The organism is Staphylococcus sp. GDX7P312P, assembly GCF_008385775.1.
Lineage (GTDB): Bacteria > Bacillota > Bacilli > Staphylococcales > Staphylococcaceae > Staphylococcus > Staphylococcus haemolyticus.
In genome coordinates, this window is record NZ_VUKI01000027.1 from 1 (window position 1) to 42,306 (window position 42,306).

Annotated in this window: 64 protein-coding genes; 4 read left to right on the top strand and 60 right to left on the bottom strand. The window is 35.1% G+C overall.

Translation table 11 applies throughout. The features are described from left to right. Positions 1–476: 476 nt before the first annotated feature. The 56 genes from F1592_RS08405 to F1592_RS13945 all read right to left on the bottom strand — a co-directional run bounded on the left by F1592_RS08405 (position 477) and on the right by F1592_RS13945 (position 36,771). Positions 477–2,186, bottom strand: coding sequence for a peptidoglycan recognition protein family protein (locus tag F1592_RS08405; RefSeq protein WP_188294687.1), 1,710 nt, complete (start codon positions 2,184–2,186; stop codon positions 477–479). Then, entirely contained in the window at positions 2,186–2,485 is a 300-nt protein-coding gene (locus F1592_RS08410; RefSeq protein WP_053020766.1) for a hypothetical protein, read from the bottom strand. The genes F1592_RS08405 and F1592_RS08410 overlap by 1 nt, the downstream gene beginning before the upstream one ends. A gap of 56 nt (positions 2,486–2,541) precedes the next feature. Beyond that, on the bottom strand, positions 2,542–2,685 hold the full coding sequence (locus F1592_RS08415) for an XkdX family protein (protein WP_149809818.1): 144 nt from the start codon (positions 2,683–2,685) through the stop codon (positions 2,542–2,544). Next, positions 2,678–3,007: a hypothetical protein gene (locus tag F1592_RS08420; protein ID WP_149809815.1), complete on the bottom strand. Its 330-nt coding sequence runs from the start codon at positions 3,005–3,007 to the stop codon at positions 2,678–2,680. The genes F1592_RS08415 and F1592_RS08420 overlap by 8 nt, the downstream gene beginning before the upstream one ends. Before the next feature lie 10 nt (positions 3,008–3,017). Continuing rightward, positions 3,018–4,088, bottom strand: coding sequence for a phage baseplate upper protein (locus F1592_RS13775; RefSeq protein ID WP_223197228.1), 1,071 nt, complete (start codon positions 4,086–4,088; stop codon positions 3,018–3,020). Between the two features lie 51 nt (positions 4,089–4,139). Next, positions 4,140–6,104: a glucosaminidase domain-containing protein gene (locus tag F1592_RS08430; protein WP_149809814.1), complete on the bottom strand. Its 1,965-nt coding sequence runs from the start codon at positions 6,102–6,104 to the stop codon at positions 4,140–4,142. Between the two features lie 52 nt (positions 6,105–6,156). After that, a complete protein-coding gene (locus F1592_RS08435) occupies positions 6,157–6,552 on the bottom strand; it encodes a hypothetical protein (protein WP_149809813.1) in 396 nt (131 codons plus the stop codon). Beyond that, complete coding sequence (locus tag F1592_RS08440) at positions 6,536–6,970, bottom strand: NfeD family protein (protein ID WP_149809812.1); 435 nt, start codon at positions 6,968–6,970, stop codon at positions 6,536–6,538. The genes F1592_RS08435 and F1592_RS08440 overlap by 17 nt, the downstream gene beginning before the upstream one ends. Before the next feature lie 36 nt (positions 6,971–7,006). Next, positions 7,007–7,147, bottom strand: coding sequence for an XkdX family protein (locus tag F1592_RS08445; RefSeq protein ID WP_149809811.1), 141 nt, complete (start codon positions 7,145–7,147; stop codon positions 7,007–7,009). Further along, positions 7,140–7,481, bottom strand: a complete 342-nt coding sequence (locus F1592_RS08450; protein WP_149809810.1) for a hypothetical protein — start codon at positions 7,479–7,481, stop codon at positions 7,140–7,142. Before F1592_RS08450 ends, F1592_RS08445 begins: the two co-directional genes overlap by 8 nt. A 4-nt stretch (positions 7,482–7,485) precedes the next feature. Continuing rightward, complete coding sequence (locus F1592_RS08455; protein WP_149809809.1) at positions 7,486–9,018, bottom strand: BppU family phage baseplate upper protein; 1,533 nt, start codon at positions 9,016–9,018, stop codon at positions 7,486–7,488. Continuing rightward, entirely contained in the window at positions 9,018–11,690 is a 2,673-nt protein-coding gene (locus F1592_RS08460; RefSeq protein ID WP_149809808.1) for a peptidase G2 autoproteolytic cleavage domain-containing protein, read from the bottom strand. Before F1592_RS08460 ends, F1592_RS08455 begins: the two co-directional genes overlap by 1 nt. An 11-nt stretch (positions 11,691–11,701) precedes the next feature. Beyond that, positions 11,702–13,540 (bottom strand): SGNH/GDSL hydrolase family protein, encoded by a 1,839-nt coding sequence (locus F1592_RS08465; protein ID WP_149809807.1) that lies wholly within the window; start codon positions 13,538–13,540, stop codon positions 11,702–11,704. An 11-nt stretch (positions 13,541–13,551) separates the two neighbouring features. Further along, on the bottom strand, positions 13,552–14,493 hold the full coding sequence (locus tag F1592_RS08470; RefSeq protein WP_149809806.1) for a phage tail family protein: 942 nt from the start codon (positions 14,491–14,493) through the stop codon (positions 13,552–13,554). 13 nt (positions 14,494–14,506) lie between these two features. Beyond that, complete coding sequence (locus F1592_RS08475; protein WP_149809805.1) at positions 14,507–17,992, bottom strand: phage tail protein; 3,486 nt, start codon at positions 17,990–17,992, stop codon at positions 14,507–14,509. A 4-nt stretch (positions 17,993–17,996) separates the two neighbouring features. After that, on the bottom strand, positions 17,997–18,284 hold the full coding sequence (locus F1592_RS08480) for a hypothetical protein (protein WP_149809804.1): 288 nt from the start codon (positions 18,282–18,284) through the stop codon (positions 17,997–17,999). 50 nt (positions 18,285–18,334) lie between these two features. Then, positions 18,335–18,838: a tail assembly chaperone gene (locus F1592_RS08485; protein WP_011276603.1), complete on the bottom strand. Its 504-nt coding sequence runs from the start codon at positions 18,836–18,838 to the stop codon at positions 18,335–18,337. 65 nt (positions 18,839–18,903) lie between these two features. Then, on the bottom strand, positions 18,904–19,443 hold the full coding sequence (locus F1592_RS08490; RefSeq protein ID WP_149809803.1) for a phage tail protein: 540 nt from the start codon (positions 19,441–19,443) through the stop codon (positions 18,904–18,906). Positions 19,444–19,445: 2 nt separating this feature from the next. After that, positions 19,446–19,868: a DUF3168 domain-containing protein gene (locus F1592_RS08495; RefSeq protein ID WP_149809802.1), complete on the bottom strand. Its 423-nt coding sequence runs from the start codon at positions 19,866–19,868 to the stop codon at positions 19,446–19,448. Between the two features lie 15 nt (positions 19,869–19,883). Continuing rightward, positions 19,884–20,300: an HK97-gp10 family putative phage morphogenesis protein gene (locus F1592_RS08500; RefSeq protein ID WP_149809801.1), complete on the bottom strand. Its 417-nt coding sequence runs from the start codon at positions 20,298–20,300 to the stop codon at positions 19,884–19,886. Continuing rightward, positions 20,293–20,622: a phage head closure protein gene (locus F1592_RS08505; RefSeq protein ID WP_049394911.1), complete on the bottom strand. Its 330-nt coding sequence runs from the start codon at positions 20,620–20,622 to the stop codon at positions 20,293–20,295. The genes F1592_RS08500 and F1592_RS08505 overlap by 8 nt, the downstream gene beginning before the upstream one ends. Next, positions 20,615–20,929: a phage head-tail connector protein gene (locus tag F1592_RS08510; protein WP_149809800.1), complete on the bottom strand. Its 315-nt coding sequence runs from the start codon at positions 20,927–20,929 to the stop codon at positions 20,615–20,617. The genes F1592_RS08505 and F1592_RS08510 overlap by 8 nt, the downstream gene beginning before the upstream one ends. Further along, complete coding sequence (locus tag F1592_RS08515) at positions 20,929–21,222, bottom strand: Rho termination factor N-terminal domain-containing protein (protein ID WP_149809799.1); 294 nt, start codon at positions 21,220–21,222, stop codon at positions 20,929–20,931. The genes F1592_RS08510 and F1592_RS08515 overlap by 1 nt, the downstream gene beginning before the upstream one ends. Before the next feature lie 13 nt (positions 21,223–21,235). Further along, positions 21,236–22,057 (bottom strand): N4-gp56 family major capsid protein, encoded by an 822-nt coding sequence (locus F1592_RS08520; protein WP_149809798.1) that lies wholly within the window; start codon positions 22,055–22,057, stop codon positions 21,236–21,238. Positions 22,058–22,078: 21 nt separating this feature from the next. After that, a complete protein-coding gene (locus tag F1592_RS08525) occupies positions 22,079–22,669 on the bottom strand; it encodes a phage scaffolding protein (protein ID WP_149809797.1) in 591 nt (196 codons plus the stop codon). A gap of 92 nt (positions 22,670–22,761) precedes the next feature. After that, positions 22,762–23,796, bottom strand: coding sequence for a phage minor head protein (locus tag F1592_RS08530; protein WP_149809796.1), 1,035 nt, complete (start codon positions 23,794–23,796; stop codon positions 22,762–22,764). Then, complete coding sequence (locus F1592_RS08535) at positions 23,762–25,168, bottom strand: phage portal protein (RefSeq protein WP_149809795.1); 1,407 nt, start codon at positions 25,166–25,168, stop codon at positions 23,762–23,764. The genes F1592_RS08530 and F1592_RS08535 overlap by 35 nt, the downstream gene beginning before the upstream one ends. Further along, the gene (locus tag F1592_RS08540; RefSeq protein ID WP_149809794.1) at positions 25,169–26,434 is read right to left on the bottom strand and encodes a PBSX family phage terminase large subunit; all 1,266 of its coding nucleotides are present in this window, start codon (positions 26,432–26,434) and stop codon (positions 25,169–25,171) included. After that, positions 26,418–26,852, bottom strand: a complete 435-nt coding sequence (locus tag F1592_RS08545) for a terminase small subunit (RefSeq protein WP_149809793.1) — start codon at positions 26,850–26,852, stop codon at positions 26,418–26,420. The genes F1592_RS08540 and F1592_RS08545 overlap by 17 nt, the downstream gene beginning before the upstream one ends. 312 nt (positions 26,853–27,164) lie before the next feature. After that, complete coding sequence (locus F1592_RS08550; protein ID WP_053027759.1) at positions 27,165–27,581, bottom strand: transcriptional regulator; 417 nt, start codon at positions 27,579–27,581, stop codon at positions 27,165–27,167. Between the two features lie 70 nt (positions 27,582–27,651). Continuing rightward, positions 27,652–28,041 carry a hypothetical protein gene (locus F1592_RS08555; RefSeq protein ID WP_398575153.1) on the bottom strand — a complete coding sequence of 130 codons (390 nt, stop codon included), beginning with the start codon at positions 28,039–28,041 and terminating at the stop codon, positions 27,652–27,654. Beyond that, the gene (rinB, locus tag F1592_RS08560; protein WP_149809791.1) at positions 28,038–28,220 is read right to left on the bottom strand and encodes a transcriptional activator RinB; all 183 of its coding nucleotides are present in this window, start codon (positions 28,218–28,220) and stop codon (positions 28,038–28,040) included. Before rinB ends, F1592_RS08555 begins: the two co-directional genes overlap by 4 nt. A 48-nt stretch (positions 28,221–28,268) precedes the next feature. Next, the gene (locus F1592_RS08565) at positions 28,269–28,589 is read right to left on the bottom strand and encodes a MazG-like family protein (protein ID WP_149809790.1); all 321 of its coding nucleotides are present in this window, start codon (positions 28,587–28,589) and stop codon (positions 28,269–28,271) included. 107 nt (positions 28,590–28,696) lie between these two features. Then, positions 28,697–28,879, bottom strand: a complete 183-nt coding sequence (locus F1592_RS08570; RefSeq protein WP_149809789.1) for a hypothetical protein — start codon at positions 28,877–28,879, stop codon at positions 28,697–28,699. Continuing rightward, a complete protein-coding gene (locus F1592_RS13940; protein ID WP_262926634.1) occupies positions 28,866–29,000 on the bottom strand; it encodes a hypothetical protein in 135 nt (44 codons plus the stop codon). Before F1592_RS13940 ends, F1592_RS08570 begins: the two co-directional genes overlap by 14 nt. Next, a complete protein-coding gene (locus F1592_RS13630; protein WP_154393865.1) occupies positions 28,993–29,169 on the bottom strand; it encodes a hypothetical protein in 177 nt (58 codons plus the stop codon). The genes F1592_RS13940 and F1592_RS13630 overlap by 8 nt, the downstream gene beginning before the upstream one ends. Continuing rightward, a complete protein-coding gene (locus F1592_RS08575; protein ID WP_149809788.1) occupies positions 29,153–29,476 on the bottom strand; it encodes a hypothetical protein in 324 nt (107 codons plus the stop codon). Before F1592_RS08575 ends, F1592_RS13630 begins: the two co-directional genes overlap by 17 nt. Then, the gene (locus tag F1592_RS08580) at positions 29,473–29,862 is read right to left on the bottom strand and encodes a hypothetical protein (RefSeq protein WP_149809787.1); all 390 of its coding nucleotides are present in this window, start codon (positions 29,860–29,862) and stop codon (positions 29,473–29,475) included. Before F1592_RS08580 ends, F1592_RS08575 begins: the two co-directional genes overlap by 4 nt. After that, entirely contained in the window at positions 29,849–30,064 is a 216-nt protein-coding gene (locus F1592_RS08585) for a hypothetical protein (protein ID WP_149809786.1), read from the bottom strand. The genes F1592_RS08580 and F1592_RS08585 overlap by 14 nt, the downstream gene beginning before the upstream one ends. A 1-nt stretch (position 30,065) precedes the next feature. Next, a complete protein-coding gene (locus F1592_RS08590) occupies positions 30,066–30,422 on the bottom strand; it encodes a hypothetical protein (protein ID WP_149809785.1) in 357 nt (118 codons plus the stop codon). Beyond that, positions 30,412–30,606 carry a hypothetical protein gene (locus F1592_RS08595; protein ID WP_149809784.1) on the bottom strand — a complete coding sequence of 65 codons (195 nt, stop codon included), beginning with the start codon at positions 30,604–30,606 and terminating at the stop codon, positions 30,412–30,414. Before F1592_RS08595 ends, F1592_RS08590 begins: the two co-directional genes overlap by 11 nt. A 4-nt stretch (positions 30,607–30,610) precedes the next feature. Then, entirely contained in the window at positions 30,611–30,790 is a 180-nt protein-coding gene (locus tag F1592_RS08600) for a hypothetical protein (protein WP_059767407.1), read from the bottom strand. Next, positions 30,791–31,195 carry a RusA family crossover junction endodeoxyribonuclease gene (locus tag F1592_RS08605; RefSeq protein WP_149809783.1) on the bottom strand — a complete coding sequence of 135 codons (405 nt, stop codon included), beginning with the start codon at positions 31,193–31,195 and terminating at the stop codon, positions 30,791–30,793. 10 nt (positions 31,196–31,205) lie between these two features. Further along, on the bottom strand, positions 31,206–31,448 hold the full coding sequence (locus tag F1592_RS08610) for a hypothetical protein (RefSeq protein ID WP_149809782.1): 243 nt from the start codon (positions 31,446–31,448) through the stop codon (positions 31,206–31,208). Continuing rightward, positions 31,423–31,602, bottom strand: coding sequence for a hypothetical protein (locus F1592_RS13780; protein ID WP_149809781.1), 180 nt, complete (start codon positions 31,600–31,602; stop codon positions 31,423–31,425). The genes F1592_RS08610 and F1592_RS13780 overlap by 26 nt, the downstream gene beginning before the upstream one ends. Beyond that, positions 31,596–32,366, bottom strand: a complete 771-nt coding sequence (locus tag F1592_RS08620; protein ID WP_149809780.1) for an ATP-binding protein — start codon at positions 32,364–32,366, stop codon at positions 31,596–31,598. Before F1592_RS08620 ends, F1592_RS13780 begins: the two co-directional genes overlap by 7 nt. A 12-nt stretch (positions 32,367–32,378) precedes the next feature. After that, entirely contained in the window at positions 32,379–33,146 is a 768-nt protein-coding gene (locus F1592_RS08625) for a conserved phage C-terminal domain-containing protein (RefSeq protein ID WP_149809779.1), read from the bottom strand. Next, on the bottom strand, positions 33,139–33,924 hold the full coding sequence (locus F1592_RS08630; RefSeq protein WP_149809778.1) for an AP2/ERF family transcription factor: 786 nt from the start codon (positions 33,922–33,924) through the stop codon (positions 33,139–33,141). Before F1592_RS08630 ends, F1592_RS08625 begins: the two co-directional genes overlap by 8 nt. 5 nt (positions 33,925–33,929) lie before the next feature. Beyond that, positions 33,930–34,160, bottom strand: coding sequence for a helix-turn-helix transcriptional regulator (locus F1592_RS08635; RefSeq protein ID WP_149809777.1), 231 nt, complete (start codon positions 34,158–34,160; stop codon positions 33,930–33,932). Next, on the bottom strand, positions 34,148–34,831 hold the full coding sequence (locus F1592_RS08640) for a putative HNHc nuclease (protein ID WP_149809776.1): 684 nt from the start codon (positions 34,829–34,831) through the stop codon (positions 34,148–34,150). The genes F1592_RS08635 and F1592_RS08640 overlap by 13 nt, the downstream gene beginning before the upstream one ends. 11 nt (positions 34,832–34,842) lie before the next feature. Continuing rightward, positions 34,843–35,292, bottom strand: coding sequence for a single-stranded DNA-binding protein (gene ssb / locus F1592_RS08645; protein WP_149809775.1), 450 nt, complete (start codon positions 35,290–35,292; stop codon positions 34,843–34,845). Further along, positions 35,289–35,954, bottom strand: coding sequence for an ERF family protein (locus F1592_RS08650; protein ID WP_149809774.1), 666 nt, complete (start codon positions 35,952–35,954; stop codon positions 35,289–35,291). The genes ssb and F1592_RS08650 overlap by 4 nt, the downstream gene beginning before the upstream one ends. Continuing rightward, positions 35,947–36,204, bottom strand: a complete 258-nt coding sequence (locus F1592_RS08655; RefSeq protein WP_053017295.1) for a DUF2483 family protein — start codon at positions 36,202–36,204, stop codon at positions 35,947–35,949. The genes F1592_RS08650 and F1592_RS08655 overlap by 8 nt, the downstream gene beginning before the upstream one ends. Then, positions 36,179–36,427 (bottom strand): hypothetical protein, encoded by a 249-nt coding sequence (locus F1592_RS08660; protein WP_149809773.1) that lies wholly within the window; start codon positions 36,425–36,427, stop codon positions 36,179–36,181. Before F1592_RS08660 ends, F1592_RS08655 begins: the two co-directional genes overlap by 26 nt. A gap of 54 nt (positions 36,428–36,481) precedes the next feature. Continuing rightward, on the bottom strand, positions 36,482–36,673 hold the full coding sequence (locus tag F1592_RS08665; protein WP_149809772.1) for a hypothetical protein: 192 nt from the start codon (positions 36,671–36,673) through the stop codon (positions 36,482–36,484). Beyond that, entirely contained in the window at positions 36,646–36,771 is a 126-nt protein-coding gene (locus tag F1592_RS13945) for a hypothetical protein (RefSeq protein ID WP_262926633.1), read from the bottom strand. Before F1592_RS13945 ends, F1592_RS08665 begins: the two co-directional genes overlap by 28 nt. 62 nt (positions 36,772–36,833) lie before the next feature. Here F1592_RS13945 and F1592_RS08670 point away from each other — a divergent pair, with 62 nt between their 5' ends. Continuing rightward, positions 36,834–37,070: a hypothetical protein gene (locus tag F1592_RS08670; protein WP_021285963.1), complete on the top strand. Its 237-nt coding sequence runs from the start codon at positions 36,834–36,836 to the stop codon at positions 37,068–37,070. Here F1592_RS08670 and F1592_RS13635 read toward each other — a convergent pair. Genes F1592_RS13635 through F1592_RS08685 form a run of 4 tightly spaced genes read right to left on the bottom strand, consistent with a single transcriptional unit; the run spans position 37,063 to position 39,013 of the window. After that, entirely contained in the window at positions 37,063–37,224 is a 162-nt protein-coding gene (locus tag F1592_RS13635; protein ID WP_001153175.1) for a hypothetical protein, read from the bottom strand. The two genes, F1592_RS08670 and F1592_RS13635, sit on opposite strands and share 8 nt — an antisense overlap. 39 nt (positions 37,225–37,263) lie before the next feature. After that, positions 37,264–37,803, bottom strand: a complete 540-nt coding sequence (locus F1592_RS08675) for an ORF6C domain-containing protein (protein ID WP_149809771.1) — start codon at positions 37,801–37,803, stop codon at positions 37,264–37,266. Then, positions 37,796–38,758 carry a hypothetical protein gene (locus F1592_RS08680; protein ID WP_223197230.1) on the bottom strand — a complete coding sequence of 321 codons (963 nt, stop codon included), beginning with the start codon at positions 38,756–38,758 and terminating at the stop codon, positions 37,796–37,798. Before F1592_RS08680 ends, F1592_RS08675 begins: the two co-directional genes overlap by 8 nt. 15 nt (positions 38,759–38,773) lie before the next feature. Beyond that, positions 38,774–39,013, bottom strand: a complete 240-nt coding sequence (locus tag F1592_RS08685) for a helix-turn-helix domain-containing protein (protein ID WP_070601262.1) — start codon at positions 39,011–39,013, stop codon at positions 38,774–38,776. Between the two features lie 193 nt (positions 39,014–39,206). On the opposite strand from F1592_RS08685, the gene F1592_RS08690 reads away from it, so the two are divergent. From F1592_RS08690 to F1592_RS08700, 3 genes are read left to right on the top strand one after another with little or no spacing between them, the layout of a single operon-like run. Then, complete coding sequence (locus F1592_RS08690; RefSeq protein ID WP_276312099.1) at positions 39,207–39,845, top strand: LexA family protein; 639 nt, start codon at positions 39,207–39,209, stop codon at positions 39,843–39,845. 52 nt (positions 39,846–39,897) lie between these two features. After that, positions 39,898–40,833 carry a DUF5067 domain-containing protein gene (locus F1592_RS08695; RefSeq protein WP_223197231.1) on the top strand — a complete coding sequence of 312 codons (936 nt, stop codon included), beginning with the start codon at positions 39,898–39,900 and terminating at the stop codon, positions 40,831–40,833. A gap of 57 nt (positions 40,834–40,890) precedes the next feature. After that, entirely contained in the window at positions 40,891–42,276 is a 1,386-nt protein-coding gene (locus F1592_RS08700) for a recombinase family protein (RefSeq protein ID WP_149809770.1), read from the top strand. Positions 42,277–42,306: the final 30 nt, after the last annotated feature.

The following is a 42,306-nucleotide window of genomic DNA, read 5'->3' on the forward strand; positions in this document are numbered from 1 at the left end:
AATGTATAGTGTGTGTACTTCCATATATTTATATAAAAAAACACCACGCTCATAAGAACGTGGTTAGAATATAGTGTTGCCTCTTATAAATCTGATAATTATTTTAATTATCACAAACTGGGTATCTTTATTGTAACATAAAAAGCCACCCAGTGACATGTTAGGTGGCTTGGAAGGGAACATGCTCAATTGAGTTGTTCCAAAAGATCATTAAGTTTTAACTGGGTGTGAAACCCTTGTAAGTTAATTATAACATAATCTGATAACGCAAAATAGATTATTACGTTATCGTAGTCCTTTTCTACAACATGGTAGATAGGTCAAAAGAGATAACCGTCGCAACAGTTATACTCAGATACACTCCGCAGATATGTACCGCAATTTCTATTTAATTATAGCATAAAAAAATAGGGCAGTCACTAGGACTACCCTAATTTGGAGATCTTTGTATAATGTCGTACTATTACTATAACATGTTAATACACTTTTGTAATTCTTAAACGTTCATGCCAAATATAACCATTGTTATTTTTAGAATAAACACGACACCAACCGTTTTTAATTTCAAACACATAGAATTGGTTATAACCTGCTCTATATACGTCGTTTGTCGTATACCATTCCTTGCCTTTAAATTTAACTAAAGTGGCTCCGTAATGGTCAACTCTTGCTCTAAATTTAGCTTTAGATGATTTCTTCATCGTTTTAGGAGGAATGTTACCTACTTTTAAGCCAGTAGTGCTATCTAGTTTGTTTTTCTGATTAACTATTTGTTTATTCGGTTTATTCGCTAATTTACTTCCACCTGAAGTTTTATAAATATCTTTAACGATAAGACGTTCATACCATACAAAACCGTTATTGCTAGCACTGTATACTCTAGCCCAACCATCACGAATTTCATAAACATAAAATACCTCACCCGGTTTGTATGTTTCGTTTGTAACAACCATGACATTGTTATGATTTGGTCTACAAATACTTACACCAGCATTATCTGCAACAGCTTTGAAGTATGGTTGGTTACTCCATGTAAGTTTTTTAGGAGGCGTTGCATTTATAGTCAATGATCCATTTGATTTACGTGTCGCTGTTTTAACTTCTTTAATATCTGTTAAATCTACGCTATCATCAGCAAAGTCTGGAACAATGAAGTGGGTTAAGCCTGTATAATCATCTTCACGCAATTTAGCTGGTGTATTGGCATTTCCATCATAGTTTTGCTCTAAGATTGTGAATGTATTTGTACCACCCGAATTGTCCCAAACTAAACCTGTATGTCCCCATTCTCTATAAATACCTTCAGTATACACTGCAATAGCGCAAATAGGAGGAACATAATTTCTTGTATTTTTAACTACTTTCCAACCTTTAGGCATAGCATTTAAAGTATGCAATTCTTTGGCATTACCATAAAATCTTACGCCACCTGTCACATGATATATGAAGTCTACAACGACATCAGCACATTGAAAAGCATACATATTATCAAAGTCTACAAACTGACCTTTCAAGCTGTGCATGTATTCAATTGCTTGTTTATACTTAACCACACTTTGTGGCGAAGGTGTCGGCTTTTTGCTTGTTTTCGTTGATAATTTCTTGCTTGGTGCAGGTTTAACGCCATTAATATATTTAGCAATCTGTTTATCTAAATGCTTAACGTTTCGTGAATATCCGCAAGCCTCTAATAAGTTTCCGGGATCAATTTTATCATCTTGAATGTCTTGGTGTCCCGGCACTTCTGTTTTGTAATCAATGCCCCAATAGTTACATAAATAAGCTAATACACGTGCCATATTATCTAATGACTTACGAGAACGTTTTTGACTACTAGGGAAGTAACTACCTTCCACGCCAAACGCTACATCATTTGCATCGGCGTTATACCATTGATTGTCTGTCGGTGTATTGTATAAAACATGCCATGCTTTTTCGGTAACTGGAATACAGACAATACATTCCTTATCATCAACGAATATATGAGCGCTAGCAACAATCGACCAATCAATCATATACGTATTTTTATAATAATTCACGTTTGTTTGTGCTGTTGTTTCAGGATTACCTGTATCATGTGCTACCGCAAATAATGGTTTTTTACTTGTTAAGGGTTGCCCACTTCTACGTGTCCCAATCGGTAAAAAATCATATTTAACGGGAACGCCATTCCATTTTTCTGCCATTATGCACGACCTCCACCAATTTTATTATTTTTATCTTTAGTTGATCCTGTACGTGTTCTTACAGTTTCCCAAATGCCTGTTGCCATTAGCCCGCTAATCAAACCAGCAAGCAAACGACCACCAATCGATAATTCGGTAACAATTTCTGGTATAAAAGCTGTAATACCACCTAAAACGATACCAATACCAATAGCAATTAAAGGTACAACATTTTTAGGTACTCCAGCTTGCTTAACTAATTGTGTTAATGCGATTGTGATAACTGAAATCACTGTTGCAAATGCAATAATACTTTCCATTTCTTCCACTCCTTATTCAAAATAAAAAGCCGGCCTAAAAAGGTCAGCTTGTAGTGTTATTCTTTGATTAAGCCTTGGTACTCTTGTCCGGTTAATTCCTTAAATTCTTCTTCTGTAACGAACCCTCGTTTTACAAATAAAGCAAACTGTTCTTCGTTATATAAGCCCATTTTATAATATCTAATACCTATGTTACGCATCACTATCACTCTCCAAAAATTGTAATGTTAAATTTGCCATATCATTCTGTAAATTCTCTACTGTATTTTGTGTTTCCATTAATTGTAATGTTAGGTCTGCTATTAAAATATCTTTCTCATCGGGTACTTCTTCAACTTCAACTTTAGGTTGTTGTTTCAACCATTCTTCATACGGTGTCCCTATCCATTTTTTACCATCAAAATGAATAGGTTGATATAACCCATTAGGTGGTTGAATATCTGTGTAAATATCAGAATTAAATTCATCGCCTTCTATTAAACTAGGTGTTCCATCTTCTTTTTTAAATATTTTTTTATACATATTAATCCTCCTAAATTACCCAATGAGCGTAAAATTTAACGTAAGTCGAAGAGGTCGGTACACTACCAAACGTTACTGATAATGCTCCGGTATATTGACTAATATCAAAAGTTTTAAAAGTTGTATTACCACTTATATAAGTATCTACTATTGGATATTCTTTATCAGTGTATTCTAAAGGTATACGACCGATTGTAGTACGTGCTGCAGTTAAATTATTTACAGTACCTTTGATGTAAACATGCGCAATGTTATTTAATTTAATAACTCTATATTTAGGAGTAGATAATGTATTATATGCCACTACACCGTTTTCTAACACAATATCTACCCAACCTGTGTCATCTATATTTGTATTACCAGAACCACTATCACCTTTAGGTCCTTTCAATGCGTCTAATTGCGATTGGGTAAAGTCAGTGTATTTAAATGGGTCGCCTTTATCGCCCTTATCGCCTTTGGGGCCTTGTTCTCCTTTAGGTCCTTGTAAGCCTTGCGGGCCTCGTGGTCCTTGTTCGCCTTGAGGTCCTTCATCACCTTTTGGACCTTTAAACTCTTCGTTATGTGTAGATAAGTATTTTTCTAAATAACTAGTTAATTCATCTTTAAAGCCATCATTCAACAAAACAGTCAAATCTTCAGATATAATTTGTTTAACTGTATCTTTAACTAAATCTAGATTGATTTCTTTTGCTACTGCTTTCTCTACACCACTATCAACAATTGAGAATGAGAAATTAGCAACATGAACAGAATGTTCGTTGCTCTCCATGAATAACTTACAATTTACTTTCCCAATATGTTTAATCACGTTAGAGGGTATGTCGTATTGGATCAAACCACTTTCAGGAATTAATACTTCGATTTTTTCGTTAATGAATACAGAACCGTCTTCCATAAATAAATCGAGTTTAGGTTTCATATCTGTTTTAGTTAAATCAACTGGATTGCCATTATAATTAATTCTAATTCTGATAAATGCAGTATTTTCATCTTCTGTATAGAAACGACTACCAATGTCCCCTATATCAACATTTCTAGGGTTGATATGTGTTTCTACATCTGTCATTTTGATTATCATATATGCACCTTCTTTGAATAATTAAAGGCTACCTACTCACAGTAGATAGCCCTATTTATATTTGTCCCTAACGTAGTAAAGACCTTTTAAACCTATTTTTTTGTAATAACTGTATATTGTGCTTGCTTGATGTTCACACCAACGAATGTCTGTTGCATATTGATGTGTGGCAGGGTTTTTAGGGTTCCAACGCATACGGTATAATGTATTTTGTCCTTTGTTAATGTAATCTTGTCTAACAAATTTAGCGCCACCGATAATTGCTTTTGCCGGTGTCGTCCAACCTCTTCTACGTGCAAAAGGTATAGCATTGTTAGGATTGTTATCATAAGCGCCTATACCAAAGTAGTTATATACACCATAACGACCACTTGCAAAGTTACTTGTACCATTACCACTTTCCAGCAACGCATGCGCAATCAAATATATCTCATTGATGTTATATTTTTTACAACCGTCTGCAAACGCCTTACCTTGTCCTGATAACGTTCCACGTCCTTTTAAGATAACGTTCAATTTTGATACGCTAATACCTTGATACTTGCCTAAATTAAGCATCTGGTATCGTTGTGATGAGCTATTCCATATAGATGTAGGGTTCATCGCTGCACTAACAGCTGAACGGCTAGGGAAGTACCAACTATAACCATTACTTTTTTGTGGGTACCCTCTACTCATCTGTAAGTTAAGCGCTTGAGTGAATGTAAAGCTACTCTTTTCTACTGTAACCTTAGCTTTAGTTTGTTTGGATGGCGTAGTTTTTTTAGATTTAGAAGTAGATGGCGTTGTAACTGTCGGTTTAGTTGTTTTAGCCTCTTTGTCAGATTTAATTTTGATTATTTTCGTACTTGTAGTTGTCACTATTTTTTCTTTTAGTAACTTATCTTTTTTGAGGTACATCTCAATAATCTTGCTCTCGACTTCTTTGTACTTACTTTCGTCAGGAATGCCGTTTTTTATCATGTCGTAATCGATTAAATCTTTCATTGAACGCCAAATATTAGGGTCTGCTTTAATTGTGCTTTCTGATAATTTGATTTTTGACCAACTCATCAACCATACACCGTATATCAATGCTTGTAGTTGGTTTAGCATGAATTGACGCTTACTTTCTGTTTGTGCGCCACAAACTTCTAGAACTAACCAACCTGGGTGCGAGGGCGCTTCTGTGTCAGGCGGTCTGGGCGTCCATATTTGTTCACGATCAATATAAACGTGTGGATATTCATCTTTGCTGACAAACCTATTACGTTGCAGGTACAATTCTTCAACATCGCGTAAATGAGGACATTCTTTGATGTATATACCTTTAGGCTTAGTCATCAAATTGCCGTCATCTACGATTAAATGGTCGTTGTATTCCAACTCTTTATCTAGAGAGTATAGAAAGTCAGTGTATTGGACTTTTTTAATTTCTTTAAAGTGAGGTTTTTTAGCGTCACCGGTTGACGTAACATCTTTAGAGCTATCTTGTGGCTTAATTTCCGGTTTAACGTCAGTCGGCGTTTTAGGTTTGGTCGTTTGATGTTTAGAACCCGCCTTTCTAACTTCTTTTTGATAAGCTGGACGCACAAAACCTGTAACGCTTGTATAACTATGTGTTACGTATGCTGCTGCGCTTCCCCAATTATAGTTTGGTGGGTATTCTTTATGCACCCAATTTTGATCTACTGAACGAAACGTTTTCTTATTCGATGGTCCAACAACGATGGCGGTATGTCCGTTCGAACCAATACCATTACCAGGATGCCAAACTGCGATATCGCCAGGTAAAGGGACAAAATCAGGCGTGTTTTTTATAAATCTGAAGCCTTTGGGGTATTTGTAATAAGCCATATCAACTGCATTACCCCATGTCCTAAAACCCCAATACTTTTGAAATATAAAGTTAGGTAAATCCCAACACTGCGGGCCATAGTATCCATCGATATCTATTCTTTTTCCTATACTCGCTTTTGCCCATTCTGCTACTTCAGACGCAGTAGGTTTCCTTTTTTTCGGGTTTGGTAATCCCATATATGCACCCCGTTTCTATGCAAAATAAAAAGCCGACACTAAAAGTGCCGACTTAAAAAAAGATTTGTGCAAATGCAAAAGCAGCGCCAACTAACGAACCAGCTAAACCGATGAGCGCTACTATTATTTGAACACTTCCTTTTTGTTTTGTTTCTATTGTTCCTTGAATTGATTCAATTTTTTCATCATGTGACATAACTTTATATTTTATATCTGTCATTTCATTTCCTACATTAGTCATAACTTGAGTGAGGTTTTTAATATTAGAATTCGTTTCCTTTTGTTCTTCGTAGGTTCTTTGTTGCAACGTAGTTTGTGTTTCCACTTTGGTTTTTAAATCACTTAAAGCCTCAATGTTTTTCTTGTCATTTTCGTTGATCTTTTTATAAATCTCACCATTACTACTCATCCACTCATGACGTAGTACATATTTACTTTCTTCTGGCATATAAGTCAGCACCTCCAATAAAGGACAAAACAAAACCTATTGCTGACATCAATCCCATATGTGCAGTAGTTAGCCAGTTTATAGAATGATAAATACTAGCACTAGTCATTAAAAAGTAAAGGATAGCAGATATAAAACCACCGACAGTAATGAGATTGCTAAATTTAGTATTTTGGTCACTTGAAGCAACAAAAATTGCTGAAATCATAACAATCAAACCTGCTACCATCACAATAATTCCCCAACCCCATATAGGCAGAATGTGATGTAATGCCAAATAAAAAGAACTATCATCTAAAACGTCATCTTGTTCTTTAAACCAAAAGAAACCTCTTAAAAATTCTCTAAAACCATAACTAAAAACCATTACCGACGCTACGGTTTCAGCTAAGGTCAAATCTTTCATGTTATTTTTCATATCACACCTTCTTTACTTAAAATAAAAAGCCACTAACTACTCTGCTAGTGGCTCATAATCAAAACCGGTAATCTCTTTATATTCTTCTTCAGTGATCCATTTAACGCCCACTGCTTGTTTCACTCTATCTAAAGAAAATAACTTCATGTCATAATATCGTTTTACTAATCTATACATTAGGTGTGCCTCCATTACTTAACAATATTTCTAAAATACTAGCTATATCTTTTCGCACATTTTTTATTTCTTCTTGTTGACTTAATACTGTTTCTGATAGTGTTGCGATAACTAAATCTTTCTCATCCGGTTCGACTTCAGGAACTTCTACGTTGCTTTCAAAATCTTCTTTGGATTGACCTATCCATGATTTCCCATCGTAATAGAAAGGTGCGTAGATACCTGTTGGAGGCTTTTGTTCTGTCCATTTATCTTTAGGATAGACATATTCTCCGTCACTATTTGAAAATACTAAAACTTGTTGTCCGTTCTTCCATAAATAAACTACTTTCATATCATCACTCCGTCCATTCATATTGCCCATAAACATAATCTGTGTCTTTCCACACCGATGCATCTCCTACTGCACTAAAGTCAACTAAACCTGACGGGTTTAAAGCAATACGCCCTAAATATTTAGAACGTGGTGTGCTAATGCTGAAGAAAATTAAGTTCTTAACAAAATTTTTAGGTAACATTGCAATCGTCTGACCATGAGCAATATTAGTAACATTTAATCTAATCATTTTTTTAGTAATACCATTTTGTGTAATTGTTCGATAGGCACTTGTAAAACCACCGTTAGCAATTAGTCCATCGTTAGGAGTAGAACCGTTGACTATTTGTAAATTGATCCAACCTGTATCAACGACATCAGAGCCTACACGTTCCCACTCACTCCAACCATTAAAAAATCTCTTTTGATATATAACAGCTGAGTTGTAAGGCTGATAACGTATAAGCATAACGCCACTTTTTCTTTCATACTTTGTTAACCAACCGTTACTATTAGTCTTCTCCGGGTTATTAGAGGTTTGAACAACATATCTTGTCCCGATAGGTAAAGCTATTAACTGTTCACCATTATTAAAATCTACTTGTAGAGCAGCGTCATAAAAATTTGTACCATCATCATTAGTTAGTTTAAGTTTTTGCCAATCTAAACTATTGATTTTGTCATCCACTTCATTGCCAGTGGCAAACCCATCTGTTTGTAACATTTCATTAAATTGATTGATTTTACTATCAATCGTTTGGTTAGCATTATCGCTTTTAACATCAAACTCATTTTTAGCGTCACTAATCGATTGTTGAATACTTGCATTGATTGTTTCGTAATCGCCGGTTACAAGTGATTTAGTGGCTTCAATATCACGAATAGCATTATCTTTTGTTGAAGTAATTGTATTTACTGCATCAGATTTTGCTGTATCAATCGCTGAAATACTTTCATTTCTAATCTGAATAACTTTGCTTTTTGCATTTTCTACAATTTGATTAATTTCACTTACTAAATCAGTTGTGTTTGAAATTTCTTGTTTTAATTCTTGCACTTTACTTTCTATTTCTGTACGAAGTTCATCAAACATACGAATGTAAGATACTTTAATGTCACTATCAATTTGATTAACTAAACTATCACGAACAGTGAACGAGAACGTTCCTAATACAACTGTGTCATCTTTACCTAAGTTGTTATAGTCGTTAAGCGATAAGTAAACTTCTCCTAACACTTCTGAATTAACAACACTTTTTAGGAACCAACCCGGAACAGTTACGCCGATTAACCCACGCATTGGATCAATGAAATCGACATCTAACACTCCGGAAATACTAGGTCGTTGACTTTCAGTACCGTTCATAGCTTTAAAGAAAGCATAACCTTTAACATTTTTATCTGAAATCAACAACGGTTTATCATTCTTAGTAACTCTAAATTGGAATTGTGCAGTATTTTTATCTAAATTATAAAAACCAATACCTTTATCAGATACCGGTTTTAAATATGCACTTTCTTCTAAATCTACTTTAGCTATTTTTTCTAATTCCATTATCTAACCCCCCACGTTACTAATGCGATTGCACAACCTCTATCTTCTGAATAAGGTGAAGTAATTTCTTGCACCCAACCTTTACCATTAGTATTGTCTGTATAGCCAATACCAGCACGACTATTAATGAAGTCGTTAGCAATAACATTTTTGTCAACATTAGTATAAATTTGTCCTAACAAACCGACAGCGTTCCACTCAGGTCGTTCTGAACGTGATACATAAGGTAAACTAGGGTTATAGTTAGGGTTTTCTACTGGAACATCACGCCATTCATAATGAACATTACCGTCATCGTCTGTATATGATACTTGTTTGTGTTCAGTAACTAAAACACCATAGTCATCAACTAAATATCTATCTTTATGATGATATGATTTATCATTTGCCACTAATGCAGCAGTACCAGAAATAACACCTAAAATAGGCTCGCCAGGTTGCGCTCTTCTGATTTTACCAGCATCTAATGTAACGATTGTACCTAATGGAATAGCTTCGCCACTTTGAGACTCGTATAATTCGGCAATGTCAGCGCTGTTTTGAGTTAATTTACCAGCTAAAGTTAAATTTCCCGATAAAGTGCTTAAATCGAACTTAATATTACTTTCTGAAGGACTACCCTTATCTGAATAACCACCGACAATATGATAATTCCCCGGTGCTTTTACCTTACGACTGTTGATTACAATTTGAGTGTGGCCGCCTTTTTGCGTTTCACTTTCTAATGAGTTCATAACACTAGAACGTGAACCGTAGGCTTTAGAGCCACCACCAGAGCCAATTACATAACTACGATTGCTATATGCTTTTGAGTCACCAGTAGAAGCAATTACAGCACTTACATCTGCAACTCCTCCACCACCAGTAGAAGCAATACTTGCGCCACCTTTTAAAACAGTAGGAACTACGTTGTACTTTTCTCCAGCAATAACTGCGCCATTTGTATAGTTATCTGCTGTTACACCAGAAATAATTGTAGTATTGTTGTATGTTTCAATACCTTTACCTGTTCCAGTGCCTTTAAGGTTACAGTTCATAATTTTTAGATCATAAATACCCGAACCACTAGCAATACCAATCTTAGGTGAAGAATTGTAAATATTAACGTTACTTACAATAAAACGTGTACCTCTGTTAGAACCACCAAAGAATTTAATATCAGTACCTGCATTTTTGAAGCCTGTGATATTAATGTTGTTTAATATTACGTTTTCTGCCATAAATTGAACTGCGATAACTGGCATAGTTGTATCTATTTTGCCACTATCTAATTTTCCAAAATCACTATCGCCGATTGCAGTGAAATTATTAATTGATACATTTTTGTAAGCACTGATTAATAATGCTCTAGGTGTAGAGCCAGGATAAACTCCATTGTACTTAGGATATAAAGCCACGCAGTTGTTTAATGCCACATCATAAGCTGTTTTAGATTTAGCATCCTTTTTAGATCTATGATGGCCAATGTGTCGAATGTTATATGCTCTTAAATCTTCAATAGATACGTGGTTATTAACAAATACACATCTTGCAGCACTAGCAGTAGCATGTGCTTTGATTTCAACGCCACCGAAGTTACCTTCAGTTCTATTATCTGATAAGAACACAAATTGTGAACCGTCATCAATTTCAATACCGTTGTTATTCCCACCAGTAATTGTTGGATGATGAGCATAGCAATTAGTAATTGTGATATAACGTGAATGGTGGGTAGTGATAGAATCATCGCCACAAGCATGTGTTTCACAATTATCAATATGAATATGTTTACTTTCTAATGCATATGGAACTCTATTTCCATCGCCTTCGTAGTAGTAATCATCATTTGCATAAGTTACGTCAATACAATGTAACAACGCACTATGCGATTTAACATTGTAAATGTAACCATTCGTTACACCAGCAAATCGAATATTGCTTGAACGTGAACCACCTGTTGGCTTGAGTGATTTATTTTGTCTAAACTTATTACCGTCAAAAGTAAAGTTCTCTAGTGAGATATTTTCGGCATGCCCACTCATTCGTAAGTTAGTAATACCAATATTCTCAGCTGGTGTACTGTCCATAAATTTAATTGTTGTAATATCCTTACCTTGACCTACTAAACGTGAGTTGTTAGGCATTTTAATACCTGTTGTAAGGTAAGTACCACCACTCATGTTAACCATTACATTACCGTAACCTAATGCATCTTTGAACGCTTGTGTGCTGTCTTTTTGACCTGTTGGGTCTGCTCCAAAGTCATCTACATTTACCACACGTTGAATTTTCTTCAGTAATTCTTCACGTAAATTCTTACGTTCATTTTCTTCTCTTAAAAAGTCGTGATACAACCGTCCTGATAAGTCATCAAAACTTTCTGCATCCATTGATGTACGACTTGCTCTCAATTCTTGCATGCCATTACCGTTATGACCTAAGACTAAATTAGTTACTTTCTCATTGTGGTAATTCAATGCATCAGAAAGTGAAACATCTTGTCCTTTCTTAGTAACATGCTTAATTTGGTCACTGGTATGTGCATCATCTTTTTGTTTTTTATGATCATTCAATGCTTTATTAGAACTATCAGCCCATAATTTTATATCTTCAAAATTACGTTGTAACTGGTCGATAAATTTATAACTAAAGAATGAATGTAATCGTGTAATCAAATTATCTAAATTTAACATTTTTGACCTCCTTAGCCATAAAAGCCATAAAAGTTTTTGATTAATTCATACATAATAACTTCGTGTCCATTCTCATTAGGGTGCAAACCGTCAGGCATGCTAGTTTTTCTATAAGAAGGGATATTTGGCTTAAATTGTGATGAATGATAAGCGTCATAAACTGGTATATCTAACTCATTACATGCGTCTATTTGAGCGCCTACATAATCTTCTAAAGTTAGATTTAAAATGTTCTTGTCGGTATCTCTACGTGTGATTTTCTTATCTACGATATAGCACTGTTTTGTAGGTGTCATTACCAATAATTTCGCTTTAGGGTTATTCTTTTTGATGATTTCAACCGCACTATAAAAGGCACCGTAAAACGTTTTTATATCCGTTTTATCAGTGCCTATATCTATGTTTTTGACCCAATCATCATCAGTACCTTGTATGATAATTAAATCTCCTTTGATTTTAGTAGCTTGTTGGTAAATATCACTCATGGTAGCGCCACTTTCAGCAAGATTAGTATATTTTGCTTTAATCTTTTTAGCTAATTGTTGAGTAAAGTTGCTTTTAGCTAATGACCCTTTAGCAATACTATCACCAATTGTACCTATGGTTTTAACCTTCTTGATACTAGATTTGCTTGAGAAATCATGTACAATTGTTCCGTTTGAAGTAGTTACGCTTTTGGCATTTGCTTTATCGAGTTTCGCTTGTAAATCATCTGTTTTACCCAATAAATCTTGTGTGGTTTTTGTGTTAGCGTTTGTCTGTGATTGCATTTCTTGTTGTGTTTTAGCAGGGTTATTTGTTTTTAAGTTAGTAACGTATTTAGCAGCTTTACCAACCGCTTTTACATATCTATCTTGCAATCTAAACTCACCTAGTACCAAGTCCATTTTTATGATATTTCCATTTATGTCACGTTTAGTTGTGATTTCGATAATTCTTAAATCAACATTCAAACCCATTAAATCATCAATCACTTTAACAACATCGCCAACCCTAGGTATAGCATTTTTAAAATACTTTTTTAACAATACAAAATCGAGTGTTACAGATGTTTTGATACTATCATTAATAACCTTTTCCATACTCTTTTTTAAAGTATCTTCTTTTGTAATTCTTCCATCTTGAACAGGTGGCGCATGCCTTTTTCCAATAACATCAGCTAACGGTGACGTATATTCAAATTGCAAACTTGCCTCATTGTAAGTTTGTTGATCTGTATAACCACCAAAACCTTTTATAAACGTAAAACATTTAGTAGCATCTTCTTGTATTTTGATATTATTAGCGTTTACACCTGCTTTTATCCAATACTCTGGTTTGTATTCGATGTAATCGTATAAATGGAACGTTTTAGTTTTTGCGTCATATTCATATTCTAGTGAATATCGTTCCAAACCTTTTTTAAATAAATCAAGATTTGTATCGCAATTACCAAGATTTTCAAATTTCGAAGATGATACTTTAGCATGTAAGTTATATTTGTACCCTGTACCTTTAAAAACTAAATCGAAATATGCTTTGCCAGTAAAACTACCATTATAAATTTCGTACACACGATTATTGTTTAGGTCGTCAATTTCTACTGGCCTAGCTTCTATCGTTAATTTGCTTTTTTGACCTCGAGTTTCTTTATCGAGCATTACAATACGATACTCATTTTCATCTTCAGGACCAGCAACGCCTGTTATTGTCCACATTTTTGTAATCGCACCAATAGCATCGAACGTACCTTTATTTTCGTCAATTACAATCGTTAACGTACTATCTGTGTCAGATAATTTAATATTTAATTCCGTTTCGACCGGTAAATTTTGACCGTAACCTTGTAATGTTTTTAATAATACCGTCATATCGTCACCCCCTACATATAATATTCTTTGTGTTTGAACACGACTTTTTGCATCAACTTGGTACTTCTGAACGTGTTCCAACCAGGTATTAAAGTAGGATTACGTCTGCTCACATTATAGGCATCAATGTTTAAACCGTTTCTGAAAGTGTGGATACCGTCAAATTTGATAGTATCTCCTGCTTTTAGCTCTAAACCTTTGATATTAATGACATCTCCACTTTCTACCATATAAAAAGTAGTACCGTTTTTATCGTCTTTAGATACGTTTTCCGCTAACGTCACTTCAACTGTGCTATCTTGATTAATTTGATTGATCTCGACAGTTCCAGCATAATAAACATTACATATTTTTGTATCGTGGAAAGTATATTTACGTTTATTATCGTTGACATTAAACGGTAAGTTATCCGATACTGCCCATTTTTCAACACTTCTACTTTCACTTTCTAAATCAGTGCTATAAGCAATACTTTCAAAATAAGGTAGCTCAATGGTTTCAAATTCAAGTTCAAACTCACCAGCCGTTTGCGTAGTATCGATTGAAATCGCATTAACTAGACCAACAAAAATTTGTCTACCGTCTACATAATCAAGTTCAAATTCTTGTGGTTGTGTGTTGAATATATCTTCATATTTAATAGATGTGTCTGGTGCAGATAATTCGCGCAAATAATATTGACCACGTAATAATGCTTGTAAATTTGACTTAAGATGTGCCACTTGAGCCATTTTGTCTACTTGATATCGCAATCTAAGACTAACTGTTTTCTTTTCTTCATAGACAGAGTTGAAAAATCTACCTTGCGCGCCATTGACTGTACTGTATTCACGATCATATCCTGAACCTTTAACGTCATAGGATACTACTTCTAAAACTGAGCCAGTAAAAGTGTTATTACTGACTTTATACTTTTTATTATCTTTAATTATTTCTATGTCGTGAGCAATCAATAATAACACTCCTTTACAAGCCCATACTACTGTTTTTACCGTTTTGTTCTTCAATGTAAGATTTAATGTACTCTACATCACCCTCGTTACGCACAGTTATATTAACGATTGGGCGATTGTTCTCTTGCATACTATGTCTAACATCTTTAGTCATGTGAGCGTCGACACTACCATTTAACGAACCGCCTAAACTGTCTGTTAGGTCCGTTGATAATTCTGGGGCAAATGCCTCAGTTAAATTACTAGCTACACTACGGACTGCATTTACTGCTTTGTGTTGGTCAGCTAAGATACCCATTCCTAAGCCTTGAGATACATATTGACCTATACCTCTAAATACTCGAGAAGGTGAGTGTATGCTCAAGGCGCTTTTAGCTGCAGATATCGCGCTTTTTGCTACGTTGACCGCTGCGCTAATAACTTTACTTGCTCCGCTCGCAATACCTTGTGCTAAACCACTGATAATATATGCGCCAGCACTTACCATTTCGCCAAAGAATGAACGGACACGAGCAACAGCTTGTGACATACCGTTAGCTACTGCGCTAACCACTCTAGCAAAACCACTAATTACGGCAGAAACAAATCTAGCCATAGCACTAATAATTGCTGATACCCATTGCGCGCCGACAGATATTACTCTTGATAACGCTTGAGCCATATGTGATGCAACAGCTGATACTACTCTGATAAAGCCACTAATCACAGATGATACAAATCTTGCTAAAGTGCTTATGATAGAACTTACCCATTGCGCACCAGTTGATACAACATAGTTATACGCTTGTACCATTTTGTTCCAAACAGACTGTGCCATTTGTCCAAACCATTGCGTTACACTATTCCAAATTTGAGTGACATATTGAACAATTGCCGACCAAATTTGAGACCAACTTGTGATATTCATACCGAGTATAGAATTTAGACTTGTAAATATAAATTGTGATATTTGTGTCCAAATTGAAACAATCGCATTCCAAATGGTCATCATTACGTTTTGTATTGTAGTTTGTAAAGTTAACCACGCTCCACTAAAGTCACCAGTTAACAATTGGATAAACGCTGTGAACAAACCAACAATTAATTGAATTACCGACGATATAATAGCACCAATAGCAGTAAATACGACTGATACAGCTAGCCATAATGATTGGAATGCTCCTATTACTAATTGGATAGCACCCATTACTAAGCCGCCTAGAACGTTCATGAACATTTGACCTAGTTGTTGTAAAATTGGCATAATCGGTTGTAATGTTTGTTGGATAGATGCCCACAATTGAGCAAACCAGCCAACGATAGAACTGATTGCACCAGAAACAGCATCTTTGATACCGTTCCAAGCACCTATAATCATATTTCTAAAGTCTTCGTTCGTTTTCCACAAGTATACGATAACGCCGACTAAAGCTAATATAACGCCAATGACTATGCCAACTGGTCCAGTTAAAGCACTAAATGCAGTGCCTAATAATGGTAATAATCTGCCTATATTAGCTATTGGACTAACTAATAAGCTAAATGCACCACGTAAGATGTTTAAAATACCTTGAAGTATTCTTCCAGCACCTAGAAATCTTCCTATGTGTCCAACCGCTTGTATCAACGCAGCAACGAAACCACTGCTTATAAACGTACTAACCGCAATAATTGGTGCTAGTAACGCCCACATAATGCCGGCTAGTATCATACCAATACCAACCATCTTAGCAACAGCCGGATGTGTTTCAAATAATTTTGCGATAAAGCCAGCAAACGCAGTTACTACACGTAAAATCACACTCGCAATAGGTGCCATTGCAGTGCCAAATGCAACTAATGCACGTACAATATTGCCAATTAATTGCATTATAACCGGCCCGTTTTGTTGTACGTATTGCACAAACTTTTTAAAACCTTCCGATTTACCAACTTGCTCAGACCATTCTCTGAATTTGCCGGTCATTTTAACTAACCAATCGAAGATGCCTGCACTATTTTGTGCGAATGCAACCATTAAATTACCGATACCGGCAAACACATTACCAAATATCTGCCCTATTTTAGGTAAGTTTGTTTTTGTATACTCGATAAATGCTTTGATAGCGTTTTGACCGGCTACGCTATTAGCCCAGTTTTGGAACTTTTTACCTAAATTGTCTAAGCCTTTAGCAGTCCATAAAAACAATGGTCCTAACTGGGTAAATACATTAACCAAACCGTCACCAAAACGTCCAGCAGCACTTAATAAAGTATTGAATGTTTTAACGCCTGTTGTGTTCATCATATTGAAGAACTTACTAGCCGTTTGACTGTTTTCAGCCCATTTTAAGACACTTTTAGACGCTTGTTCCATGCCTTTAGAAACGCCTGCAAGGAATGGCTTCATACGACTTAAAGCAACGTTTACTGTGTTTAAACCGTTAGCTAAAGTATTGAATATCTGCGCTTGATTTTGTTTGATGATACTTTCCCAAGTAGATTTAACTTGATCTAAAGACGCTTGATATCGTCTAGTTTCTGCGGTAGCTTGCAGTGTGCCGTCTTTAAGCATTTTCAAAGCACTAATTGCCATACCACCAAACGCAAAAGCACCTGCACCAGCGATACTAAATGCACCTGCCAAACCTAATATACCGCCTGCTAACACGCCAACTGCATTTAATACAGCCATGATAGCTGGAACCAAACCAGCAATAACAGGTATTAAGCCTTGAATACTAGCTATCATTACACCTTTAATATGTTGACCAAAAACAGTACCAATCGTTCTAATTTTAGTAGCTAAAGCGTCCATTTTATCGCCATATTCATCTAAAGAATTACCTAACGCTCTAGTTAATACTTGCGCTCTAGTCATTCCTCTTGTATCAAAATCAACATGTACCGTTTTATCATGTAACATAGCTAACATAGCTTTAGCACTAATCACTGCACGTTTTAAATTGTCATTATCACCTTTGATATCGACTGTAACATCTTTGTTTTTTGGTAACCTAGAAAGCGTCATATTAATACTTTTGAGTTTGTATCGAGCCTTGTTGATATTCGCATCTACATCAATGCTTTTTTGTTTAGGTAATCGATAAAGTGTTTGAGTGATGTTTTTTAGCTTGTACTGCGCTTTAGTTGTTTCAGCTATAATTTCAGTACTTTTCTGTTTTGGTAATCTTGAGAGCGAAGTAGTTAGTCGCTTTATTTTATATTGACTTTCTTTCGTTTCAGTATTGATATCTATATTTTTTTCGTTTGGCATTCTATAAAGTGAAGTTGTCAGACGTTTCAACTTAAACTGTATTTCTTTTGTATTTGCGTCTATCTCCACTTCTTTCTGTCGAGGTAAGGCATTCAAGATACCTTTAGCTTTCTTTAATTTTGCTTGTAACTTTTTAAGTTTTGCGTTAATCTCTACAACAATTTCATCCGGCAAGGATGTTTTCGCTAATTTTTGCGCTTTTCTTACGTTATTTTGAAAGTCACGTATATTAGCCATGATTTTAGCCATAAAATTAGTATCCACTTATTCACTCTCCTTTCTGTTTTTGTTCTTCTAACCAACGCTTAGTACCTGATTTGAACAACTCTCGTCTACGTTTTTCATGTTCAAGTTCTGCACGTTTAATACGTTCATAACTACCAGGGTTACGTATTTCAAATCGTTGACGTTCAATATCTCTAGTCATTCGTTTTAATGATTTACCAGCTTGTACAAGACCATTAGCTTGTGCAACTTGTATCATTAACTCTTTCTGATCTAAATACTTATCTTGACCACCTATTATCCAATCTTTCCATTCGTTAGGTGTCATCATCGTCAATTCATTATCAGGCAGATAACCTATAAACCTACTCGTTAATTGTCTTATTTCTGAATAGTTGAGTAAGGTTCCACGTTCATGATTTCTTTGTAGTTCTCTTTCATGAACTCGATACCAGCTTTCGTTGTTTCTTTGTCCTCGCCCTTCGCCATTTGAGGCGCTTTGTTCATTTGCGTCCAGAACCCTCGAGATTTTTGCTTGAAAAAACCACTATTATTTAATACATCTAAAGCACCTTGTAATAATTCAAGCGTGTCCTCTTTTTCTTCGATAATTTCAATTAAAGCTGTTTCAATTTCATCTCTAGAAGGTGCATTTTTACCTAAATATGCAGTAGCACACTCCCAAAAATTAGCAATAGCAACCGTGTCGCGTTCCAAAATACCGTTGTAAATCACATTAAAACCAGGTGTAGTAACTGTTTTGCCGTCCTTATCTTTCGTATCTTCTGCAAACTTCTTTGCTTTAATGTCAAACGCAAATAATGCTTTAGCTTCTACTTCATTATCATTGATTGTAAGCGTTGTAATTGGATTAAATTCAGTCAAAATGTATACCTCTTTTCAAATTTTATATAAAAAAATAAGGGGACAGATGTCCCCTAAATATATAATTAAGCGCCAGTGCCACTTGAAGCAGCTGCTTGCTGTTCTTCAAATGAACCAACTTTTTCCGCAAAACTTTCGTATTCAACAGTAGGTGCGCCTGCTGCTTCAAACCATTCTGGTGGTAGATTAGCTTCAGTTCCTTCTGCTGAGTTCCATTTAACTTTTAACGTTAATTCAATTTTGTTATCTTCGTCGTCGAATGACATTTCGTAACTTTCTGGCACTGTGTAGGCAAATACACCATGATATTTACCGTCATCACGTTTGTTATGTTCATACAACCATACACGCAGTTGTTCGCCATTTTTAATTGCTTTTTTAACTTGTTCAATTCCTTTGTCGCCAGGAATGTTACCAATAGTTAATTTAAATTCTTCAGATACTGCATTTACGCCGTAATCTGTTTTACCGCCACGAATGATTTCAGCTAAGTCATTCTCAATAGTGTGGCCACCTTCTTGTAAGTCAGCTAATAGCAAAGCATCAGTTGGATCTAATTTATCTTTAGCCGGTCTAACTACTGCTAAGTAATTCTTTTGAGCCATGCTTACACTTCCTCTCTCTTAGTTTTATGTCTGAAATTAAATAAAAGTCGAATTGTGCCGTGCTTAGTAAACCTATCTATATCAGAGAACACCGCTTGGCTATCAATTCGACTGTATCTAAATTCGTAATTATCTATTTCAATTGGTTTGTTCAACACATAACCAATAGCGCTAATTAATAGCTTGGCCTCGTACTGTGTTGGATATTGTGAATACACGTGAAAGACGATACCTACCGTCTCACGCATATTTGCACTACTTTCGTTATTAGTGACGTTGCTTTCACCCACAACAATATATGGGTATCGCACATCATCTTGAACGACATCAAAAACCCTATCACCAACTAATTTGTTAATGATAGGGTCTGTTTTTAATGTTTCGTATAACCTACTTGTAAGTTCAGGTTCAACCGATACCCACATATTTTTAACCGCCTTTTATGAAAAATATTTATTGAACACTTTTCTACCTTTGTCAAGTGCAGGGTTCCAATAAGGCTGCGCCTTCGCACCTTTAGTTGTTATCCACTTACCTGTTTTAGGATCTTTGTAATGCCAAGGTATCTTTTTAGCGCGTGAGCCACCTGGTCCTTTAGCGAAAACACCCGTCCCATATTCAACATAAATTGCATAATTTGCGCCTACATTAATTTTTGCATCAAAACCGTTATTCAATATTTCGAAAGTGATGCTTGAACGAAGGTTGCCTAAATCTACTGGCGCCCTTGCTTTCGCTTCATTAACGATAGTCATGGTAGTTTTATAAATTCCTTTTTTAGCCCACTTTTCGACGTCTTTTTGAAATTTATCTAATTCAACTACTAAACTCTCTGCACCGTATTTTATTTTAGCCATAAGGCGCCTCTTTAAGTCGAATTAGTTTAATCTCATGTTGCCCGCCTTGATCGACAGGTTCACCTACAATACCAAAGATTTTACCCTCGTATTTAAAATAATCGTTATCGTTTATTGGTAGGTCATAAGGTACATATAGGTTTCTATCATATTCAGATGACATTTGATGATATTTAAGCTGTTCTGAAGTAGTAGGTGTATCCATAAAGCCTTTTATAATTTTTTCGCTCTTGTAGCGCTCTTTTTTAAACTTGAAATCACCTATTACTTCAATTCGACCTTTTGAAATAGCATGTGGAAACTCATCGTATGGGTTAAACATGGTAACCACTCCATCTTAGTTTTTTGAATGGTTTTAAATGGTTATATGTCGCTTCAGGCATTTCAGTTACAAAAGTATAGCTAACCGTACCCATAGAACGTGATGAGATATTGCCGTTTGCACTATATTTAATACATTCAGCAATAAATTTCTCAACGCCAGTAGGTAAATGTTTATCGTCAAAAGTTTGGTTGCAATATTCTTCTGCTAACTTCAAATACTTAGGGATAAGCGCATCTATTTCATCGTCATGTGAAGTGTCATCAACAGGCGTTTGATTTAGCATTTTTACATCAAGTGCATCCATTATTCTGCACCTTCTAATGCGTCGATAAGTTCAGACTTTTTCATATGAGAAAAGCCTTCAATATCACGTTGTTTAGCCAACTCTTTCAACTCTGATACTTTCATACCAGAATAGTCAGTTTGCTCTTGTACACGCTCTATTAAAGGTTTGTTTTGACGGTTATTTTTTGTGGATAATTCAGCTAATCGTTCTTTACTTACATCTAAACCAGTACGTGGAAACGGGTCTCCTACATGATACGCATGGCTGTTGTCTTGTAAGTCTGTGAAATACTCGATTACTTTATACGTCACTATAAATCACTCCTTACGCACCAGTGCCTGCACCTTTAGTAATCTTAACTGCTTTACTTTCATCGTAAAGGTAAGCTACATAATGTTTATCACTGTATAAATAAGTTGTTTTAGTTGAAGGGTCACGGTCTGGTTCTAAGAAGAAATCACGTTTAGTGATTAGTTTAACAGCACCTTTTTTAGCTAAAATAGCTTCTCCTTCGTTTAATTTTTTAGAACGTACAATGATAGCACCTAAGGCCTCACCAAACGCGCCTTTAACGATAATATCGTCACCTAATTGAGTTGCACGAGTGAAGTTTTCAGATGCACTAGCACGTAATTTACCAGCATCTTTAGGATTTACAAATAAAACCATTGGTTCCAAATCTTCATCTTCAAATTTATCAATTGCAGTTTCTAAACCAGCCAATGTACCCACATCTGCACTAACTGTTAATTTTGTACCCCTTAAAGCTTCTAGCACATCGTCATCAACTTTGTTTGCAATAGCCAAACCATGTTGACGTACTGCCTCGCCTTGAGGGTCACCGTAACCTGATAGTAAAGCTTCATCTGTGATATGAGTACCTTTACCAATTTTATGGATTTTAGCCTCACGTTTGTTTGTTTCGATTTTGTCTACTGGAATTTTTTCGCCTTCCGGTACGACTGTTGCATCTCCACTGTATACAAACGCAGGGAATGTGATTGTATCTCCAGGTTGTCCTACTAATGTATTATCAATTTCTGCAAAAGATGCTAAACGTAATTTTTTATCTAATTCAGCTTGCATCATTGGCGCTAATACTTCAGGTACGATTTGCGTACTTAATGTTGTTGTTCCTTGATCCATGTTATAACCTCTTTCTTAATATTATTCGACTAATTTGTCGTAAGTAGCACGATCGTTAATAAACAATTCGGTACGTTCTGCGACGCTCATGCTGTCGAATTGTTCTTTTGTAATGCCTGTTTGCATTGTTTCGCCGTCTGCAGGTTTATTACCTACCGGCTTGTTATCGACAAATAAATAAGGTTTAGACTCTTTAAGCGTTTCAATCGCTTTATCTAAACCTTTTACAGTGCCATCGTCTTGCAATTCCAACTCATCTTTGTTGATGAAAGTTAGAATGTCGTCAGCATCATTTGCATCTTTAGCAACAGCCAACTTAACAGCGTTATTCAGTTGTGATTGTTTGTACTTATCCTGCCACTCTGCATTACTTTGTTTTACTTCTTCGAGTTCTTTTTGCAACTCGCTATCATCTTTAACAGAGTTTTGTAATTCGACAATTTGATTGTCACGGTTAGTAATTTCGGCTTTAAGTTCCTCAATTTCTGCATTTTTATCATTTAAACGAGAACGTGGAACCATTCCAGATTTACTTTCATCAATAGCGTCAATTACTTTTTGTTTATCGATTTCACCGTCTTTAAATTGTCCTAATAATGCATATAAGTCCATATTTAACTACTCCTTTTACGTTTTTAACGTGTTACGACACGAAAGATTAAAATAAAAGAAGCAGTTTAACGACTTACTTCAGGTCGAGCGCATTAAGCACTAGCTTTACGTTTCTTTTTCCATTTTTCCCACTCACGATAAGTCATGTCGTCAATGATATAAGTTTTGCCGTCATCATCTCTTGCTCGTCGTGATGTTGGTAATTCATCTTCGTCAACAAAGGTTAATAGAGTGCAACGACAGTTGATGTTCTCACTTGCACTATTAGGTCCAACAAATAAAACTGGTGCTTGGCCAACACAACCGTTTATCTTAAATGGTTCGTCTAAATCTTTAACTTGACCGTCTAATGTACGATGATCATGTCGCGTTCTAGTATCTAAAGTCGCATGCCAACGCTTTTTAATATGCAGACCGTTATCTTTAATAACTTGAGCGCTATCAAGTAACGCTTGTGATTTAGCACGCCCCAATTCTGTACGTGCAACTCTTAACGCTTGTGATTTAGCCATACTAATTTTATTTTCAATGTATGGCTTAGTATGGTCGTAAAGCACTTCCCACGGTTCAACTTGATATTTTTCTTTCATAATTTCATTAGCAATGGTTGAATAATCATCACCTTTGAGCAAACCCTCAGTAATACATTTTTGAATATTTTTGATAACTTGTTCTTTGTGACGTTTTAACGTTTCATTCAGCTTAATTTTATCAATCGGCTGTTCGATTGCTTTCTGTACCTCTTTTTCGCTAGGTACATCAAAATCAATTTCTTTTTGCGTCTCTTTTTCAGTCAAAAATATTTTTGCGTTATGTTCTTCACTATAAATCGTATGCTGCATCTCTTCGATTTCTTTAGCTATCACAGAATATTCTTTGCTAGCCATTTCTCTCACGCGCTTTAGCATCTTTTTTAATCGTTTACGCTTGTTAATCTCAGTCCAAGTCTGTAACTTATCTGGTTTAGCATGAGTTTTAAGCAAATTTTCAACTTCTTTTAACACGAGTTTTAAAACACGTAAAAAAACGACGTCTAACACTTTAAACGTCGCTTTCATCAAAGAGTTTATATAGTTATCTAAATCGAACAGGCTAGTTATCTTGACGTTCTTTTTCTTCTTCAACATCGACACCGCCATTCATTATATCTGATTGATTATACTCAATATCTTCTCGTTCGATGCGTTCCATTTCTGCCGTTGGATCATCTACCCACGGGTGGTGCTTAACAATTGTTTCTTTAGACAATATGCCGGTCGATTGCACGGCAATTTGAGAGCTTTCTAAGTCATTCATCATTCTGTTAAGACTAAATGTAATTTCGATGTCTTTCGGATCTATCTTCAATTTGTAAAAATCAACGATAAACTCAATCAACTCTTGAATAGCAACAGTGGTTTTATTCTTTAGTTTGTTTGCTTTCAAATCTAAATGACCGTATAAAAACTTGAGTGCAATACCACTAGGTGCAGCGCCGAATTTGTCTGTTTGAAAGTCGACCCCCTGGCCAAACTCCATAATATTCTGACGCATCATATCAAGATATTCTTTTGTACTAGCGACTGGCACCTCAACTTGTATCGTTTCAACGCCACCTTCACTATCTACATTGATTGCTTTGTAGTATTTTAAGCCTTGCATAAACTCTTTAAGGTTCTCGCCCTCGTAACCACGCAAGATATAAATCAACTCTGCACTCTCATCAAACATATTTTGCATATCAGATAAACGTTTATCGATAGCATCAATAATCGTTTTGTATTGCCAAATATCAGATGCCTCTTCTGAGTTGTTTTTGAATGGAATAAATGGCACGCGACCCCAACTGCCAGTTGAGAAGTGCGTTTGCTTGTTGTTCTCGCCGTAATAATAATCATTGATTAATGACCCATTCTCATACACATAGTATGTAACATCAGTATCGGTCCAGTACTCTACTTTAGTTTCATCATTTGATTTAAACACACGTATAAAAGCTTGTAGTGTATCCCTCTTGCTATCAGTCCAAATCGGTATAGATTGCTCAGCAGGTACTCTGAATAGCTTGAAATCGCCATTCTCGTCAATATATGGTTGAACCCACTCAACGCCTTTATTGCTTGCAGCGGTGAGTACATCGATCAATTCATTATCCCAACGATTATCTAGTACCTGATGTATTGTATCTAGTACCTTTTCATTCTCGCATGAGTAACTAACTGGGTTTGTAACAAGATATGCTACTTTTTGGTCAACTAAATTTTGATGATAGTTAGTAGTAATACGCCAATCTGGTTTATCTATGTCAATATTACCGTCTAAGTCATATTTATACTTTTGTCTGTAAATGTCATTATCTTTATCGTAATAGCGTTGTCCTGTTGATATATGCTCAATGTCTTTCTGATGATTTTGTACTAATCGCACAATCATCTCTTCCTGCGTTTCAACTTTAGGCGCTAACTGTTCTGTTATTTCTTCGTAATATGGTTTCTCCCATGGCCAACGAATAGTAATCACCTACCTTAATATATTCATATGGTTTTGACGCATATCACGTTCTAATGCGTAACGTGTAGCATCTATTGTATGGTTATCCTTATCTTCTAATCTTGGTTTGACGTTACCGTCTTTGTCTGTTTCATAATCAATATTTTCAAATTCTCTTGCGATATTAGGTGTGCGTGTTGGATCAATTACAATTGCATCTAAATCATCTAACCATTGTTCGCCATGTTCTACGCTGTCTGGTCCTTTCTTAACACCTTTAATACGTCTGATACCATGTTCTTGTTTTAACTCTGCAATAGACTTAGGCTCTGCACTATCTGCGTAAATCTCATCAGACTGATAACCTTTCTTCTTCAACCAGTTAGCAAACTCCCTATTGCTTATCTGTACTCCATAATGTTCATCAACTGCGTAAATAATACGTTTCTTTTTGTCGTAATGCCAACGTACAAATGCTAGAGGGTCAGTAGCGTAACCAAAGTCAACTGCGTTACGAATATTATCGAATGAGTTATATAAGTCGTCTGGTATCTTCTCTATTTGCAAGTTGTTAAACGGTACAACACCACTACCAATTGCTTCTCCCAGATATTCCCAACGATACCTTAATTCATTACGTTGTTTAGCACTCTCTGCCTCTTGTATAAACTGTTTAGATATAAAAGGGTTGTTCAAGTAAGTTGAGTGATGTACAAACGTATTATCTGGTTGGAATGACGTTTCATATTTCTTATTCGCCCAGTGTTGTTTACGCTTTGCCGGGTTATACGAGAAATAGAATTTGTAGAATAAGCCTTCGTCCAACTCTCCACGTAACATTGAGTTGGTAATCGTTGTCACTTCATCTTCTGTTTTAAATTCGCCTAATTCTTCTATCCACATAATAGAAAAAGGGAACCGACTATCTTTTAACGATTTTAATCGTTCAGGGTTCTGCGCCCCTCTGAAGATAATTCTGTTCCCTCTTGGTATGAATGTGATTTCCATTGGCGATACTTTAACTTTGAATAAGTGAGATACTTTCTGTTCTTCAATCGCCCATTTTATCTGTTCAAATACAGATGTTGCTAACGTGTTATCTGTTTTACGCACAACTACGGCATTCATTGGATAACGCATGATTAGTTGTGTAATGATGATGGATATATCAGACGACTTACCACTACCACGCCCACCTTTTGCTACTACGTTGAGTATGTCAGGGTTCTTAGTTGCTCGCCATAAATCGTGGAAGTGCTTAGGTATCAATTCAGATAGATTAAGTGATGTCGTCATTGAATTGCACCGTCGCATTCGTTTCGATTTGTTGTTTATCCGTCCACATCATATAACGCTTACCTAATAACTCTGCTGCTTTCGTTCTAGCATTTGTATCCGACCGTTTTTCTAAACTCTCTACTTCCATTTCACCTTTACCAATTCCGATTGGTATTAGTTCTTGGTCAGTAATTTCACCACGCACAACTGAAGTTAGGTATTGTAGTATCTCGTCTTGATCTGCAATACTCGCTTTTTTTAATTCTTTCATGCGCTCATCTATCGCTTTTTTAATTCCGACATTTTCCAATAGTTTATGACTTCTAGCCTTTGCGTACTTTTCACTATATCCGGCTTTTAATGCCGATTGATAAGCAACACCTGTCTTAATGTACTCATCAACGAATGTCTGTTGTTTTAAATTTAGTTTTGTCATGTCATATATCACAACCTTATGCTAATAGCTTAATAAATTTAATAATAAAAAAGACTACCCGAGTTTCTCTCGAATAGTCACTATGGGAGGTAATTAATAATGCAAAATCAAGTTTATCCAGAAAGGAGAAAAAGTACCTACCCAACGGATAGGCACTCAAGCAATCAGTGGCTGGTCAATATGACCATTACCAAACTTAATCACTTTCATTGAGAACTAACCAGCTACCTCAAAACGAGGGTTCGTGTGGATAGTTCTTACAGTATCATAATAACGACTTTTACCACGGACTTATATGCCCCTCAAGTCCACCTACACGTAACCAATTAATTCAGCTAACTTATTAATCATTGCGTTACGTCGTCTTAATATGCTTGATTTACTTGTTCCGAAGTATTCTGCTAAATCTTCCCACTCATAACAGCCAATCGGACATTCCCAATAACGTTTGTTAATCATATCGAGTGTATCTTCGTCTGCTTCTTCTACTAACTTATCAACACCGTTCACAATATTACTTAACATCACGTATCGTTTATTACTTAACTTCTTAATCGTCTGACGCTCAATCGGATTACCGGGTAGATTACTTTTCCCAGCACCTACATTCTCTGGTTCATGGTTTTCTAGCAATTCATACTCACAAACCTTTAATTCCTTACGATAACGTTCTACATGTTGGATATATTCTTCTAACTTTCTAATATCATGGCGTTCAATCGTTATCACTTATGTTCCCCCTTACTCTTTATACATATCCATACTAGATATATAATTGGTACCAATACTATCCAACTTGTCATTCCACTACCTCTAAATTAGGCTTGTGTTCTAGTACAAGTCCGTTAAAACTACGCGCATCTTCTTTAGCTGAATCTAAATCGTCGTAAGATAAAGCTTCAAATATGTTGTCAGTGATAATGCATGTATTTCCATAATCGTTTATATATTTTTTCACTAAATATACTTCTTTATTTAACTCAACCACATATTTTCCTATGTTGCATTTATTATCTTTATCTTCCGTTTCAACTAACTTTCTTTGCAAACATTTTCTATCGTATAACAAACCTGTGTTTTTATTATCTAACTCTTTAATCTTCTTCTCTGCTCTCACCCATTTATACGTTGATACCGCCCACATTATAGACAGAATAGCAATCGCAATTAACTGAAACCATTCCATCACTTACTCACCTCAGCTTTAATTCTGTTAATATCGTATTGATCACTCTCGCTAGCAAAGTCCTTAGGTGCAGTATCAATATCATCTTCGCTCTGCAACTTAACGATAAGTTCGTTAGTTAGATATTTGCTTAGTTCATACATTCCGATGATGAACCATATTTTTAGTATGCGTTTAAACATTGCGTTCACTCCTTGCCAAGTATTCTTTTAATCTCTGCTACTATGTCCTTACTCTTTAAGGTCTGCTTCTTTGATGAAACTCCCATCTTTAGACATAACCCCTTTTCTATCTTTAATCTCTCCATAAGCTTGTTCTAAGCATTCCTGCAACGTCATATTATTTTGTTGTGCTAATATCACTAAAGTTACGATAACGTCTCCTATACCGTCTCTGAGAGCATCTATATCATTTCTACATAAAGCGGCAGCAACTTCTCCACATTCTTCTGATGTTTTAGCAAATTGTGTGAATGAATTACCATTGTGTAAATCTTTATCAATACTCCATTGTTGTACTTGTTCTACTAATTGATCTAATGTGTTAGTCATTTATTGTTCCTCCTGTAACCCTTTTAATTTGTAATAAGTCTGAATACTTTCTCCTATAACTTGAATTGCCATTCCTAATAAAATAATCTTTTCGTGTGTTTTCATTTTTATTCCTCCAGATATTTAATTAAAATGTATGAACGTTCTCTATTACTCGCATTTTCAAAGTGATTAACTGAGTAACCTAACACCTGTGTGTTTGGATATTTCAATAAATGATGTTCTAATTGCTTAGTTGCAAGCCTGTCATCATAATCATCAAAATCTCTTAATTCTTTAACTCTCCACATCACTAACGCCTCCTGCATCATTTAGTATTTCCTCAACGTTGTACGCAAATTGCACAACTGTAATTTTGCCGTACAACCACTTAGCATGTTCACGTTTTATTAAAGCTAAGGTATTATTCATTGTCCGTATCCTCCCAGTATTTGAATAGGATATTTGTTTGTACGTTTGATACGCTATAACCTAAAACAATAACATGCCTATAATTATCATAGTATTTTTGAAGTTGCTTATACGCTGGGTTATAATCTCGAATATTATGAAATTCTTCTAATTCAATCACTCTCCACATCACTACCACGCTCCAAATCACTTATGCAATATCCCATTTTCATGAAAATTTCATCACTTGGTAAATCGTTCTTTTGATTGTAAATCTTAACCATCTCATCAAACGCCTCTGCCTTACGTTTAATGTCTGCAATATCATTGATGAGTTCGTCACGTTCTTTTGATACATCATATAAATTACCTTCTATTTCATAACTTAATTTAATCTCTTTATTCAATTTTTCTTCCAAATCTATATTTCGCTTGCGCAATCTTTCGAGGTCATCAAGCAATGCGTTATAACTTTTTTGTGATAATGTTACTGTCATTCCACCATAGCACCGTCCTTCCAAATTAAAGTCATTGTGCCGTCGTCATTTAAGTAATAATAGTTATAATCAGCTCTATCTATTAGTTGTTTGATACTGCAATAAAATTTTATATTAACCTCATTTTGAGTATTTCTATCGATAGATATTAATTTAGGAACCTCAGTTTCCTCCGTAATTTCTTCTTCAATTTCGACTGTGAAAGTGCATGAATGCGGGTTATAACTTATAACTTCATTTGCAATTATTTCTGGGTCGAATGAGTAATGTTCTTCGTTATAATTAAACGTATAACCGTCCAACGCTACTTCCGTTTCTTCCTGCTCTAATAAATGTTTTAAAAATTCTTTAGGTGTCATCTCTACTTTTCGTTTAATCTTTGGCATTGTACTTCCTCCCAATTGCAATTTGATAGGTGTCATCAATTTCTACTTCAATTTCGTCATCTCCAATGACGATGATTGCACTTTCTTTTTCTCCTTCAAAATTCCATTTCAACTCTTTAACATAACCGTAGTAACTCAACTGGCTATTTGGTGGTACAAACCAAATAAAATCTTTTTCATCTAAATCGATAATTTTCGGCATATTAACCACCAGCTTTCAAATGCTTAGTTGCATGATTGAGTAAGTCATAATAATAAGATGATTTGGTAACGCGTGGATAAGTACGTTTCTGATTAATGATATTCACTTTCATGTTTTTGCGTTCTCTTTTCTTCCTGCGTTCTTCTCGCATTTTGGTAATTCTAGGTTCAACACTCATACCACCACTACGTGTAATATTTCTAATTGGTTTGTTAATAATATCTTCAAGTTCCCAACCGTGATACATGCGATTGATAATTGCGTTTTCACTTATATCGTTTTCAGTAGCTTTGTTTAGTTGTTCTTCGGTAAAAATGTAAGTTTTACCATGTGATCTATATACTTTGTTAGCTTTCATCGATTATCCCCTCCGTACACGCTTTTTTTATCGTCCAACCGTAATTTAATCTATTTCTGATTGCTGTTTTTGTAATACCGTGTTCATTAGCGTACTCAAGTTTATCTAATGGGATGTAATGCAATTTACCTTGAATTATCATCACGTAATGTTTCTTACCATGTACTTTCACAACATTTCTCATACGTTCACTTCCACCCCTCTGAAATAACGCTAACGTTTTCTACTTTTTTAATATCTAAGTGTTTGTCAAACTCATCCGGGTACTTTTCTGCCATCTCAAGCACCTGCTCTTCCGTCTGCTTTTCGTTATCCGGAATAATGTAAGCGGTGCCTTCAATTTTGAATGTAACTGCTAATTTAGACATTTATAATTCCTCCACTTCCATAACTATTTTCGGTTCCTCTGCATATTGCTTAAAACTGTGTATTTCAACGATTTTGTTATCGTCTTTCCATAGATGATCATTCGCTGCATCTAACACAGTTTTGATTAAGTTATCTATATCAGGCTTAGTACGTTTGTACTGACCTATCGCTATCAGTTTTTGATTTTTTGACCAACTCTTAGGTGGTTTAAAATAAAAGTAAAGCGACACCTTAAGTTGCGTATTCAACATCTTTTTAGGTAACTGGGTCTGTATAAACTTCTTATGCGCCGTATATGACGCTGGCATGTATGTTTGAACAAATCTACCTGTATTCCTGAAACGTGGACGAGGCGAGCCAATAGGTGCCTCATACGTTTCGTTAAAGTTAATTTCTATCCGCACGTTGTCACTCCTAGAATAAGAATTCATCTATTGTTGTCTGCTGTTGTAATTCTTCTTTTCTAAATAATTTATGCTTACGTTTCATCTTTGCTAACTCATCTTTAGTCACAAATGGTTTAAAATACTTATCACTCATTCCACCTTTATTAGCAAGATAGAAAGTACCGTCATCTCTAGGGAGAACCCTAAGCATTTCCCAACCGTCACTTTCATATAATGTGTAAGCATTAGGTTGATTTTTTATAAGTCCCATATTCGACCACTGCCTCCCTCACACGACGTTCTGCAAGTTTCTGGAAGTATATATCCTCCAACTTGTCTTGGTCGCCCTGTGCGTATTCTATGAGTTTCTGAGCATACACATCTGAACACTCAAGATTAAGTTTGATGTCGTCTATCGTCACCATGCGTCACGTCCTCTGAAATCATCTCCCAGCACTCGAACTGTTCTCGCATTTTGTTTCATGCGTGAATTGATCCGTTGCCAGTTCATATTCTGATTTAATTCTTTGTCACTAAAGTTAGTAGTAAAGATGTTATTCTTACCTACTCTGTTATCTACAATTGAAAATAGTTTATTTAATGTGTGTTCAGTGTTTTCTACACCTACATCATCAAGTACAAGTAAATCTATGCTGCTTAATAGCTGTACGAGTTCATCTGTTGTTTCAGTAGCGTTTCGGTTGTATGTTGCTTTAATACGCTCCATTAACATTGGAATATGCATGAATGCTACCGAATATCCTTGTTGCTTAATTGCCTTTGCTATGGCATAGGCTAAATGGCTTTTTCCAGTACCATATGAGCCTTGCAATATTAATGACTTGGGTTCATCTACCGAAAAACCTTTAACGTACTCAATAGCCGTACTCTTTGCATGTACTTGATGGTCATTTTGTGGTTGGTAACTGTTAACTGTTACATCACGTAAAGACGCGTTCACATTAGATTGGTTAAAGATACGATTGAGATACTTTTGCTTTCTCTGTTGCTCAGCTTCTTTACCAGCAGCAATCATCGAGCAATCACAACCATGTCTAAACTCTTTTCCGTTACTGAATTTGTAATAGTCGTAGGTGTTGCCACATCTTTCACATTTAAGATTATGTTCTTCTTCTACAATGTTTCGATTAGGCTTGATATTCCTTGCTAAACTTCCTAATGATTGCATGTCTTATCACTCCTAGTCCCAATAACTTTCGTCATACTTCATTCTATTTAGTTGATCCATGCCACTAGGTTGTGTTTCTTGATTGAGGTATCCTTCAAATTTAGTTCCGAATAATGTTTCAGGTCGTAGATACTTTTCCATGTCTGTACCTTTCCACTCAATAACCTTGTTGTTAATAACTTGTTTGAAGTCATCTAATGTAAAACCTTCATCTGTTCTAGCACGTATGACTGTTTGATTTTTCTTAGTCGTTGATTTGTAGTGCTTACCAGTTTTTTGGTTAAGGTAATCAATCACGTCTTTATATGGATACGCAGTCGACGAAGGAGACAATATATTATTGTTAGTAGTCTCTGTTGTAATCTCTGTGTAGTCTCTGGTATTGGTCGTATCATTTTGATACGCTCCATCGTATCTTTTTGATACACTCGTCGTATCATTTTGATACGATGGTCGTCTCATACCTTCCAAAGTTTCATAATTAATGCTGTACCACTTCGTTTTGTCGAATTTCGCTTTATTATAATTACCTACGTAAAGTAAATTTTGTTTTTCTAAACTGTATACAGTACGCTTGATTGTTATTACCGACCAAAAAGGAAAGTGCTTTTGCCATTCAGGAAATGAGTTGTATATCCAGCGTCTACCATCGTAGTTATGGTTACTTTTCTTTAACCAATAGTGCATTTGCTGTAATACAATTGCTTCATTCAAACCTATTTCAGTAGCTAATTTAGGTAAGACTAATATTGGGTAATCATCAATTAATAGATTATTCATCGTTAGCACCTTCTTTCAGCGCTTTTATCCTTTCTGGTATTTCCCAGTTAGTTATGAATTCTTTGAGTTCTTCTGTCATAGGCACTTTATTTAAAATGACTTCAGATCCATATAGGAAAACAACTATTTTGTTATAAGCTAAAGCTGCTTTTTCCCTACTATCGAAATATTCTGTACTATATATTTTTCCTTCAATTCTTTTTCTAGCAGAAAATTTAGAAGGCATATCTGTATGATTGCCAATACCTCTGTAACCATATTTATTTGTTTTTCTAGTATTGCAAAACCTTTTGTGAGGAAAATAATTTCTATATTGACGCAAATCTTTACCTATAACATTCTTAAAACCATCACCTTCCCAGAATTCATCAACAGCATGGTTATAAGCTTTAGCTGCTAAATCTTCCGTTTCGAAAAGCCCTAGATGTTTAGGTTTACCATCAACATTTATTTTCGCAACCCATTTATTAGCATCTTTACGCCAACTCACACCTTTGTATTTAGAAGAACTATTACTTTTAGGCTTTTCCCATCTTGATCTATTACCTTTTGTGGTTAAATTAGACTTAGTGAAATTATTGTTTTTAATTTTTTGGAAACTACCTTTTTGTATAAATGTTGTTAATAAAACATCAGTTCTTTCAATACCAAACCTAGTATGGATATATCTTGTGTTTCCTTTATAATGTTTGTACCAAATGTGCTGGCTCAGTCTATCGTAATCTTCATCATCTACGAATATTTCTTCTCCATCTTGCAAAAATATTGATTTAACCATCTTACTCACTCCCCGTACAATATCCACTCTGGCGTAGTGTTAAATTCCTCAGCCATTTTTCTTATTGTTTTCATTGGCGGTAACTGCGCTCTGTTTTCCCAACGACACACAGCTAATCGTCCTACACCTAAACGCTCACCAAATTCAGATTGGAGCATATTAGCATCTAATCTTATTTCATTTATGCGTTGAGCAATTTTCATTCTATCCTCTGGTCTAATCATTATTGATCGCATTTATTTCCCTCTCCTTTCAGCATTTTGTTTAGTCTGTCATCTACTTTGATCCAGCTATCCTGTAAGATATATTTCTCATCAAAAGACTTAACGCCTATGTTGTGCTGTTCGGAATGATGTTCTCTACATAAAGCTAATACTTCATAATCGTAATGCTGCATCTTCTTACGGTTAGCACCACGACCTATTGCGTAGTGATGTGCAAGGTCAGCACCACTCTTACCACATAGAACACAGTTGCGATTGACTGTTGCCCAGTAAAGTAACGACTTATCGCCTTTTAATAAATCACTTGTTTTGTAAGCGAGTATTATTCCGTTAGCAAATACCCAATCGATTGTCACTTCGATAATCTGACTAGCTTGTGTACGTGTGCAGTTACTTAATGAAATGCGTTCATCATATCCGTAATACGTTCTTACATATTCGATAAACATATGGCGCATGTAGTCCATTGGCATACCTGTATGGACTTCTATATCTTTGACAAGTGCGAATATCTTCTTACGCTGCTTATTCGTTATTCTGAATAGATCAACTGGAATGACATCGACTTCTACATCAAAACCGTTATCAAGTAAGAGTGAAGTCTTGTTATCTAGTTCTACACCCTCAATGACGACGGTAGTTGTACCGTCATCTTGAGTGATGTAATTTTTGATTAAAGGCATTTACTCACGTCCTAGAATGGTAAATCGTCATCAGTGATTTCAATTGGACCGTTAGCATTTTGCATTCCGTTTCCAAACGGGTTATTGCCTGTTGGTGCTTGTCCTCTTTGTTGTTGTGATTGATTGTTTTTTTGATTGTTATTCTTTGGCTCTAAGAACTGAACACTGTCTGCTACTACTTCTGTTACGAATACACGTTGGCCTTCTTTATTTTCATAGCTACGTGATTGAATACGACCGTCTACGCCAGCTAAATTACCTTTCTTCAAATAATTATTGACGTTATCAGCTTGTTTTCTGAACACTACAATGTTAATGAAATCAGCCTCGCGTTCACCTTGTGCGTTTGTGAATGTACGATTGACCGCTAGTGTGAAAGTGGCAACATTCACACCGCTTTGTGTTGTTCTGAATTCTGGATCTTTTGTTAATCTGCCTACTAAAATTACTCTGTTTATCATTCTTTAATTCCTCCAAGCCATTTATTAATTTGTTGTCTTGTAACGTTGATTTGTTGTTTGTTTAAATCATTTACATTCATATTTTTTAATTTTTCTATCTGTTCTTGATATTTGCTTGCAGCATTACTTCTTTCAGCAATTTCGATAAAACTATCTGCTTCTTGTCTAAGTAACTCTTTTAATTGATTACTTGACGTTGCATATCTTTCTTGTTTTTCTTTCGCATCGGCATCATCTTCATCAGTTGGGATATTGAAGAACTTCATTAAGAAGTATCTTTCTGCGTAAGTTAATGCAGTACCATGCGCTTTCGATACATCGTCTTGTTGACCTACTGCATAAAACGTTACTTCGAACTGTTCTTCTGGTTTATCAGCATTAATCCATACATAAGTTAATTTCATTTCAACGATAAATTCTGATGTTGTAATCTCACGACCAGCTTTTTTATTAAATCTTGTTACATCAATTTGTTTGTAATTTTCTTCAGATGTTTTTGGTACAAGCAATAAATTGTTTTCAATCATCTTATTTCTAATTCTGTGTAATACTTGAGAGCCACTTACATATGAGTAGTTGTAACTCTTTGCGTCTTTAGTAAAACCATCAATATTAGCTTTAACGTCTGCTATCTTTTGGAATAAATTAAGTTGTTCAGCCATCGTTTACCTCCTCCAAATCTTCAAAACTGTATACTTTACGCGTTTCTTTCGTTTCGATTGTTGATACTTCAATCAAATGTTTATCCCAGTCAATGTCTATATCTTGCAAACCATCGAATTTACGAGCATTACGTCTTAAAGCATTGTAATTAGCATATTCTTGAGCAGTAGGTTTATTAGTGATCCAGCGTCCAAAGTAATTATCTTTAATGCGATACTCTACTTCACAATTTAATATTGGCTCTTGCATTCACATACTCCTCCAATCGTTTATCCGCCCTGTCTGCTCTAGCATCTGCACTTTGCCACATCTTGATATAATGATTGATACTGTCGTTCAAAGCATCTATATGTTCGTTTGCGGTATCTAATTGACGTCGTAAATAATCATTTTGCAAACCAACTATTACTAAATCGCTACTGTCTTTGAGTATATTGTTATATTCTTTTAAAGATAGAGTTACCTCTTGCATGATTAGTCCTCCCGTTATATGATTAAGATGAAATTTTTGTTAAGTGTTTGACTGTTAGTCGTTGCAGCGACTTTCAGTCTTTTTTTGTGCGTAAAATAATTTGTCGAAAAACAGATACGTTACTGTTGACGCAACAATTGCAATTGCTACTGCATTAGTGATGAATACATTCATCATCATTGATAGAAAGAATACTACGTTAAACATCATGCCTGAGATTAAGATTGTTTTGTCTTTGATTGACATTCTCTTAACCTTCTTTCTTCTAGATTTTTAATCGCCGGCTCTAAGTAGCCACGTTTGGCAAAAAAGTTAAACATCATTGTTTGAATGTGCTTTGGCATTACGACCCCTCCTTTCGTGTATAATTTGGTTATCGCTACTGCGATGGTAGGTGGTGATAAGATTGAAAACTAACTATAACTTTAGTATCAATGTTAGAAATGCCGGTAAGTTTGAAGAAACACCATGTGAATTTGTAGATGGTAGCAAAGGTGTTCGATTAGCTTACGAAAATGGTTTGGTTGTAACAATCCACGTTGACGGCAATAATATTGATATACGTTCAAGTCACCTATTAATTTTGGTTGATGAAAACCCTTTAACTTTTGATGTTGATATGAATACAAAAAATCCTAAATAATTTTTTTACCATCAACAGTTAAAGACAATGTATTTTTATTTTGGAGATGTAAGAGGTCTATTGTCGTTAGTAATTCCTCTTCGCTCCATTTTTCTTTTTCTGCTAGTTCGATGATTTTTACTGCTATTTCATGTATCTTTTTTAAATCTTGCATTATTTTATGCCTCCTTTAAGTTGTTTGTTCGATTGTGGGTTAAGCGAGTCTTTTTAAGACTTCAAAATCTCCATGTCTTTCAGCAACATCAATTTGATGGTCCGTAAGTCTTAAAAAATGAGGTGGCATATTTACTAATTCTAGATTTCCTATAAATTCCATAGCTTTTTCGAAGTCGACATGTCTAATTGTTGTGTAAGTAATTGAATTGAAATGTCTATTAAGTGTCGAATAAATACCTTGAATAAAGTGACAACGTTTTTTATGGTAAAGTTCTTTAGATACATGTTCTTTGAAAAATTGGTCGGTTAAATAATATGAGTGCTCTCCTACTTTTGATTGAATATACTTCCCTTCACCACGACTTAATACGTTGTTTTTTTCATTTTCTTCCATACGTTTATTGAGTCTGTTTTCCGTATCAATCATTTTGCTTTCAAACTCATTCATTTTTTCATCTTGTTCTTTCATTTTTTTATCGTGCTCTTCCATTTTGATAAAAAGTTCTCTGCTAAATTCTGCTTGCTGCACTAATTGGTCTGCTTGTCGTCTACTGATATCGATTAAATTTTTAGACATCGATTACATCTCCTTTGTTAAGTTGTTGGTTTAATTTTTTTGATAAATCGAGTAAATCATCTGCTATCTTTTTAATAGGCTTAATCGCATATTCATTACTTAAAATATATTCATCATGAATGAAGTAAGTCATAGGTGCGATTTCTTTGATTAGTTCCTCGCCTTTTTTAACAAGGTCGTACACTTCTTTTTGGGCCTTTAATCTACGTTGTCCGTCATCTAACTTTCTATTCATATCGCCTAACGCTTTATTTAATTCATCATATTTCTGCGACTTCTCACTTATTTCATCTCTACGTTGCTCCATATCTTTGATGTCTTTTTCCAATTTTTCGTTACGTTGTTCAATCAATTTTTGTTGGTGTCTTGATTGAGCAAGCGCATTTTTAGTTTCTTGATAGTCCTCAGGCTCCATATACTTCTCAATCACTTCTGGCTCTCTACTCTCTGCGTCTTCTAATTGTTTCTTAGCAATCTCTTCTGAGCGTTGTGCTTGTTCTACTTGTGATTGGAGTTGGGCGTTTTGTTGTTCGAGTTCTTCCTTATCTTTCTGAAGTTGTTTATATTCTTTGTGTGTTGTGATGTCTCCATCTAAAACTTTTTGTTTCAAATCATCTGGAGCATTCTTTTTCATCACTTCTTTTTGTAAAGACTTAGGTGCGTTAAGGAAGTTATCTTTTTGTAAGTTGTCTAGATTTGTAGACAACTCAACTAAATTGATATAGTAATAAACTTGGTTTTTATTTAAACCTCCACTTTCAAACCACTTATAAAAAATTCCTTTATCATGGTTAGCTAGTTTATCTTGCGCTTTTTTCAATTCTCTCCCTATTTTTATACGAGCGTCTTCTGCAATACCGTTAATTGTGTATTCACGTTCTTTTAAGAATTCTGCCGTTTCATTATCTACAAGCGAATAATCAAACGTTTCATTCATATGTTCTATTTCAAACAATTGGTTCCACCTTCTTTAAGTTGTTTGTCGTTCTTTTTCGGGAACGTCTTGAGTAAAAAAAATATCCAAATTATTTGTTTCGTAGCCTAATATTTTAGCCATTTTAATAAACTCATTCGCTCCAATATCTACAATACCATTTTCTCTTTTAGCGTATGGAGTTCTTGTTTTCCACCCCATTTTGTGCGCCATCTCATCTTGCGTTATTCCACAAGCTATTCTTTCTGCTCTCAATCTTTTTAAGTTGAGTACCATGTTGTCACCTCCGTTCGTTCTCGTTTGAGAACTGTATATAACTTAACATGTACCGTTCCCGTTAGTCAACACTTTTTGCTTATAAAAATTCAAAAAAGTTTTTTCTACCTATATATTGTATTCGTTTGGGAACGGTGATATAATCTAATTGTTCACATGAAAGAACAAAATATTTATTCAGGAGATACTTAAAATGAGAAATAATGATGAAATAATCACAATAATTAAATCAGCTATGAAGGAACAAGATATGTCACTTAGTGAATTGGCTCGTCGTGTTGGAGTTGCTAAATCTGCTGTATCACGTTATTTAAACTTAACTAGAGAATTTCCATTAAATCGTTCAGAAGATTTTGCAAAAGCACTAAGTATCAGTACAGAATATCTACTTGGTTTTGATAAAAGTGAACAACATGAACAACCTCAACTAGAAACCCTACCAGTCAAAAAGATTCCAGTTGTTTCAAAAGTATCTGCTGGCTTACCTATATATAGTGAAGAAAATTTGATTGATTACATATACTTTGCTACTAACAAACTTAATTCAGATAAAGAAGAATTTGGTTTAAAAGTGTCTGGCGATAGTATGGATAAGATTTTCCAAGATGGCGATATCGTTGTAGTAGAAAAAGATTCTGTTGTTGAAAACGGTCAATTAGGTGTCGTTATGATTAATGGTTATAACGCTACCGTTAAACGTATTAGATACAATGGCGACCAAATTATATTAATTCCAGAATCAAATAATTCTAGCCACTACCCACAAGTGTATGGCAAAAATGACGAAGTAAAAATAATTGGTAGAGTTGTAGCAAGTCAAAAACTATTTTAATAAGCGCCCAAGCGGCGCTCTAATATAATTTTATTCAAAGGAGAAATGTAGAATGAAAAAAGTCTTATTTATTTTATTATCTTGTTTCTTAGTTTTAGCGGCATGTAGTAACAACAATAGCAATTCGAAAAAGTCGACTTCCGTTGATGAAAACAAAGTACAATTCACTAATGATACTTTAGTTCTTGATCAAGCTGTTTTAAAAATAAAAGACACATTTTTAGTTAACGATAAGGATTCGGATAACGGAAAGAAATTATTAGCATTTAAATACGAGGTTAAAAGTAAAGACGGAGATGAACAAATAACGCCAATGAATGTTTGGATTGCGTCAATGGAAGCCGTTCAAGATAGCGAAAATACCGAAAGTAAACTTGAAGTTGGTCCAACGCCTAATACTGGTAAATTCGAAGAATGGGACAAACACAACAGCGATGTGATTAAGAAAGGTAAAACTGCTAAAGGTATTATCACTTATGAGTTAGAAAATGATAAGCAAGTGACTTTAAAAGCTACACAAGGTGCTGGTGGTAAAGACTTAGGTAATAAAAAAATTAATATTTCTAAACTTAAAACGATAGATTATTCTGTTACAGAAGATATAACTAGTAATGGTGAAAGTAATACAAAAAGTATAGCTAGTGTGCCTGGAAGTAAATCGTTTGAAAGCTTAAGTGATAATGAAATTAAACATGATAATAGTAACGACAAACAAACACAATCAAAGCAAAGTAACCAATCACAACAAACTAACTTACAACAAGCGTCTAATCAACCAACACAATCTAATAACCAAGTAGACAACCAGCCAGAACCGAATGGCTATCACAAAGTTTATAATCAAGTTAATCCTGAATTAGTAGCACATAATGACGAACTATCAAGACAACAGACGCAAGCTAAAATTGAATACAATAAGAATTTTGACCCAGCCAAAGATGATGATTTATATAATATTGAAACTGGCTCAAAAGTAAGCGAGGAATAAAATTTATGGGTAGCCCGCCTACCCTTATTATTTTTTTACTTTTTTTGAGGTGATTTAATGAACGTAGCAATATATTGTCGTGTCAGTACACTAGAGCAAAAAGAACATGGCTATTCTATTGAAGAACAAGAACGGAAACTTAAATCATTTTGTGAGATAAATGATTGGAATGTAGCTGATGTTTTTGTCGACGCTGGTTTCTCTGGTGCTAAACGTGACCGACCAGAGTTACAACGTCTGATGAACAATATTAAACGATTTGATTTAGTCCTAGTGTATAAGTTAGATAGGCTCACACGTAATGTGCGTGACTTATTGGACTTACTAGAGATATTTGAACAGAATAATGTAGCATTTAGGAGTGCTACGGAAGTTTATGATACTTCAACTGCAATAGGAAGATTATTTGTTACATTAGTAGGTGCGATGGCTGAATGGGAACGTGAGACAATTAGAGAACGTACACAAATGGGAAAACTTGCAGCACTTAAAAAAGGTATCATGCTTACTACTCCACCGTTTTATTATGATCGTGTAGATAATAAATTTGTACCTAACGAGTATAAAGAAGTCGTGCTATTTGCTTATGATGAAGCATTAAAAGGTAAAAGCGCTAAATCAATAGCACGTAAATTGAATAATTCTGATATTCCACCACCGAACAACAGAAAGTGGGAAGATAGGTCAATCACACGAGCGTTGAGAAGTCCATTTACAAGAGGACACTTCGAATGGGGAGGCGTTTACTTAGAGAATAACCACGAGCCTATTATTACCGAAGAAATGTATGAGAAAGTTAAAGATAGATTAGAAGAACGTACTAATACTAAAAAGATAAAGCACGTATCTATATTCAGAAGTAAATTAGTTTGTCCTGTTTGTGATAGTAAATTAACAATGAATACTCATAAGGTAACACTGAAAGATAGAGCGTATTATAACAAGCACTATTACTGTAATAATTGCAAAGAGACACCTAATTCAAAACCTGTGTATATACGTGCCGAAGAAGTAGAGCGAGTATTTTATGAGTATCTACAACATCAAGATTTAACGCAATATGAAGTGGTTGAAGATACAGAAGAAAAAGAAGTAGCGATTGATATCAATAAGGTTATGCAGCAACGGAAAAGATACCATAAGCTATATGCTAACGGACTTATGAATGAAGATGAGTTAGCTGAATTGATTGAAGAAACGGATATAGCAATCGAAGAATATAAAAAGCAAAGTGAGAATAAAGAAGTTAAGCAGTATGATACAGAAGATATAAAAGAATATAAAAATTTGTTACTTGAGATGTGGGATATTTCAAGTGATGAAGAAAAAGCTGAATTTATTCAAATGGCGATTAAGAATATATTTATCGAATATATATTAGGCAAGAATGATAATAAAAAGAAACGTCGTTCCCTTAAAATAAAGGATATCGAGTTCTATTAATATTTTATGGAAGTATACACAATTAACCAA

What these genes read in the sequence shown, in the direction of transcription:
- F1592_RS08585 (WP_149809786.1), bottom strand. Translation starts at nt 30,064, where the DNA reads ATGCCGAAAATTATCGATTTAGATGAAAAAGATTTTATTTGGTTTGTA.
- F1592_RS08455 (WP_149809809.1), bottom strand. Translation starts at nt 9,018, where the DNA reads ATGGAATTAGAAAAAATAGCTAAAGTAGATTTAGAAGAAAGTGCATAT.
- F1592_RS08695 (WP_223197231.1), top strand. Translation starts at nt 39,898, where the DNA reads ATGAAAAAAGTCTTATTTATTTTATTATCTTGTTTCTTAGTTTTAGCG.
- F1592_RS08610 (WP_149809782.1), bottom strand. Translation starts at nt 31,448, where the DNA reads ATGGGACTTATAAAAAATCAACCTAATGCTTACACATTATATGAAAGT.
- F1592_RS08410 (WP_053020766.1), bottom strand. Translation starts at nt 2,485, where the DNA reads ATGGAAAGTATTATTGCATTTGCAACAGTGATTTCAGTTATCACAATC.
- F1592_RS08650 (WP_149809774.1), bottom strand. Translation starts at nt 35,954, where the DNA reads ATGGCTGAACAACTTAATTTATTCCAAAAGATAGCAGACGTTAAAGCT.
- F1592_RS08495 (WP_149809802.1), bottom strand. Translation starts at nt 19,868, where the DNA reads ATGTGGGTATCGGTTGAACCTGAACTTACAAGTAGGTTATACGAAACA.
- F1592_RS13630 (WP_154393865.1), bottom strand. Translation starts at nt 29,169, where the DNA reads ATGTGGAGAGTGATTGAATTAGAAGAATTTCATAATATTCGAGATTAT.
- F1592_RS08460 (WP_149809808.1), bottom strand. Translation starts at nt 11,690, where the DNA reads ATGTTAAATTTAGATAATTTGATTACACGATTACATTCATTCTTTAGT.
- F1592_RS08685 (WP_070601262.1), bottom strand. Translation starts at nt 39,013, where the DNA reads ATGGTACTCAACTTAAAAAGATTGAGAGCAGAAAGAATAGCTTGTGGA.
- F1592_RS08510 (WP_149809800.1), bottom strand. Translation starts at nt 20,929, where the DNA reads ATGGATGCACTTGATGTAAAAATGCTAAATCAAACGCCTGTTGATGAC.
- F1592_RS08480 (WP_149809804.1), bottom strand. Translation starts at nt 18,284, where the DNA reads ATGATGACACCTAACGAATGGAAAGATTGGATAATAGGTGGTCAAGAT.
- F1592_RS08675 (WP_149809771.1), bottom strand. Translation starts at nt 37,803, where the DNA reads ATGTCTAAAAATTTAATCGATATCAGTAGACGACAAGCAGACCAATTA.
- F1592_RS08580 (WP_149809787.1), bottom strand. Translation starts at nt 29,862, where the DNA reads ATGCCAAAGATTAAACGAAAAGTAGAGATGACACCTAAAGAATTTTTA.
- F1592_RS08405 (WP_188294687.1), bottom strand. Translation starts at nt 2,186, where the DNA reads ATGGCAGAAAAATGGAATGGCGTTCCCGTTAAATATGATTTTTTACCG.
- F1592_RS08530 (WP_149809796.1), bottom strand. Translation starts at nt 23,796, where the DNA reads ATGTTGAAGAAGAAAAAGAACGTCAAGATAACTAGCCTGTTCGATTTA.
- F1592_RS08490 (WP_149809803.1), bottom strand. Translation starts at nt 19,443, where the DNA reads ATGGCTCAAAAGAATTACTTAGCAGTAGTTAGACCGGCTAAAGATAAA.
- F1592_RS08600 (WP_059767407.1), bottom strand. Translation starts at nt 30,790, where the DNA reads ATGTCTAAATTAGCAGTTACATTCAAAATTGAAGGCACCGCTTACATT.
- F1592_RS08575 (WP_149809788.1), bottom strand. Translation starts at nt 29,476, where the DNA reads ATGACAGTAACATTATCACAAAAAAGTTATAACGCATTGCTTGATGAC.
- F1592_RS08430 (WP_149809814.1), bottom strand. Translation starts at nt 6,104, where the DNA reads ATGGGATTACCAAACCCGAAAAAAAGGAAACCTACTGCGTCTGAAGTA.
- F1592_RS08630 (WP_149809778.1), bottom strand. Translation starts at nt 33,924, where the DNA reads ATGGTTAAATCAATATTTTTGCAAGATGGAGAAGAAATATTCGTAGAT.
- F1592_RS08625 (WP_149809779.1), bottom strand. Translation starts at nt 33,146, where the DNA reads ATGAATAATCTATTAATTGATGATTACCCAATATTAGTCTTACCTAAA.
- F1592_RS08690 (WP_276312099.1), top strand. Translation starts at nt 39,207, where the DNA reads ATGAGAAATAATGATGAAATAATCACAATAATTAAATCAGCTATGAAG.
- F1592_RS08700 (WP_149809770.1), top strand. Translation starts at nt 40,891, where the DNA reads ATGAACGTAGCAATATATTGTCGTGTCAGTACACTAGAGCAAAAAGAA.
- F1592_RS08505 (WP_049394911.1), bottom strand. Translation starts at nt 20,622, where the DNA reads ATGTTTAACCCATACGATGAGTTTCCACATGCTATTTCAAAAGGTCGA.
- F1592_RS08545 (WP_149809793.1), bottom strand. Translation starts at nt 26,852, where the DNA reads ATGACAAAACTAAATTTAAAACAACAGACATTCGTTGATGAGTACATT.
- F1592_RS08635 (WP_149809777.1), bottom strand. Translation starts at nt 34,160, where the DNA reads ATGCGATCAATAATGATTAGACCAGAGGATAGAATGAAAATTGCTCAA.
- F1592_RS13940 (WP_262926634.1), bottom strand. Translation starts at nt 29,000, where the DNA reads ATGAATAATACCTTAGCTTTAATAAAACGTGAACATGCTAAGTGGTTG.
- F1592_RS08590 (WP_149809785.1), bottom strand. Translation starts at nt 30,422, where the DNA reads ATGAAAGCTAACAAAGTATATAGATCACATGGTAAAACTTACATTTTT.
- F1592_RS08525 (WP_149809797.1), bottom strand. Translation starts at nt 22,669, where the DNA reads ATGGACTTATATGCATTATTAGGACAATTTAAAGACGGTGAAATCGAT.
- F1592_RS08620 (WP_149809780.1), bottom strand. Translation starts at nt 32,366, where the DNA reads ATGCAATCATTAGGAAGTTTAGCAAGGAATATCAAGCCTAATCGAAAC.
- F1592_RS13780 (WP_149809781.1), bottom strand. Translation starts at nt 31,602, where the DNA reads ATGGTGACGATAGACGACATCAAACTTAATCTTGAGTGTTCAGATGTG.
- F1592_RS08420 (WP_149809815.1), bottom strand. Translation starts at nt 3,007, where the DNA reads ATGTATAAAAAAATATTTAAAAAAGAAGATGGAACACCTAGTTTAATA.
- F1592_RS08500 (WP_149809801.1), bottom strand. Translation starts at nt 20,300, where the DNA reads ATGGCTAAAATAAAATACGGTGCAGAGAGTTTAGTAGTTGAATTAGAT.
- F1592_RS08595 (WP_149809784.1), bottom strand. Translation starts at nt 30,606, where the DNA reads ATGAGAAATGTTGTGAAAGTACATGGTAAGAAACATTACGTGATGATA.
- F1592_RS08440 (WP_149809812.1), bottom strand. Translation starts at nt 6,970, where the DNA reads ATGAAAAATAACATGAAAGATTTGACCTTAGCTGAAACCGTAGCGTCG.
- F1592_RS08540 (WP_149809794.1), bottom strand. Translation starts at nt 26,434, where the DNA reads ATGACGACATCACTTAATCTATCTGAATTGATACCTAAGCACTTCCAC.
- F1592_RS08465 (WP_149809807.1), bottom strand. Translation starts at nt 13,540, where the DNA reads ATGACGGTATTATTAAAAACATTACAAGGTTACGGTCAAAATTTACCG.
- F1592_RS08570 (WP_149809789.1), bottom strand. Translation starts at nt 28,879, where the DNA reads ATGTGGAGAGTTAAAGAATTAAGAGATTTTGATGATTATGATGACAGG.
- F1592_RS08655 (WP_053017295.1), bottom strand. Translation starts at nt 36,204, where the DNA reads ATGCAAGAGCCAATATTAAATTGTGAAGTAGAGTATCGCATTAAAGAT.
- rinB (WP_149809791.1), bottom strand. Translation starts at nt 28,220, where the DNA reads ATGTTTAAACGCATACTAAAAATATGGTTCATCATCGGAATGTATGAA.
- F1592_RS08435 (WP_149809813.1), bottom strand. Translation starts at nt 6,552, where the DNA reads ATGCCAGAAGAAAGTAAATATGTACTACGTCATGAGTGGATGAGTAGT.
- F1592_RS08520 (WP_149809798.1), bottom strand. Translation starts at nt 22,057, where the DNA reads ATGGATCAAGGAACAACAACATTAAGTACGCAAATCGTACCTGAAGTA.
- F1592_RS08450 (WP_149809810.1), bottom strand. Translation starts at nt 7,481, where the DNA reads ATGAAAGTAGTTTATTTATGGAAGAACGGACAACAAGTTTTAGTATTT.
- F1592_RS08660 (WP_149809773.1), bottom strand. Translation starts at nt 36,427, where the DNA reads ATGCAAGAGGTAACTCTATCTTTAAAAGAATATAACAATATACTCAAA.
- F1592_RS08415 (WP_149809818.1), bottom strand. Translation starts at nt 2,685, where the DNA reads ATGCGTAACATAGGTATTAGATATTATAAAATGGGCTTATATAACGAA.
- F1592_RS13945 (WP_262926633.1), bottom strand. Translation starts at nt 36,771, where the DNA reads ATGCCAAAGCACATTCAAACAATGATGTTTAACTTTTTTGCCAAACGT.
- F1592_RS08565 (WP_149809790.1), bottom strand. Translation starts at nt 28,589, where the DNA reads ATGACTAACACATTAGATCAATTAGTAGAACAAGTACAACAATGGAGT.
- F1592_RS08445 (WP_149809811.1), bottom strand. Translation starts at nt 7,147, where the DNA reads ATGTATAGATTAGTAAAACGATATTATGACATGAAGTTATTTTCTTTA.
- F1592_RS08665 (WP_149809772.1), bottom strand. Translation starts at nt 36,673, where the DNA reads ATGTCAATCAAAGACAAAACAATCTTAATCTCAGGCATGATGTTTAAC.
- ssb (WP_149809775.1), bottom strand. Translation starts at nt 35,292, where the DNA reads ATGATAAACAGAGTAATTTTAGTAGGCAGATTAACAAAAGATCCAGAA.
- F1592_RS13775 (WP_223197228.1), bottom strand. Translation starts at nt 4,088, where the DNA reads ATGATAATCAAAATGACAGATGTAGAAACACATATCAACCCTAGAAAT.
- F1592_RS08640 (WP_149809776.1), bottom strand. Translation starts at nt 34,831, where the DNA reads ATGCCTTTAATCAAAAATTACATCACTCAAGATGACGGTACAACTACC.
- F1592_RS13635 (WP_001153175.1), bottom strand. Translation starts at nt 37,224, where the DNA reads ATGCAAGATTTAAAAAAGATACATGAAATAGCAGTAAAAATCATCGAA.